This window comes from Kitasatospora sp. NPDC032121 (assembly GCF_055580145.1).
Map to the genome: position 1 here is coordinate 704,474 of NZ_JBVILX010000002.1, position 57,207 is coordinate 761,680.

Below are 57,207 nucleotides of genomic sequence, written 5' to 3' on the forward strand. Positions count from 1 at the left end.
CACATCGATTTACCTTTCCGATGGCCCGACCCCCCCCCCCCCCCCCCCTTTCCCCCCCCCCCCCCCCCCCCCCCCCCCCCCGCGCCCGGGTGCGCACCGGCGCGTACCGGCCAGGCCCGCCCCCGCCCGAGGGCGGCCATGGGCGGTGCGTGACCGCGCCCGGCACCGCAGCGCAACCCCGGCCCGCCGTCGGCGGGCCGTCCCACGACAGGCGCCCGACAGGGGGAAACACCCATGACGAGTCCCACGCTGGAGCGGGACCACAAAGAGGGGCACGAGGCGGCGGACATCCTCGCCCGGACCCGCGCCCTGGTCGATCCGGTCCTGCGGGCCGCCGTCGACTCGCTGCCCGGCACCATGCGCAAGGTGGCCGGCTACCACTTCGGTTGGTGGGAGGCGGACGGCACCCCCGCCGAGGCCTCCGCCGGCAAGGCGATCCGGCCGGCCATGGTCCTCGCCGCCACCCAGGCCCTGGGCGGCAAGCCCAACGAGGCCGTGGCCGCGGCCGCCGCGGTGGAGCTGGTGCACAACTTCACCCTGCTCCACGACGACGTCATCGACCGCGACGACACCCGGCGCCACCGGCCCACCGCCTGGCGGGTGTTCGGCACCACCGAGGCCATCCTGGCCGGGGACGCCATGCACTCCCTCGCGCTGCGCCTGCTCGCCGAGGACGGCCACCCGGCCGCCCACGGCTCGATCCGCCGGCTCGCGGACTGCGTGGTCGAGCTCTGCGAGGGCCAGCAGATCGACTGCGCCTTCGAGCGGCGCAACGACGTCTCGCTGCCCGAGTGCCTGGCGATGGCGGAGGCCAAGACCGGCGCGCTGCTCGGCGCGGCCTGCGCGATGGGCGCCCTGTACGGCGGCGCCTCCGAGGAGGCGGCCCAGGCGCTGGACGGCTTCGGCCGGGAGATCGGCCTGGCCTTCCAGCTGATCGACGACCTGATCGGCATCTGGGGGGATCCCGCGGTCACCGGCAAGCCGGTCGGCGCGGACCTGGTCGCCCGGAAGAAGTCGCTGCCGGTGGTCGCGGCGCTGGGTTCCGGCACCGCCGAGGGCAAGCGGCTGGCCGAACTGTACGCGATCGAACGCCCGCTGGACGCCGATGAGTTGGCGCAGTGCGCGGCGGCGGTCGAGGCGGCCGGCGGGCGCGGCTGGGCGCAGGGCGAGTCCTGTGAGCGGATGGCCGCGGCGATGGCGCAGCTGGCCGCCGCGGTGCCGGAGCCGGCCGCGGCGGACGAGCTGCTGACGCTCGCCGAACTGGTCACCCGCCGCACGCACTGAGCGGGCGCCCGCTACCCGTGCTGCTCGGAAGCATCATCGGGAGTGGGAAGTCGGCAGGGCCGACCTCCCACTCCTGCCGCGCCCCGGGGCGTCTGCGCTCCGAGGCGGCCCGCCGTCAGCCGAAGGCCGCCAACAGCCGCTGCTCCTTGGCGGGTTCGATGCCATGCCGCACCGCCGCCCCCGGTTGCCCCTTGCGCCCCTCGGCGTCGGTGTCCTCGGCCGGCCCGCGCGCCCGCAGCCACTCCCAGGTGTCCCGCGCCGTCTCGGCGAACGGCCGGCAGCGCAGCCCGGCCGCCTCCGCCCGGCTCGTGTCGGCCAGCCAGACGCCCGCCAGCTCGGGCAGATCCGGTGCCCACAGGGGGAGTTCGGTCCACGCGCTGACCTGGTCCGGCCCCTCGGCGAGCAGCGGCCCGTCCGGTACCCAGACCAGCTCGGTGTCCGCGGCACCCGCCAGCTCCCGGCAGGTCTCCAGCCACTCGCCGAAGCGGAGCCGGCCGGGCGGTGCCGTGGTGATGAACCGCCCCGCCGTACCGGCCGTCAGCAGGTCCAGCCCGAAGGCGGCGAAGTCCCGGACGTCGATCACCTGCATGGTCCGCCGCGGATCCCCCGGCGCGAGCACCCGCCCGCCGCGGGCCATCCGCTCCAGCCACCAGGGCAGCCGGCCTCCGCACTCGTACGGACCGACGAGCAGCCCGCTGTTCAGCACCAGCACGCGCTCGGTGCCGAATCCGGCCAGCACGGCGCGCTCGCAGCCGGCCTTCAGGGCGTTGCCGGGCGGTTGGCCGGGCGGGGTGTCGGCGGGGCAGGGGTGCGGCGCGGAGTCCTCGTCGACCACCCGGGCGGGCCAGTCGGCGAAGGCGTGCACGGAGGAGACGAAGGTGTAGTGGCCCGCCCGCTCGCGCAGCAGCCGGGCGCTGAGCGCGGCCTGGGCGGGCTGTTGGGCGGAGGTGTCGACGACGGCGTCCCAGCTGCGGCCGTCGACCAGCCGGGCGAGGTCCTCGGCACTGTCGCGGTCGCCCCGGACGGCCTCGACTCCGGGCAGGTCGGCGGCGCTGCGGCCGCGGTTGAAGGTGGTGACCCGGTGGCCCCGGGCGAGGGCCTCGGCAGCGTAGGCCCGTCCGAGGAAGGACGAGCCCCCAAGCAGGAGGATCTTCATGGCGAAGACCCTGCCTCGTCCGCCCGGCCCGTACACCCGGATTAGCGGTCGGCAGATGTCGGGTCGGCGGCGCCGAACGGCGTCCGGTCCGACGTGCCGCGCCTCCGGGGCCGCCTTAGCATCCGATCTGTACGGCTTGTGCCAGTTGTGCGCCCGTGCCGCCCGCGCCGCGGTCGGCGACCGCACCCCGGCCCGGTGCCCGCCCCGGACGAAGGACCCGTGATGAACCAGCCAGAGCTGGAGGCCCTGGCCGCAGACGCGTACGTCTACGGCTACCCGCTGGTCGCCGGCCTCACCATGGTCGAGCGCTTCGCCCGGGGCGGCCTGGGCACCCTGCCGGCGGCGCCGTTCAACCACATCAGCCACGCCACCCGGCTGGCCGGTCCGGCCGACCGCTTCGTCTCGGTCAACAACGACACGATCTACTCGATCGCCCAGCTCGACCTCTCCGAAGGCCCCCAGGTGCTGCGCGTCCCGGACACCGAGGGCGCCTACTACGTGCTGCAGATCATCGACGCCTGGACGGACAACGTCGCCTACCTCGGCCGCCGGGCCACCGGCACCGACGCGCAGACCTGGCTGATCGTCCCGCCCGACTGGCACGGCACCCCACCGGACCCGAGCCGGGTGATCGAGCTGCCGACCACCGTCGGCACCCTCGTCGGCCGCTTCGCCTGCGCCGGCCCGGACGACCTGCCCCGGGTCCGGGCCCTCCAGGCCGCCCTGGAACTGGAGCCGCTGGAACCCGGCGGCCTGGCCGCCGGACTGCCCGAGCCGGACGAGGCAGTCCCCGAGCGGCTGGCCTTCTTCGAACGGCTGCGGGTCTGGATGCAGGCCTTCCCACCCGCCACCGCCGACATCGAGTACCAGCGCCGCTTCGCCCCGCTCGGCCTGCTGGACGACGGCGCCTCGCCGTACCGGGCCGCCGCCCCCGAGTGGACGCTGGCACTGGCCAAGGGCCTGGCCGCCGGCCGCGAACGGGTCGAGGACGCCAGCCGCCCGCCCGAGGACCACCCGCCCGGCGAGTGGCGCAGCGCGCTCCACCTCTTCGACTACAACACCGACCACCTGGGCCCCGGCACCCTGGACGACCCCGAGTGGCGCATCCCCGACCGCCGCGCCGCCTACCTCAGCCGGGCCGCCGCCGCCCGGGCCGGCCTCTGGGGCAACCACGCGTACGAGGCCTCGTACGCGATGACCTACGACGACTCCGACGGCCGGCCCCTCACCGGCCTCCACAACTACACCCTGCACTTCGACCAGCCGCCCCCGACCGGGGCGTTCTGGTCCATCACGATGTACTCCGTCCCGGACTACCACCTGGTCGAGAACCCGATCGACCGCTACTCGATCGGCGACCGCACCCCCGGCCTGGTCTACGGCGAGGACGGCTCCCTCACCCTGACCCTCCAACACGACCAGCCCGAGGACCCGACCGCCGCCGCCAACTGGCTCCCCACCCCACCCGCCGAGTTCCGCCCCATCCTCCGCATCTACCAGCCCGAGCCCCCGGTCCTGGACGGCACCTACCAGATCCCCCCGATCCACCGCGTCTGACGCCCGGCCCCGTCCTTGGTCCGGGGCTTTGGGGGAGTCGGCCGGGTCGACGTCTCGCGCAGTCGATCCGGCGACGGCTCCGCCTAGTTCGGGGCCGACGGGGAGGCGGTTGCGGTGGCCGTCGGATGCGGTGAGGCGTCCGAGGCGGGTGGTGTCGTGGGGGTCTGTGCGGGGGTGGGCGATGCCGTCGCGGAGGCGGTGGCGGTGGCGGGACCGGTCGGCGCCGGTGTGGAGGACGGCGAGGGATCGGCCGGGGCGGAGGTGGCGCCGCCGCGGTTGTGCGGCCCGCCCTCCAGGGTGACCACGGCCTGCGAGGGCGGCAGCGCGATCCGGGCGGTCCAGTGGGTGGCCGGCGCCTGGTCCTCGTCCACGGTGACGATCACGGTGATCCGCTGGCCGGGCGCCAGGGTGCCGGAGTCGCGGCTGAGCCGGAGCCAGCCGGCGTCCGTCACCGCGTGCCAACGGATCTCCGTGGTGCCGGAGTTGGTGAGGGTGAGGACAGTCCGGCTGCCGTACTCGCCGGCCTCGACGGTGAGCAGCCCGGCCGTGGCCGGTCCGCCGGCGTCCGTCGTGGAGGCCCGGTCGACCGAGGGGACCGGTGCGGCGGCCAGGGTCGGGCTGCCGAGCGGGGCCGCGCCGTGGGCCGGGACCGGGATCACCGCGCCCTGGAAACTGAGTCGCTGAAATCCGGGAAGCAACGTTTCTGCACCGCCCGTGCCGGTACCGCCCGTGCCGGTACCGCCCGTGCCGGAACCGCCCGCGCCGACACCGCCCCAGACCAGCCCGCCCCCGGTCCCCGCCAGCTCCGTCCCGGGCATGCCGGACGCACCCGGCCCCGCCGGGCCGTCCACCGCGGGCTGCGGCCGCCGGCCGCCCGCCCGGCCGGCCTCGTCCACCCGCACCGCCGACACCGAGGCTCCCGGCCCCGACCCGCCACCGCCCCGGTGCCCGGCCCAGAGCGCGATCACCGGGGCCGCCAGTACGGCCGCGAGCACCCCGGTGGTCACCACCCGCCGCCGCACCGCCAGTCCGCGCCCCGCGTCCGGCGCCCGGTGCCGGGGGAAGCCGCCCTGGTCGAACCGCGGACCCGGCTCCGCAGCCCGGCCGGCCACCTCCCGAAGCGCCACCTCCCGGCCCGCCACCGCGGGCGCCCGCAGCAGCGTCAGCCCCGCCGAGCCGACCGCACGCGCCGAACCAGCCGAGCCCTCCGCCGCCCGGCTCGCCGCCACCCGCTCCGCCGTCCCCCGGCAGGTCGGGCAGTCCACCACGTGCTGCACCAGTTCCCGCCGCAGCGCGGGGCCGAGCACCCAGTCCCGCCAGGACTCCGCTCCGGCCCCGCCGAGCCGGTCCAGCTCCGGGCAGCTGCCCACGCCGAGCACCAGCAGCGCCGCCCTGGTCCTGGCCACCTCGGCCTCGGCCCCGGCGAGCAGCGCGCGGGTCCGCTCGAACGGAAGGCCCAGCACCGCCGCCACCTCCAGCGGGGTCAACCGGTGTCGGACGGACAGCTCCAGCGCCTCGCGCTGCTCGGGGTCGGTGCCGGCGGCTTCGGGCCAGGCGAGTGAGGCCAGCTCGCGCCGCCGCCGGGCCGCCTCGGCCTCACCCGCCCCGGCCCGGCCCCCCTCGGCCTCGGCCGCCCGCCCGGTGCCCGCCCCGGTCGCCCCGGCCCCTCCGCCCGCCAGCCGGCGCAGGCAGCAGTACCGGGCCAGCGAGAACAGCCAGGCGCGCAGCAGCCCGGGCTCGGCCAGCCGGGCGCCGTGCAGCCGCGCCAGCTCGCGGACCTCGCCGAGGGCGTCGGCGGCCGCCTCGTGCTCGCAGAGCACCGAGAGGCAGTAGGTGAACAGGCCGTCCACCTGCCGGTCGTACGCCGCGAGCGCGGATGCGGCCCGCGCCGCCCCGGCCTGCCCAACAGTTCTCGTCGTCACCCGTCCGACCGTAGAGAACGCGGCCGGCTGACCCCGACCATTCGAGGCGTATGTACTTCTTTCGGGTAACAACATCGCCCATCTGTGTGGATGCCACGGTCGGACACACGGCCGGACGCGCGGCCGGACGCACCTTCCCCGCACCGCGAGCCCACCGACAGCCCGCCGACAGCCCGCCGAACAGCCGGGCCGACGGCCCCGCCGCCGTCCGCCCGGGCACTGTCGGACCCAGGCGCTACGGTGGGCCGCATGCCTCCGCGTTCCAAGACCACCGCCAAGCCCCGCCCGGCGTACCGCTGCACCGAGTGCGGCAACCAGCTGCCCAAGTGGGTCGGCCGCTGCCCGGAGTGCAACGCCTGGGGCACGGTCGAGGAGTACGGCGCGGTGCCGATCCGCACCACGGCCGCCGGCCCGGTCAGCGCGCCCGCCCGCCCGATCGCCCAGGTGGACGGCCAGGTCGCGACGGCCCGCTCGACGGGCGTGCCGGAGCTGGACCGGGTGCTCGGCGGCGGCCTGGTGCCCGGCGCGGTGGTGCTGCTGGCCGGCGAGCCCGGCGTCGGCAAGTCCACCCTGCTGCTGGACGTCGCCGCCAAGGCGGCCACCGCGCAGCACCGCACGCTCTACGTCACCGGCGAGGAGTCGGCCGGCCAGGTGCGGCTGCGCGCGGACCGGATCAACGCCCTCTCCGAGCACCTCTACCTCGCCGCCGAGCAGGATCTCGGCGCGGTGCTCGGGCACATCGAGGCGGTCAACCCCGGCCTGCTGATCCTGGACTCGGTGCAGACCATCGCCTCCGCCGAGCTGGACGGCGCCCCCGGCGGCCCGGCCCAGGTCCGCGAGGTGGCGGGCGCGCTGATCCGGGCGTCCAAGGAGCGCGGCATGGCCACCCTGCTGGTCGGCCACGTCACCAAGGACGGCCAGATCGCCGGCCCGCGCCTGCTGGAGCACCTGGTGGACGTGGTGCTGAGCTTCGAGGGGGACCGGCACGCCCGGCTGCGCCTCATCCGCGGGGTCAAGAACCGTTACGGCGCCACCGACGAGGTGGGCTGCTTCGAGCTGCACGACGAGGGCATCGTCGGCCTGGCCGACCCGTCCGGCCTCTTCCTGACCAGGCGTGACAAGCCCGTCCCGGGCACCTGCCTCACCGTCACCCTGGAGGGCAAGCGCCCGCTGGTGGCCGAGGTGCAGGCGCTGATGGTGGATTCGCAGATCCCCTCCCCGCGCCGCACCACCTCGGGCCTGGAGTCCCCCCGGATCGCGATGATCCTGGCCGTGGTCGAGCGGCACGGCGGGGTGAAGCTCGGCAAGCAGGACATCTACACCGCGACGGTCGGCGGGGTGAAGCTGACGGAGCCCTCCGCCGACCTCGCGGTGGCGCTCGCGGTGGCCAGTTCCTCCACCGACACCCCGCTGCCCAGCAACCTGGTGGCGATCGGCGAGGTCGGCCTGGCGGGCGAGGTGCGGCGGGTGACGGGGGTGCAGCGGCGGCTCGCCGAGGCGCACCGGCTGGGCTTCACCCACGCGCTGGTCCCGCCGGACCCGGGCAAGGTCCCGCCGGGCATGAAGGTGGTCGAGGTGGCCGACATCGGCGAGGCGCTGCGGGCCATCCCGGGCCGCCGCCGCTCCGCCGCCAAGCCGCGCACCGAACAGCGCGGTGAGGCACCGTCGGCGCCGCCGGCCCCACGCTCCGCCCGGGGCGCGGAGCGTCCGGCGGCGTACCCCGAGGAGCTGATGGACGGCTGGGAGCCGCTCGACTCCGACGAACTGCGCTGACCCAAGCCCTGCCGAGGCCACACACAGTTAGACTTTCCCCAGTCTCATTGGCCAGAAGGCAGTACCGAGCGGTACTGAGCGACAGAGCAACAGACCGCGGACCGGCGCACGGCGTGAGGCGCGCGGCACGGGTCGACCGGAGGAGTCACGTGGCAGCCAGCGACCGGGGGGCGGACAAGGCCTCCCGCGAGGAGGCCCTGCTGCGGGCCTCCCTCACCGCCATCGCGCCCGGTACCGCGCTTCGTGACGGCCTGGAGCGGGTCCTGCGGGCCAACACCGGCGGTCTGATCGTGCTGGGCTTCGACAAGACCGTCGAGTCCCTGTGCACCGGCGGCTTCGTCCTGGACGTCGAGTTCAGCGCCACCCGGCTGCGTGAGCTGTGCAAGCTCGACGGCGCGGTGGTGCTCGACAAGGACATCACCAAGATCGTCCGGGCCGGCGTGCACCTGATGCCGGACTCGACCATCCCCACCGACGAGACCGGCACCCGCCACCGCACCGCCGAGCGGGTCAACCGGCAGACCGGCTACCCGGTGGTCGCGGTCTCGCACTCGATGCGGCTGATCGCGATGTACGTCAACGGCACCCGCCGGGTGCTGGAGGACTCCACCACCGTCCTGTCCCGCGCCAACCAGGCGCTGGCCACCCTGGAGCGCTACAAGCTCCGCCTGGACGAGGTGGCCGGCACGCTCTCCGCCCTGGAGATCGAGGACCTGGTGACGGTCCGCGACGTCACCGCCGTGGCCCAGCGCCTGGAGATGGTCCGGCTGATCGCCACCGAGATCGCCGGCTACGTGCTGGAGCTCGGCATCGACGGCCGGCTGCTCTCGCTCCAGCTGGACGAGCTGATCGCGGGCGTGGAGCCGGAGCGCGAGCTGGTCGCCCGGGACTACTTCCCGGAGCGGGCCGCCAAGAAGGGCCGGACGGTCACCGAGGTGCTGGCCGATCTGGAGGCGCTCACCCACGCCGAGCTGCTGGACCTCCAGACCGTCGCCAAGGCGCTCGGCTACTCGGGCTCGCCGGAGTCGCTGGACGCCGCGGTCTCGCCGCGCGGCTACCGCCTGCTGGCGAAGATCCCGCGCCTGCCCAACACGGTCATAGAGCGCCTGGTCGAACACTTCGGTGGCCTCCAGAAGCTGCTCGCCGCGAGCATCGACGACCTGCAGACCGTCGAGGGCGTCGGCGAGACCCGCGCCCGTTCGGTCCGTGAGGGCCTGTCCCGCCTTGCCGAATCGTCCATCCTGGAACGCTACGTCTGACCGCACGCGCGGCCGTACGGACGCCGGACGAACACGGCGACGGCCCCCGGGGAGCACCTCCCCGGGGGCCGTCGCACATCCCCACCCCACCTTGCCGGCAACCCCGGGGCACGACGGGGTGCGAACGGAGCACGACAGAGCGCGACGGAGCACGACGGAGCCCCCGGCCGCGCGGCGGACGAGGGCTCCGAGGGGAGTTGACCGGTGCTCAGCCGTCCAGTCGGATCGAGGCCCGGGCCGAGACCTTGTCCCCGGCGACCCCGGTGAGCTCCGCGAGCACCACGTAGGTGCCGGCCGGCGGCGGCGTCTGGTCGGCGGTCGCGCACTGCGGCTTGCTGCGGCTGCGGTCCCAGGTGAAGGTCTCGGTCTGGCTGCCGTTCGCGCCGAGCTGCACCCAGATGTTGCCCTTGTCGGCCGGGCAGTCGCCGGAGGACCAGACCCGGTCGTTGCTGCTGCCGCTCACCGTGATCACGGAGGCGGTGCGGCCGAGGTCCACCCGGCAGTTGCTGCCGGAGGAGTTCTTGACCGTCAGGGCCAGCCGGGGCTTGTCCTTCGGCTGGTACGAGTTCTGGGTGCCGGCCAGCTCCAGCGCCACCTGGGAGGAGGCGCAGACCGGCAGCGCCATGATCTCGGGGGTGTTGACCGCCGGAGCGGCCCCGCCCGTACCGCCGCCGCCACCGGTGCCTCCGCCCGTGGCCGGCGCCGCGCCGCCACCGGGGGCCGGGTTGGCCGCGCCGGCGCCGGTGCCACCGCTGAGGTTGACCTCGGTTCCGCCGCCGCCCGCCACCGGCCCGCCCCCGTTGCCGCCGCCCGGGCGCGCCGCGGGGCCGCTCGGGGAGGTGCCGGGCGTGATGGCCGGGACCGGTGTCTGGTTCTGGGACTCGGACGGAACGGCCTGTGCGGCCTTGCCCTGTGAGCTGCCGTCACCCCCTCCGCCCTGATCGATCATCAGCCACGCGATCAGCGCGACGACCGCCGCGACGGCGACGAGCACGACGACGCGCCGACGCCAGTAGATCGAGGCCGGCAGTGGTCCGACTGGTTGACGCAGAGAAGGCACGATCAAACTCTACGAGACTGTGTGTGGCGATTGACTCACCAACACCGCACAGTCGCCCCTTCTTTCACATGATCCGCCATTTGATCCGTTCGAGCGAGCCCCGACCGGACGATTTCCGGCGGGTCCCGGGGGTGATCCGGACCACCCCGGTCCACTTCGGCCCGGTCGGCGGGCGTGGGAGGATCGAAGGGCCATGACTGCCATCACCGCCCCCGCCGCCGGCGCCGTCCGGCCGCCGATGCCCCTGCCGCTGTTCCACTCGACCGTCCTGGACTGGTACGAGGCGAGCAAGCGGGACCTGCCCTGGCGTGCCCCCGACGCGACGCCCTGGGCGGTCATGGTGAGCGAGTTCATGCTCCAGCAGACCCCGGTCAAGCGCGTGCTGCCCGCCTGGGAGGCCTGGCTCACCCGCTGGCCGGCCCCGGCCGACCTCGCCGCCGAGGCGCCCGGCGAGGCCGTCCGGATGTGGGGCCGACTGGGCTACCCGCGCCGGGCGCTGCGCTTGCACGCGGCCGCGGTGGCGATCACCGAGGAGCACGGCGGCGAGGTCCCGGACGACCATGCCACCCTGCTCTCGCTGCCCGGGGTGGGGGAGTACACCGCCGCGGCCGTCGCCTCCTTCGCCTTCCGCCAGCGGCACGTGGTGCTGGACACCAACGTCCGCCGGGTGTTCGCCCGCGCGGTGACCGGCGTCGAGTACCCGGCCCAGGCCACCACCGCCGCCGAGCGCCGCACCGCCACCGCGCTGTTGCCGGACGACGCCGAGACGGCCGCCACCTGGGCGGTCGGCGTGATGGAGCTGGGCGCGCTGGTCTGCACCGCGCGCGGCCCGGAGTGCGGGGACTGCCCGCTGTTCACCACCTGCGCCTGGCAGCGGGCCGGCCGCCCGCCGTACGAGGGCCCGGCCCGGCGCGGCCAGTCCTACGAGGGCACGGACCGCCAGGTGCGCGGCAAGCTGCTCGCGGTGCTGCGCGAGGCGCACGGGACGGTGCCGCAGGCCCGGCTGGATGCGGTCTGGCCGGACGCCGTGCAGCGGGCCCGGGCGCTGGACGGCCTGGTGGCGGACGGCCTGGTCGAGCCGGTCGAGCAGGGCGTCTACCGGCTGCCCCAGTAGCGGGCGCCTCCCGCGCCGAACCCGCCCGGCCCCCGCCAGGCCCCCCGCCCGGCCCCGTGGCCCCCCACGCCCCCCGTGCAGCCGCCCGCCCCCGGAACGACGGCGCCCCCGGGAGGGGGAACCTCCCGGGGGCGCCGTACGGGGCGGAGCCGTCAGACGGCCGCCGCCTCCAGCGAGGCCTCGGCCTGCTTCTCGTCCTTGCCGGTCCCGCGCAGCGGCACCTCGCGCAGGAACACCGCCGCGGCGATCGCGATCACGGCCACGCCGGCGCCCCACAGGAAGACGGTGTGCATGCCGTTGGACACCGCGTGGTGGTAGGCGTCCTGAACGGCCTCGGGCAGCTTGCGCAGGTCGTCCATGGTCATCTGGCTCGGGTCCTGCGCGCCGCCACCGGTGACGGCCTGCTCGCCGAGCCGCTCCTTCATGGTGTCGGTCACCCGGTTGTTGAACAGCGCGCCGAACAGCGCGACACCGAAGGAACCGCCGATGGTGCGGAACAGGGTGGCGGTGGAGCTGGCCACGCCCATGTCCTTGAGCTCGACGCTGTTCTGCGCGACCAGCATGGTGACCTGCATCAGGAAGCCCATGCCGGCGCCCAGCACGACCATCCAGCAGGCCGAGGTGAACCTGCTGGTCTCGGTGCCCATGGTGGAGAGCAGGATCAGGCCGCCGGTCATCACGAGGGTGCCGATGATCGGGAAGATCCGGTACTTGCCGGTCTTGGTGACGGCCTGGCCGACCACCAGCGAGATGATCAGCATGCCGAACATCATCGGCATCAGCAGCAGCCCGGAGTTGGTCGCCGAGGCGCCCTGGACCGTCTGCTGGTAGAGCGGCAGGAAGACGGTCGAACCGAACATCACGAAGCCGACGATGAAGCCGATGATCGAGACCAGGGTGAAGTTCAGGTTCCGGAACAGGTCCAGCGGCAGCATCGGCTCCTGGGCCCGCCGCTCCACGTAACAGAAGCCGATCAGCGAGGCGATGGCGAGCGCGGCCAGACCGAGGATCTCCTTGGAGCCCCAGGCGTACTGCTGGCCGCCCCAGGTGGTGATCAGCACCAGCGAGGTGATGCCGGTGGTGAGCAGGATCGCACCCAGGTAGTCGATCTTGGCGTTGCTGCGGACCTTCGGCAGCTTCAGGGTGACGACGACCACGGCCAGCGCGATCACGCCGAGCGGCAGGTTGATGTAGAAGGTCCAGTGCCAGCTCAGGTGGTCGGTGATGAAGCCGCCGGCCAGCGGGCCGCCGATGGTGGCGAGGGCCATCACCGCGGCGAACATGCCCTGGTACTTGCCGCGGTCGCGCGGCGGGACGAGCGCGCCCATGATCGACATGACGCCGACCATCAGACCGCCGGCACCCAGGCCCTGCACGGCGCGGAAGCCGATCAGCTCGTTCATGGTCTGCGACAGGCCGGACAGCGCCGAGCCCACCAGGAAGATCACGATCGAGGTGAGGAAGGTGCCCTTGCGGCCGTACATGTCGCCGAGCTTGCCCCAGATCGGGGTGGAGGCGGCGGTGGCCAGGGTGTACGCGGTGACCACCCAGGACAGGTGCTCGGCGCCGCCGAGGTCGTGGACGATGGTCGGCATCGCGGTGCCGACGATCAGGTTGTCGAGCATGGCCAGCAGCATGGTGACGACCAGGCCGACCATCACGAGGCGGATCTCGCGCGGTGACCGCGGCTGCTCCTCCTCGGCCGTCTTGCCCTCCGGCACCGGGCCGGCGGTCTTGGACTGTGACATGAGGTGGGGTCTCCCGGAGGGTGGTGCGGGCGGAGCGTGGTGCCGTGGGGCGGCTCACTTACTTGTCGCCCGGCTAGTTTATCGACCGTCGGCACGGTAGGTTGTTCACTAGCCGGTCGTCAAGCCAGTTTCCCGACCGGCCTTCTGGGCAGGGAGAATGAGCCCGGGGCGGACACCGCCCCGGGGTCCGCAGTAGTCACCGACGCAGTCATGAGGCAGGCCATGGGCACTCCGCACAGCCCCCGTAGCGACACCCGGGCTCGCATCATCGAGGTGTCCCTGGAGCTCTTCTCCGAGCAGGGCTACGAGCAGACCTCACTGCGCGAGATCGCCGACCGCCTGGGCGTCACCAAGGCCGCGCTCTACTACCACTTCAAGACCAAGGACGACATCGTCCTGGGCATCGTCGAGCGGATGGCCGCGCCGATCGACGACACCATCGCGTGGGGCCGCAAGCAGAGCTGGAGCCCGGAGATGCGCGACGAGCTGATCCGTCGCTTCGCCGACGGGATGGCCGAGCGGGCCCCGCTGCTGCGCTTCTTCCACGAGAACCAGCCCGCGCTGCGCGAGTCCCCGGCCGGGCTGGCCTTCAAGGACCGCATGATCACCATGATGCAGCTGGTGCACGGGCCGGGCGCGGACTTCCACGACCGGCTGCGGGCCGCGATGGCGCTGTTCACCGTCCACTCGTCCCTGTTCCTGGTCAAGCAGGACAACGCGGACTGCGAGCACGCCCCGAACGTGTGGGGCGAGCAGCCGCCCCCGGCCGAGCTGGACGAGGCGATCGGGGCGGCCCGGGACATCGCGCTGGAGATCGGCGCCCGGATCAGCCACCCCGCCCCCAGCGCCGGCTGACGACCGTCGGGCGGCTCAGAAGTCCGTGACGCCGTGCCCCGCGAGGTAGGCGATCGGGTTGACCACCGCGCCGTAGCGGTTGCTGGTGCGGATCTCGAAGTGCAGGTGCGGGCCGGTCGAGTTGCCGGTGTTCCCGGACGACCCGATCCGCTCGCCCGCCGACACCCGCTGGCCCGCCGAGACGGAGACCGAGGACATGTGGGCGTACTGCGCGAAGTGCCCGTCCGTCAGCCGCAGCACGACCTCCTTGCCGTACGCGCCGTCCCAGCCGGCCGACACCACGGTCGCGTCGCCGACCGCCAGCAGCGGCGTGCCCGGGGCCACCGCGAAGTCCACCCCGGTGTGGTACCCGGCCGCGTAGTGGCGGTCGGGCTTCCCGTACGGGTTGCTGGTCGGCGCGTTCGGCACCGGCGCCGACCACCCGGGAGCCGGCTCGGGCGCGGGCTCGGGCGCCGCTTCGGGCTCCGGCGCCGGCTCTCCGGCGGGCGCCTCCTCGGGCTCCGGCGGCGGCGGTACGAGCGGCAGCAGGTTGGCCGCCACCCCCACGGACTGCTGCGCCGAGGCCCCGTCGTCGGGCAGCTTGTACGGGCTGGGGCCGGCCACCTGGACCAGCCCGGCGTTGGGCACCTCCGCCCGCGGCACGGTGAAGGCCGAGCTGCCCGGCGTGGTGGGTCGTACGGTCTGCGCCGAGGCCGTGCCCGGGGTGGCCACCAGCAGCACGCCGGCGAGCAGCACGGCGGCGGCCCCGGCCGAGACCAGCGCGTGGTCGTGCTCGGCGCGCTGGCTGCTGCCGGGCAGCGTGGTGTGCCGGGGCGAACCGAGCGTGCGCAGCGGCGCGGCCTGGGTGCGGACGGCGTGACCGATCCGGGGCCGCCAGACGGCGGCCTGGGCCACCGCTCGGGCGGCGAGCCGGCGGAGGGCCGGCCCGACGGGCGGGATGGTGGACATCGCTTGCCGTACCTCACGGATCGTACGAGGGCAGCACGAAGGGCCCGTTCGGGAGCGTGCTGAGCGGGGGACCACTCAGGTTTAACGGTCACTGAGCGGAGTCCCAAACGCGGTGACGTACTACGGCATGTAGTCAGCGTGGCGGCGGAGATTCCAACCGATGGAGTAGTGATCATGCGATCCGGTCGTCCATGGCGGCTTCGCAGTGGTCCGCCGATCCCACCGGCTCCACTACTACCACCGGTCGTACCGCGCCGGAGGCCTGTGACCAGCACCACGCGCGGCCGGGGTTTGACGGACTCGGACCGCTTTACGCCCGCACCGCTGACCGGTGCGGCCCGCTGCGGGACCATCGAGCCATGTATGGCAACAGGAGCGAAGATCCCGACGCCAGTGACCGCCCGAGCCTGCCGGACCGCCGCTTCGCCGCCCTGCGCGGCTGCGAGCGGCTGCTGTCCGGGGCCCGGCCGCAGAGCATCCGCGAACGCCTCGCCGACCTGGCGGGCCGGCCCCCGGGCGAGCCCGGGGGCACCTCCGAGCCGCACACCGCCTCCGAGCCGCACACCGCCTCCGAGCCCCACACCGCTCCTGAGCCGCACACCGCCCCCGACCTGGACGGCCGCCCCGACCAGTACGGCGACGGCGTGGTCCGCACCCTGGAGCAGCGGGTCGCCGAGCTGCTCGGCACCGAGGACGCGGCCTTCTTCCCGACCGGCACGATGGCCCAGCAGACCGCGCTGCGGATCCACGCCGAGGCCGCCGGGCTGCGAGCCGTGGTCACCCACCCGCTGGCCCACACCGACCGGCACGAGCGGCAGGCGCTCGGCATCCTGTCCGGCCTGCGCAGCCTCTGGCCGACCACCGCGCCGCGCCAGCCCACCGCCGAGGAACTGCGCGCCCTGGACGAGCCGTACGCCGCGCTGAGCCTGGAGCTGCCGCTGCGCGACGCCGGGTTCGTGCTGCCCGGCTGGGCGGAGCTGGTGGAGCTGGCCGCGGTGGTGCGGGAGGAGCACGGTGCGGCGCTGCACCTGGACGGCGCCCGGATCTGGGAGTCCGCGGTCGCCCTCGGCCGGCCGCTGCCGGAGGTCGCCGCCCTGGCCGACTCGGTCTACGTCTCCTTCTACAAGGCGCTCGGCGGCATCAGCGGCGCCGCGCTGGCCGGCCCGCGCGGCTTCGTCCGCACCGCCCGGGCCTGGCGGCACCGCTACGGCGGGCAGCTCTACCAGCAGTGGCCGTTCGCGCTGGCCGCCCTGGCCGGGCTGGAGCGCGAACTGCCGCGGCTGGCCGGGTACGTGGCGCACGCCCGGACGGTCGCCGGGGCGCTGGCCCGGGCGGTCGCCGCCGTCCCCGGTGCCCGGGTGCAGCCGGCCCCGCCGCACACCCACCAGTTCCAGCTCTGGCTGCCGTACCCGGCCGCGGAGTTGGAGGAGGCCGGGCTGGGGCTGGCCGAGGACACCGGGATCGGGCTGTTCGGCGCCTGGCGCGAGTGCGGGCCGCCCGGGCTCTCGATGACCGAGGTCACGGTCGCCGCGCCCGCCCTCGACTGGACCGGCGCGGACGTCGCGGTGGCGGTCGCCGCCTTCCTGGACCGGCTGCCGGCCGGCCCCGGAGCCGGGTGGTCCTGAACCCCGGCCCGACCCCGACCGGACCCGACAAAGCGTCCGGCCCGCCCCCCGACCGGACCCGACCCCGACCGGCCCCGACAAAGCGTCCGGCCCGCCCCCCGACCGGACCCGACCCCGACCGGCCCCGACAAAAGCGTCCGGCCCGCCCCCGCGCGCTGCGGGGACGGGCCGGACGTGGAGTTGTCAGAGCTGCCTGGTCACAGGCTGGTCGCTACCGGGGTGGCGATCAGTTGTCGACCGGGCGGACCCGGATCCAGGTCTCCAGGTAGTTCGAGGACTCGTTCTCGACCTCGATGCTGGTCCCGGTCTTCGGGACGTCGACACCGCTGTACGGGTTGTCCTTGCTCCACCAGGACTTCAGGTCGTTGAACTCGTCGACGCCCTTGGCCTTCGGGATGACGGTCTCGACGCCGGCCTTGTGCAGGGTCAGCCCCGAGGTGCGGCGGGAGCCGAAGGTGGAGTCGTAGCCCTGCATGCGCGGACGCATCAGGCTGCCGTCGGTCCACTTCAGCGGAGCCGGGTGCGAGTCGACCGGCAGGACCAGGCCGTGGCCCGGGTGGGCGCTGACGTTGTTGTCGGTCTGCGACTGGTCCCAGTACCAGATCAGCAGGCCGGGCTGGTACGAGTAGTGCTCGACCCAGTTCGGCTTGTCGGCGAAGCCGAAGTTGTACGGGCCGGTCTTCAGCGTCTGGTCGAAGGACACGTACTGCCGGTTCTCCGCGATGTAGTACTGCGCGTAGTCCTTGGTGTACGAGCCGCCGAAGCGGGTGAAGCCCTCGGCCGCCCAGCTGTTGTCGGCCTTCTCGACGTCGTCGCTGAACACGGTGGCGCCGTCGGCGACGACCGCGATGTTGTCCAGCGTCAGGCCGCGGTAGTGCAGGCCGCCGTCGGTGGTGTTGTGGTAGCGGAACTTGATCTTCTGGCCGGCGTAGGCGTCCAGGTTGAACGACAGGTCGCCCCAGGCGGCCACCTGGCCGCTGATGGCCGGACGGCCGTTCTCGCGCGGCAGCGCGGTGCCGTTCCAGGTGCCGTCGATGACGGTCCAGGTCTTGCCGCCGTCGGTGGAGACCTCGCCGAACGCGTAGTCGAAGTCCTGCTCCAGCTCGTACCAGGCCTTGGCGTTGATGCTGGCCTTGGCCTTGCCGGTCAGGTCGATGTCGCGGGTCAGCGTGACGTTCAGGTTGTCGGCGCTGCCGCTCCACCACTCACCGGTGCCGCCGAACGGCTTGTTGATGTCGGTGGTGATGCTCTTCTTCGGCAGGTCGACGATCAGGCCCTGCGGCAGCTTGCTGTTGTACTCCGCCGGGCCGATGTGGTGGGTCGACTCGGTGCCGGCCTTGGCGCGGTCGACGTTCAGCCAGCCGAGCTGGTACTTGCTCCAGCCGTCGAGGTCGTTCGGCATGTCGCCGATGCTGTTCTTGCCCTCGCCGAGCCAGGAACCGGAGGACATCAGCGACCAGAAGCCGACCGAGTTGTCGATGCCCTTGCCGGCGGTGTCGTAGAGGTCCGGCAGACCGAGGTCGTGGCCGTACTCGTGGGCGAAGACGCCGAGGCCGCCGTTCTCCGGCTGCATCGTGTAGTCGCCGATCCACAGGCCGCTGTTGCCGACCTGGACGCCGCCGAGCTTGTTGCCCTCGGGGCCGGCCGTGCCCTGCAGGTTGCCGTAGACGTACGAGCGGTGCGCCCACAGGGCCTTGGTGCCCTGCTTGCCGCCACCGGCCGACTTGTCCTCGCCGGCGTGCACGATCTGGAAGTGGTCGATGTACCCGTCGGGCTGGTTGAAGTTCCCGTCGTGGTGCGAACCGTAGCGGTCCCACTGGTCGTACTGGGCCAGGGTCGCCTTGATCTGCGCCTCGGTCTGACCCTTGGCCAGCTGGTCCTTGTACCAGATGTCCACGGCGTCGCGGATCAGGTCCTGCGCGCTGGCGCAGACGTTGGAGCCGCAGTAGTCGGACCCGTAGCGGGCCTCGTTCCACGGCACCCGGACCCAGTCCGAGACCACGCCGTCGACCGAGTAGCGGCCCGAGGACTGCTTCTCGTAGTAGGTCTTCAGCGAGGGCTTGTCCTTGGCGAAGTACAGGTCCTGGAAGTGCTGCTGGTTGTAGTCGGCCTGCCAGGCGGTCGAGTTGTTGGTCGCCGGGTCCGGCGCCTCGATCTCGTTGTGCTTCGGGCCGGGCTCGCCGCCGTACTTGACCTTGCCGTCGGCGGTCTTGGTGGTGTTGTCCACCTGGTCACCGAAGTCGACGAGGATGGTGAAGATCTTGTCCGTGCGCTCGCGGGCGAGCTCGACGTACTTGTCCTTGCCGAGCTTCACACTGGTGCTGCCGTTGTGCTGCTCGATCTGCGCGGTGCCGTTGAGCAGCTTCTCGGTGGCGGCCTTCTGCTCCGCCTCCACCTTCGCGGTCAGCGGGCCCGGAATGTTGTGCTCGGTGTTCTGAACGGCGTCGGCCGGGTCCTTCGGGACCGGGGCCGAGCCGGCGGCGACGGCGGTGCCCGGGAACAGGCCCGCACCGAGCGCGACTATGACCGCCGCGGCCGTCGAGGCCGCAGCGGTTTTCCTGGTGTTCTTCAACGTTGTGACGTCCTCCCCGACCGGGGCCAAGCGCATGGCCAAAGCCCGGCAAACCAAAATGAAAGACAGGTGGACGTCATTTGATACAAGCGTGCACAGAAAAGATAGACCTTGACCATGACATGGCCACGGCGCTATGCTCCGCGACTTCCCATCACCTGACCGTCTGTCAACCGTATGTTGGTTAAAGCTTGCTGAGAAACCGGGCGCACCCGCACCAGCCAGCGTGGGAGCCAGCCATCCCCGCCCGCACCGGCTCCGGCCCTGGTGGGAGGCGCACGCACCGAGCCCCCGGCGTGAACGCCGGGGGCTCGGTGGCTGTGAAGTTGTCTGTTAAAAGTTGGGTTACTTCGTCAGGTCCGGACCGGACGAGGCGACCGCGGCCGGGGTGTCCGCGACGGCCGACTTCTCCTCGCCGCGGAAGGTGAACTTGGCGTCCTTGCCCTCGCCCTCGACGTCGACGACGACGATGTGGCCGGCCCGCAGCTCGCCGAAGAGGATCTTCTCGGAGAGGTGGTCCTCGATCTCGCGCTGGATGGTGCGGCGCAGCGGACGGGCACCCAGGATCGGGTCGTAGCCGCGCTTGGCCAGCAGCTTCTTGGCCTCGACGCTGAGCTCCAGGCCCATGTCCTTGTCCTTGAGCCGCTCGTCCACCTTGGCGATCATGAGGTCGACGATCTGGATGATGTCGTCCTCGGACAGCTGGTGGAACACCACGATGTCGTCGACACGGTTCAGGAACTCGGGGCGGAAGTGCTGCTTGAGCTCCTCGCCGACCTTCGCCTTCATCCGCTCGTACCCGGTCTGGGTGTCACCCGTGGCCGCGAAGCCGAGGTTGAAGCCCTTCGAGATGTCCCGGGTGCCGAGGTTGGTTGTCATGATGATGACGGTGTTCTTGAAGTCGACCACGCGGCCCTGGGAGTCGGTCAGGCGACCGTCCTCCAGGATCTGCAGCAGCGAGTTGAAGATGTCCGGGTGGGCCTTCTCGACCTCGTCGAAGAGGACGACCGAGAACGGCTTGCGGCGGACCTTCTCGGTCAGCTGGCCGCCCTCCTCGTAGCCCACGTAGCCGGGCGGGGAGCCGAACAGCCGGGAGACGGTGTGCTTCTCGGAGAACTCGGACATGTCGAGCGCGATCAGCGCGTCCTCGTCGCCGAACAGGAACTCCGCCAGCGTCTTGGACAGCTCGGTCTTACCGACACCGGACGGGCCGGCGAAGATGAACGAACCGCCGGGGCGCTTCGGGTCCTTGAGGCCCGCACGGGTGCGCCGGATGGCCTGGGAGAGCGCCTTGATGGCGTCCTTCTGGCCGATGACGCGCTTGTGCAGCTCGTCCTCCATGCGCAGCAGGCGGGACGTCTCCTCCTCGGTCAGCTTGAAGACCGGGATGCCGGTGGCAGTGGCCAGGACCTCGGCGATGAGCTCCTCGTTGACCTCCGCGACGACGTCCATGTCGCCGGCCTTCCACTCCTTCTCGCGCTTGGCCTTGGCCTGCAGGAGCTGCTTCTCGTCGTCGCGCAGGGACGCGGCCTTCTCGAAGTCCTGCGCGTCGATCGCGCTCTCCTTCTCGCGGCGAACGTCGGCGATCTTCTCGTCGAACTCGCGCAGGTCCGGCGGCGCGGTCATCCGGCGGATGCGCATCCGGGAGCCGGCCTCGTCGATCAGGTCGATCGCCTTGTCCGGCAGGAAGCGGTCCGAGATGTACCGGTCGGCCAGGGTGGCGGCGGCGACCAGGGCGGAGTCCGTGATGGAGACCCGGTGGTGGGCCTCGTAGCGGTCGCGCAGACCCTTGAGGATCTCGATGGTGTGCGGCAGCGAGGGCTCGGCGACCTGGATCGGCTGGAAGCGGCGCTCCAGCGCGGCGTCCTTCTCCAGGTGCTTGCGGTACTCGTCCAGGGTGGTGGCACCGATGGTCTGCAGCTCGCCGCGGGCCAGCATCGGCTTGAGGATGCTGGCGGCGTCGATGGCGCCCTCGGCGGCGCCCGCGCCGACCAGGGTGTGCAGCTCGTCGATGAACAGGATGATGTCGCCGCGGGTGCGGATCTCCTTGAGCACCTTCTTCAGGCGCTCCTCGAAGTCACCGCGGTAGCGCGAGCCGGCCACCAGGGCGCCCAGGTCCAGCGTGTAGAGCTGCTTGTCCTTGAGCGTCTCCGGGACCTCGCCCTTGACGATCGCCTGGGCCAGGCCCTCGACCACGGCCGTCTTGCCGACGCCGGGCTCACCGATCAGCACCGGGTTGTTCTTGGTGCGGCGGGACAGCACCTGCATGACCCGCTCGATCTCCTTCTCGCGCCCGATGACCGGGTCGAGCTTGGCCTCGCGGGCGGCCTGGGTGAGGTTGCGGCCGAACTGGTCCAGGACCAGCGACGTCGACGGGGTGCCCTCGGCGGGCCCGCCGGCCGTGGCCGACTCCTTGCCGCCGCCACCGGTCTGGTAGCCGGAGAGCAGCTGGATGACCTGCTGGCGCACCCGGTTGAGGTCGGCGCCCAGCTTCACCAGGACCTGGGCGGCGACGCCCTCGCCCTCGCGGATCAGGCCGAGCAGGATGTGCTCGGTGCCGATGTAGTTGTGGCCGAGCTGAAGCGCCTCGCGGAGCGACAGCTCCAGGACCTTCTTCGCCCGGGGGGTGAAGGGGATGTGACCGGACGGGGCCTGCTGGCCCTGGCCGATGATCTCCTCGACCTGCTGGCGAACGGCCTCAAGAGAAATCCCGAGGCTCTCCAGGGCCTTGGCGGCGACGCCCTCGCCCTCGTGGATCAGACCCAGGAGGATGTGCTCGGTGCCGATGTAGTTGTGGTTGAGCATCCGGGCTTCTTCCTGAGCCAGGACGACAACCCGCCGCGCGCGGTCGGTGAACCTCTCGAACATCGTTTATCGCTCCTCAGAGCGGTCGGGCAGTTCGGGGTCCGTCCCCGCCCTGTCCTTCCGCATGCTAGTCCCGCTCAGCGGCGCGGCCCACGGATTCACTCCCCGGTAGAGGAGCGAGATGCTGCGCGACCAGCCGACACCAATCTCAACCTGATGCTGGGAAACGGTGTTCCCGCAGACGGGCCGGATGCACCGGATTCCGCTACGCCATCGGCGAACACGTGCCGCCGGGGCGCGGCCGGAACGGCTCCGGCCGGTCGCACTTACTGCCCCTGGACGGGCCGAAGAACCCGTCCACCTGCATTCATACCCGGTATCGGGGCGCTTCTCGCGCAGTTTCCGCGGTGGCGGTGTTCGCCTGGCGAGAAGTCGGGCCGTGGAGACGGCGGTTCGACGGCGGCCGGGGCCCGGGTGGACCGCCCGGAGGTGTCCGCGTTGCCGCTTCGCCCCTACAGCGTCGCACAGGCCGTCGTTGTTCCGCCGCCCGAGCCGGCGCCCCGCGCGGCCCTCGGTACCGGTGGTGGCGCGGCCCCGGTGGGCACGCGCCGCGGGGCGCGGAGGAGACCCTCCGCGCCCCGTGCGTGTGATGGCGGTGCCGTCTCCGGCCGCCGGGGCCCCGCACCCGCTCCGGCGGGCCTGCGGCGCCGGGATCAGGACGCGTTGGCCTTCTCGTAGGCCTCGCGGACGTTGCTCGGAACGCGGCCGCGGTCGTTGACCTCCAGGCCCTGCTCCTTGGCCCACGCGCGGATCTTGGCGGTGTCGGGCGCACCGCCGCCGGACGGACGCGCGGCACCGCCGCGGCCCGGGCGGCGGGCACCGGCGAGCCGGCCGCTCTGCTTGCGGCCCTTCTCGACGTACGGCGCCAGCAGACCGCGGAGCTTGTCCGCGTTCGCGCTCTTCAGGTCGATCTCGTAGGCAACGCCGTCGAGCGCGAACGTCACCGTCTCGTCCGCCGAACCGCCGTCGAGATCGTCTTCAAGAATGACCTGCACCCTCTGTGCCACGGGCTTCCCTTTCCGCTAAACGACCCATTGCCTAAGGAAAGGAAAGCGCCTTTCTCCGGAAAACACAAACCCTTGACCCGGGTGGAGCGGCTCAGAGGTGCAGCAGCATGCGCGAGTTGCCCAGTGTGTTGGGCTTCACCCGCTCCAGGTCGAGGAACTCGGCGACGCCTTCATCGTACGAGCGGAGGAGTTCTTCATAGACATCCGTAGCGATCGCCGCCGGGTCTGTCGTACCATCATCGGTTTCCTGGACCTCGCCGATCTCGACGAAACCGTGTTTCGCGAAGAACGCGACCTCGAACGTCAAGCAGAAAATCCGACGGACGCCCAGCCAGCGTGCCGTCTGCACCAGCTTCTCCAGCAGCAGGTGCCCGATCCCGTGGCCCCGGACGACCGGATCCACGGCGAGCGTGCGGACCTCGGCGAGGTCCTCCCACATCACGTGCAGTGCACCGCAGGCCACCACCGCGCCGTTGTCGTCGCGTTCCGCGACCCAGAACTCCTGGACGGATTCGAACAGTGTGACTGTGGGCTTGTCCAGCAGAATGCCGTCGCGAGAGTAGGCGTCGATGAGCCCGCGCACTGCCCGCACGTCCGTGGTCCGCGCCCGGCGGATGGTGACCTCCATGGTCGGGACGTTATCGCGCCGCTCCCGGTTCCGTCCCACCGGTATCCGGTCCGTCGTCCGCGGAATCCGCGCCGGGCGGATCGGACGGGAACAGTGCGGCCACCCGCAAGGCGTCCCGGAGCGCTTCGCGTTGCTCGGGGGACATCAGGCCGAAGAAGTGCACCAGGGCCGCCGCCGGATTGTCACTGGTGGCCCAGGCGTCGTTCATCAGGGCCGCCGTGTACGCCTCACGCGAGGAGACCGGTTCATATCGATAGGCCCGGCCGACCCGCTCGCGGCGCAGCCAGCCCTTTCTGTGGAGCTTGTCCAGGACGGTCATCACCGTGGTGTACGCGATTTCGCGTTCCGACCGCAGATCCAGGAGAACCTCGCGAACCGTGACCGGTCGGTTCCACTGCCACACCCGGGTCATGATGGCGTTCTCAAGTTCGCCGAGTTGCCGGACCATAGTGCGGCCAGGATAGGGAGTGAATGGGGCAAATCTTGTGAAGTACGCCAAACCGGCGCGCCGCCACCCCCGGGAATCGGGAATGGCGGCGCGCCGGTCGTTCGGGCGGCTGACGGTGTCAGTCGAGGTCTTCCTTGGCCCGCTGGGCCCCGCCCTGGCTGCGGATGATGGCCCGCACCAGGAATCCGAAGCCGATCGCCATGACCAGCGGCGGCACGATCGCGCTGACGTAGTCCATCAGGTCACTCCTCCTCGGTCTTCTCCGCCGTCGGGGCGGAAGCCTTCGGCTCCGGCTTCACCAGCGGGAAGAGCACCGTCTCCCGGATGTTCTTGCCGGTCAGCAGCATGATCAGGCGGTCCACGCCGAGGCCGAGGCCACCGGTCGGGGGCATCGCGTACTCCAGGGCGCGCAGGAAGTCCTCGTCCACCTGCATGGCCTCGACGTCGCCGCCGGCCGCCAGCAGCGACTGGGCGGTGAGGCGGGCGCGCTGCTCGACCGGGTCGACCAGCTCGGAGTAGGCGGTGCCGATCTCGGTCCCGAAGATCACCAGGTCCCACTTCTCGGCCACGCCGGGCTGCGAGCGGTGCTGGCGGGTCAGCGGGGAGACCTCGGTCGGGTAGTCCTTGATGAAGGTCGGCCGGACGGCGTTCTCCTCCAGCAGGCGCTCGACCATCTCCAGGACGATCTGACCGTGGCCCCAGTCCTTCTCGAACGGGATGCCGTGCTCGGTGGCCAGCTTGCGCAGTTCCTCGACACTGGTCTCCGGGGTGACCTCGGCGCCCAGGCGGGCGGAGATGCCCGGGTAGACGCGGACCTCCTCCCACGGCTCGGCCAGGTCGATCTCGTGCTCGACGCCGTGCGCGTCCACGCCCCTGATCACCGTGGTGCCCAGCGCGTCCCGGGCCGCGTTGACGATCGTCTCGCGGATCAGCTCGGCCTGGGTGTCGTAGTCGCCGTACGCCTCGTACGACTCCAGCGAGGTGAACTCCGGGTTGTGGGTGGAGTCCGCGCCCTCGTTGCGGAAGTTGCGGTTGATCTCGAAGACCTTCTCGGCGCCGCCGACCACCAGCCGCTTGAGGTACAGCTCGGGGGCGATGCGCATGTAGAGGTCGATGTCGTACGCGTTGATGTGCGTCTTGAACGGACGCGCGTTGGCGCCGCCGTGCACCGGCTGGAGCATCGGGGTCTCGACCTCGATGTAGCCGCGGTCCTCGTAGGTGCGGCGGATCGAGCGGACGACCTTGCTGCGCAGGTGCAGGATCTCCCGGGCCTCGGGGTTGACGATCAGGTCCACGTAGCGCTGGCGGACCCGGGCCTCCGGGTCGGTCAGGCCCTTGTGCTTGTCCGGCAGCGGGCGCAGGCACTTGGCGGTGAGCTCCCAGCGGTCCACCATCACGGACAGCTCGCCGCGCTTGGAGGTGATCACCTCGCCCTCGACGCCGACCTGGTCGCCGAGGTCGATGTCGGCCTTCCAGGCCGCCAGCCGCTCCGCGCCCAGCTTGTCCAGGGAGAACATCACCTGGAGGTCGCCGGTGCCGTCGCGCAGGGTGGCGAAGCAGAGCTTGCCGCCGGTGCGCGAGAGGATCACGCGGCCGGTGACGCCGGCCCGCTCGCCGGTGGCGGTGTCCGGCTCCAGGTCGGGGTGCTTGGTACGCAGGTCCGCGATGGTGGTGGTGCGGGGGAATCCGACCGGGTACGGGTCGACACCGGCCGCCCGGAGCCGGTCGAGCTTCTCGCGCCGGACGCGCATCTGCTCGGGAAGGTCGTCGGTCGCGGGAACAAGGCTCTGATCGCTCACCCCACAAGGGTAGCCAGCCACACGTGGTGCTCCGCGCCGGGATTGCCGTGAGGGGAGACCACGACGGCGGTCTCCCCTCGGTGCGGCGGGGTCAGCCGTCGCGGCGGGCCCGGAGCCGGCGGGCGGTGACCAGACCGGCGGTGCCGAGCAGCACGGCGGCGGCACTCGTCGCGGCCAGGGGGAGGGCGGCGGAGCTTCCGGTGCTGGCCAGGCTGCCGCCGGTGGCCCGGTCGGTGCCGGAGCCGGTGCGCGCGGTGGAGCCGGTGCGGGTGCCGCCGGTGCCCGGGTCGGCCTGCGCGTCGGGACCGGCGGAGTCCTTGCCGGTGAGGCCGGCCGGGACGACCGCGCCGGTCGGCGCGGGGGAGGGCTCGGTGACGGGCGCCTCGGTGGGCGTCCCGGTGGGGGTCGGGGCGGGCGTGCCGCCGGTGCCGGGCGTGCTGCCGGGGGCGGCCCGCAGGTCCACCTTCAGCAGGTCGTTGGCGGGGTTGTGGTCCCAGCCCATGACGGCGCTGGGGTGGCCCGGCTCGTACTCGCTGGTCATGTTCTGCAGGGAGACCGTCGCGGTCAGCTCGCCGGTGCCCTCGGGGACGGAGAGGGTCAGCTTGTGGGAGTTGGTGGCGCCCGCCGGGATGAAGAAGTCGCCCAGTCCGTCGCAGGAGAACTTGTTGAGCGGCTTGTCGGACTTCTGGCCGAGCACGTAGTCGTTCGGCCGGCAGGTCGCGGGCAGGCCGGTGACGGTGACCCCCTCCGGGAACTGCACGGTGAGGTTGGGCGCGGCCTCGCCGCCGCTGCGGTCCATGACCGAGGCCGGACCGTTGTTGACGGCCCCGAGGGTGAAGGTGCCGGTGGTGCCGGAGGCGTCCGGCGCCCAGGAGCCGTTCACCGCGAAGTCGGCGCTGTTGTCGGCGAGGACCTCCTGCTCGGTGGAGTAGGCGTTGATGTCGAGACCGTCCGGGATCCCCTCACCGGAGGTCTTCACCAGGGTGGCGGGAGCGCCCGTGCCGCGCTGGAACGACAGCTGCCGGCGCAGGTCCTCGGCGCCGCTGCCGTACATGCCCTCGGCGGGGAAGACGGAGTAGCCGGCGAAGGCGTAGCGGGCGTCCGCGCCCACGGTGAGGTCGAGGCCGTTCAGCTTGACGGCCTGGCCGGGGGCGATCTCGCCGTCGACGGTGCAGATGCCGTGCACGGTGGGCATCGGGCGGCCGAAGCCGCGGCCCGCCCAGTCGCCCTTGTCCTTCGCGTACTCGCAGTTGGAGGGCCAGGTGGCCACGTCGAGGCCAGGGGTCAGGTAGACCTCGACGACCGCCCGCCGGGCCGCGGACTCGCCGTGGTTGGCGAACTCGAGGGTCGACGGGAGCGTGCTGCCGACCTTGACGCCGAGCTGCTCCGAGGGCGCCTTGGTGCGGAAGCCGGCGCCGCCGATCTCCACCCGGATGTCGGCCTCGCCGGTCTCGGCGCCGGGTGCGCTGAGGGTGGCGTGGACGGTCCCGGTGGAGCCGGGGCGGACTCCCGCGACGGCGCTCAGCCACGGGTGGTTGGTGATGTTGATGTTCTCCAGGTCGAGGCGCCAGAGGTCGCAGGTGATCACCTTGCCCGCGGTGGCGCAGCCCGGGACGCTGAGCGTGGCCAGCCCGTCGATGCCGGTGGTGTCGAACGCGAGCTTGACGCCGTTCACGACGCCGGTGCCGGTCCGGCCGATCCGCAGGTGGATGTTCTCGCCGAACTGGGGCTGGGCGGCCGGCTGGGTCGAGATCTGGATCGTGCCGGTCGGGAAGATCCTGAGCTGGGTGCCGGCGGCGTGCGCCGGGAGGGCCGCGGTGCCGGCGGCCAGGGCGGCCACGACCGTGGCCGTGCCCGCGCCGAGGAACCGGCGCGTGCGAGTCGAGTGCATGTGAATCCCCCGCGAATGGAGTGATGAGGATCCGCACCCTAGGGATCGTCGAACGTCCGTCAACCCGGTTGATCCGTCATCAATTCGCCCAGGTCGGGACCGAACGGCCTGGTCAGCGGGGGGAAGTTATGAAGACGTGACCGGCGGCGGCCGGCGGGACGACGGCATTGTCGACACATGGACCGGCATGCGGACGGAGGGGAGACCGCGACGGGCGGTCTCCCCTCCGGGGGGGGTGCGGCCGGCTCAGCCGGTGCCGGTGGCGAGTTCGACGTCCTCCGCGTCCTCGGGGGTCCGGTCGGCCGACGGGGCCGGTCGGGTGGGGGGCTTGGGGCGGCGGCCGAACAGTTCGGCGGGGGTGGGCATCCGGTGCGGACGGGGCGGCGGGTTCGTCTCGGCGGCGGGCTGCTCCGGGCGGGAGTCGGTGCTGCTCATGGGGATCCGTCCTCCTACAGGGGTGGGGTGACTGTTCGGCGGTGCGGCGGGGCTCGGTACGGCCACCAGGTGGCGGGGCGCCCCGGTGTGGAGCGCGAGCCGCTCGCGGACGGCGGCCTCGGCCAGCGCGTGGCAGCGCCCGGCGAGCCGGGAGCGACGGGCCCGCTCGCCCTGGCCGCAGGGCTGGCGGGTCAGCCCGCGCAGCGCGGTGAGGTCCTCGGGGCCGGGCAGGTATCCGTCGGTCACCGCCTCCTCCAGTCGCTGCAGGTAGCCGGGGGCGCTGCCGGGCAGGGCGGAGCGGTAGCGTCCGAGGTCGGCGAGCAGGAAGGCGCGCAGCCGCCCGCCCTCCTGGACGGCCTCGTCGATCGCCTCGGTCAGGCGCAGGGCGTCCTGGACGTCCTCCGCCCACAGTTCGGCGCCCGGCCCGGCGAACGCCGGCCGGTCGGGCCCCTGGAGGTGGACGGGGACGGCGGGGTGCAGGGCTTGGGCGAGGGCGCGGCGCAGCACGCGGACTTCGTCGGCGCTGAAGGCCATGCCGCCGCGCGATCCGTGTGGCGTAGGCATGGGCTGACACTACGTGAGGAATATCCGATTTGTCGGTAACGTCGCGCCGAACCACCCACGTTCGGCCCGGCGAAGAAGCCTTTCGCCGCCACCTGTAACGCCGCCGGGGGCCACCTGGTCATCAAGGTGTCAGGGGAGAACGAGCGAGGGGGCCGGGCAGGATGCAACCGGACGGTCAGGGGAAGGCGGCCCGGGGCGGGCGGCGGGACGAGGAATTCCAGGCCTTCGCAGCCGCCCGCGCCAGACCGCTCTACCGGTCGGCCTGCCTGCTCACCGGCGGGGACACCCACCTCGCCGAGGACCTGGTGCAGGAGGCGCTCGGGCGGGTCTACGCCCAGTGGCACCGCACCTCGTGGTTCGGGGCCAAGCGCCGGATCGACAACCCGACCGGGTACGCGCACACTGTGCTGGTGCGGGCCTTCCTCTCGCACCGCGGCCGCCGCTCCAGCGGCGAGCGGCCGGTCGACGAGGTGCCGGACGGCGCGGCCCCGCAGGGGGACCCGGACCTGCGGCTGGCCCTGGTGGACGCGCTCGGACGGCTCGCGCCCCGCGACCGGGCCGTACTGGTCCTGCGCTACTGGGAGGACCGCAGCGTCGAGGAGACCGCGGCCGTCCTGCGGCTCACCCCGGGCGCCGTCCGGACCCAGTCCCACCGCGCGCTCGGCCGGATCCGGACGGTTCTCGGCGACGGCATCGGCGAACTGGCCGGGCGCTGAAGCCGCAGGGCCGCCCGTTCGTCACGTCAACTCAGATGGTAGAGAGGTTGGTTCAGCATGTCCGCAGAGCACGACGGGCCCGACGAGCGGTTCGAGCGGGCCTTCACCGAGGCCCTAGGCCGGGCCGGCGGGGCCTACGACACCGACGGTACCCGGCTGGTCGACACCGGCTGGTCGTACGGCCGCCGGCTGCGCCGCCGGCGGCGGGTGGGCACCGCGGCGGGCGCCGCCGCCCTGGCCCTGGCCGGGGTGGGCGGCGCCGCGCTCGGCGGCCTGCTGCCCGGGCAGGGCGCGGCGGTGGTCGGCGCGGCGTCGGGCGGTACGGCGTCGAGCCACCCGTCCGCCGCCCCGGTCTCCGGCCCCGAGTTCCTGCGGATGCTCACCGAGCTGCTGCCGCAGGGGGCGGTGACGGTGGGCGAGGCCCGGGGCGCCGAGGGCGGCAACCCGCAGCTGCGGCTGGTGCTGGACGACGGCCACGGCCCGGTGCAGTACCTGTTCTGGATCATCGAATTCGGGGGCAAGGGGCCCGACATGGACTGCCCGGCCGGCGTGCCGACCGAGCTGCCGGCCGGGCAGCCGACCGCGGACGCCTGCTCCTCGTCGGTCCTTCCGGACGGCACCCGGCTGACCGTCTACCAGGCCGGCACGCGCAGCGGCGAGCCGGAGGGGTCGAAGGCCTGGTCCGCCAGGCTGGCCGGGGACGGCTACCAGATGATGCTCCAGGAGTGGAACCGCAAGCCGTTGGAAAAGGGCACCCCGATCACCCGGGCCGACCCGCCGCTGACGCCGGAGCAGCTCGCCGCGGTGGTGAAGGACCCGCGCTGGAAGGAGGTCGCGGCGGCGATCAAGGACTCGCGGGCGGGGAAGCCGACCCCGGGAGCGACCCTCCCGCTGCCGTCGCCGCCCGGGATGACCCTCCGGCCGGCTCCTCCCCGGCCCCTCCCCGGGGAATCCGCGTGGAGCGGCACCGTGTCCCCCTCCGCGGAGCCGACGTCAGGGCCGACCACCCTGCCCGCCTTCCCGACGCCCGGAAGCTGAGCGCCGCTCAGCCGGCGGCGGGCCGGTTGCGCTCGTACACCAGGCGCAGGCCGATCAGGGTCAGCCAGGGCTCGTGCACGTCGATGGTGGTGGCCTCGCCGAGGACGAGCGGGGCGAGCCCGCCGGTGGCGATCACCTGGACGTCGTCCGGGTCCTTGGCGAGCTCCCGGGCCATCCGCTCGACCAGGCCGTCGACCTGGCCGGCGAAGCCGTAGAGGATGCCGGACTGCATCCCCTCGACGGTGTTCTTGCCGATCACGTTGCGCGGGCGGGCCAGCTCGATCTTGCGCAGCTGGGCGCCGCGGACGCCGAGCGCCTCGACCGAGATCTCGATGCCGGGGGCGATCGCCCCGCCGACGTAGTCGCCGCGCGCGTTGACGGCGTCGAAGGTGGTCGCGGTGCCGAAGTCGACCACGATGCACGGGCCGCCGTACAGGTGGTTGGCGGCCAGTGCGTTGACGATCCGGTCGGCGCCGACCTCCTTGGGGTTGTCCATCAGGACGTGCACCCCGGTCTTCACGCCGGGCTCCACGATCACCGCGGGGACGTCGCCGTAGTAGCGGCGGGTCACCTCGCGGAGCTCGTGGAGCACGGCGGGGACGGACGAGCAGATCGCCAGGCCCTCCACCGCAGCCTCCCGGACCGCGGTGTGGTTGCCCATCAACCCCTGCAGCAGCACCGCCAGTTCATCGGCCGTGCGGCGCGGATCGGTGGAGATCCGCCAGTGTTCCACCACGTCCTCGCCGTCGAACAGGCCGAGCGTGGTCTGGGTGTTGCCGACGTCGATGGTGAGGAGCATGGGGCGCTTTCTGCGAGTCGGGACGGGTCTGTGCTCGACCGCTGACGGTCAGGCGCGCAGGTCCAGGCCGATGTCCAGGATCGGCGAGGAGTGGGTGAGCGCGCCCACGGCCAAGTAGTCGACACCAGTCTGGGCGACCTCGCGCGCGCTGGCCAGGGTCAGTCCGCCGGAGGCCTCCAGCTTCGCCCGGCCGGCCACCAGCGCCACGGCCTCCTTCAGCTGGCCGACGGTGAAGTTGTCCAGCAGGATCAGGTCCGCCCCGGCCTCCAGCACCGGCGGGATCTGCTCCAGGGTGTCCACCTCGACCTCGACCGGCAGCTCCGGATACGCGGCCCGGACGGCCCGGAAGGCCTCGGCCACGCCGCCGGCCGCGACCACGTGGTTGTCCTTCACCAGTGCGGCGTCCGAGAGCGCCATCCGGTGGTTGGCCCCGCCGCCGCAGCGCACCGCGAACTTCTCCAGCGCGCGCAGGCCAGGGGTGGTCTTGCGGGTGTCCCGGACCACCGCGCCGGTGCCCTCCAGGGCGTCCGCCCAGGCGCGGGTCGCGGTGGCGATGCCGGACAGGTGGCAGAGCAGGTTGAGCGCGCTGCGCTCGGCGGTCAGCAGGTCGCGGGTGCGCGAGCGGACGGAGAGCAGCACCTGGCCGGCCTCCACCCGGTCGCCGTCCTCGACGTGCCGCTCGACCTCGAACTCCTCCTCGCAGATCAGCGAGACGACCGCCTCGGCGACCCGCAGGCCGGCCACCACGCCGGCCTGGCGGGCGGTGAAGTCGGCGGTCGCGACGGCCTCGGCGGGCACGGTCGCCACCGAGGTGACGTCCTCGCCGCCGGCCAGGTCCTCGGCCAGCGCCAGGGTGGCGATGTCCTCGACCTCGACCGGGTCCAGCCCGGCCTGCTCCAGCAACTCGGCCAGCTGCGGGTCCAGGCCGGTCTCGTAGCCCTCGCCGTCCCCGCAGGCGCAGCCGTCGCCGCAGCCGCCGGCCATCGGGAGTTCCTCGTGGGAGTGGGTCATGGTTCTACTGCTCCTCAGGGGTGCTGACCGGGCCGCCGGCGGCGGCGAGGGTGGTGATCAGGTGGCGCCGCCAGTGGGCGTCGTCGCGCTCGGGGAAGTCCTCGCGCCAGTGGCAGCCGCGGGTCTCCGCGCGCTGCGCGGCGGCCGCGACCAGGGAGGTGGCGACCAGCAGCAGGTTGGCGGCCTCCCAGGTCTCCACCCGGGGGTCGGCCGGCTTCTCCTCCGAGACGTGCGCGTACGCCTGCTCGGCGATCAGGGCGAGGCCGGCCGCGGCGTCGGCCATCGAGGCGGCCGAGCGCAGCACGCCCGCGCCGCGCGACATCAGCCGCTGGATCTCGGCGCGCGCCTCGGAGGCGGGCAGCGGGACGGCGTGCGCCGACCGGGCGGCCTCGACGTCCACGGTGCGCTCGGGCAGTTCGCCGGCCCCGTGCCGCGCGGCCAGGTCGGCGGCGATCCGCTCGGCGAAGACCAGGCCCTCCAGCAGCGAGTTGGAGGCCAGCCGGTTGGCGCCGTGCACCCCGGTGCAGGCGACCTCGCCGCAGGCGTACAGGCCGGGGACGCTGGTGCGGCCGTGCGGGTCGGTGCGCACGCCGCCGGAGGCGTAGTGCGCGGCCGGCGCGACCGGGATCGGCTCGGTGACCGGGTCGATGCCGTGGGCGCGGCAGGAGGCGAGGATGGTCGGGAAGCGGCGCTCCCACATCTCGGCGCCGAAGTGCCGTCCGTCCAGGAACATGTGCTCGGCGCCCTGCTCCTGCATGCGCCGGGTGATCGCCTTGGCGACGATGTCGCGCGGGGCCAGTTCGGCCAGCTCGTGCTGCCCGAGCATGAACCGGACGCCGTCCGCGTCCACCAGGTGGGCGCCCTCGCCGCGCACGGCCTCGGAGACCAGCGGCTGCTGGCCCTCGGCCTCGGGGCCGAGCCAGAGCACGGTCGGGTGGAACTGGACGAACTCCAGGTCGGTGACGGCGGCGCCGGCCCGCAGCGCGAGCGCCACGCCGTCGCCGGTGGAGACCGCCGGGTTGGTGGTGGCCGAGAAGACCTGGCCCATGCCGCCGGTGGCGAGCACCACCGCGCGGGCCCGGACGGCGCCGACGCCGTCGCGCGCGCCCTCGCCCATCACGTGCAGGGTGAGCCCGGCGGCGTGGCCCTCGGCGTCGGTCAGCAGGTCGAGCACCAGCGCGTGCTCGATCAGCTCGATGGCCGGGTCGGTGCGGACGGCGGCGACCAGGGCGCGCGATATCTCGGCGCCGGTCGCGTCCCCGCCCGCGTGCGCGATCCGGTTGCGGTGGTGGCCGCCCTCGCGGGTCAGCAGGATCTCGCCGGCCGCGCCGCGGTCGAAGGCGGCGCCGACCGCGATCAGCCGGCGGACGGCGTCCGGGCCCTCGGTGACCAGGGTGCGCACGGCCTCCTCGTCGCAGAGCCCGGCGCCGGCCACCAGGGTGTCGTCCAGGTGCTGTTCGGGGGTGTCCCCCTCGCCCAGGGCGGCCGCGATGCCGCCCTGGGCCCAGCGGGTGGAGCCGTCGTCCAGCATCGCCTTGGTGACCACCATGGCCCGCAGGCCGGCCTTGCGGACGTTGAGCGCGACGGTGAGACCGGCGACCCCGGAGCCGACCACGACCACGTCGGTGGTGGCGGTCCAGCCGGGGGCCGGGGCGGTGAGGCGGTGCGTGGACATGGGTGGGTGGCTCCTTCAGCGCGAGGCGGCGTCGGCCGCGCCGTTGCCGTCACCGTACGCCCTGTCCCCCCGGAGCAGCCCGGTGCCCTCCTGGGCCTCGGCGGCGTCCCCGCCCAGGCCGGTGATCCGGTTCCGCTCGTCCACGAAGACGATCCTCGGTTCGTAGCCCTTGGCCTCGGCCGTGTCCATCTGCCCGTAGGCGATGAGTATGACGAGGTCGCCGGGGTGGACGAGGCGGGCGGCGGCGCCGTTGATGCCGATCACGCCGGAGCCGCGCGGGCCGGCGATGGTGTACGTCTCCAGCCGGGCGCCGTTGTTGATGTCGACGATGTGGACCAGCTCGCCGGGGAGCAGGTCGGCGGCGTCGAGCAGGTCCTCGTCCACCGTGACGGATCCCACGTAGTGCAGGTCGGCCTGGGTCACGGTGGCCCGGTGGATCTTGGACTTGAGCATGGTGCGGAGCATTGCGGGTCACGCCTCCTGTGAGTGCATGCCTGAAGGGGGGTGTTGCTGCGGGTGTCGCCGCCGGTGTCGCCGACGGTGTCTCAGCGAACGATGATGCGGACGTTGTCGATCAGGCGGGTCGGGCCCACCTTCGCGGCGACGGCCAGCACGGCCTCGCCCTGGAAGTCGTCCGCCGCCTCCGAGAAGTCGTGCGGGTCGATCAGGGCGAGGTAGTCCAGGGTGACGCCCTCGGCGCCGTCCAGGGCGGCCGAGGCGGCCTCGCGGACGGCCTTCGGGCCCTGCGCGGCGGCGTCCCGGCCGGCGAACAGGGCCTTGGACAGGGCGAGCGCGTGGGCGCGCTCCTCCGCCGAGAGGTAGCGGTTGCGCGAGGACAGCGCCAGGCCGTCCTCCTCGCGGACGGTCGGCACGCCGACGATCTCGACGTCGAAGTCCAGGTCGGCGACCATCCGCTGGATGATCGCCAGCTGCTGGGCGTCCTTCTCGCCGAAGAAGGCGAAGTCCGGGTCGGTGATGTGCAGCAGCTTGGCGACCACGGTCAGCACGCCGTCGAAGTGGCCGGGCCGGGTGGCGCCCTCGTAGCGCTCGCCCATCGGGCCGGCCACCAGGCGCACCTGCGGCTCGCCGTTCGGGTAGACCTCCTCGACGGACGGCGCGAAGACCACGTCGGCGCCGTTCTCCTCGGCCAGCCGCACGTCCTCGTCGAGGCTGCGCGGGTAGCGCTCCAGGTCCTCGCCCGCGCCGAACTGGAGCGGGTTGACGAAGACCGTCACCGCGACCCGGCCGTCCCGGCCGACCTGCTTGCGGGCGGCCCGGATCAGCGCGGCGTGGCCCTCGTGCAGCGCGCCCATGGTCATCACGACGGCGTTGTCCACCGGCTGCTCGTCCGGCCAGAACGCGGCCTCGAATTCGTCCACGGTGCGGGTGACGACGGCCCGGTGGACCTTCGGCGTCCGCTGGGGCTTGTTCGACTGCTTACCGCGTGCCATCTAGGGCTTCTCCTCGTTCAGTACGTCCAGCAGCGCCGCCGCCGACGTTTCGTCGATCGTCCCGTTGGCGAGCGCCCGCTGTGCGGTGGCGCGGGCCATCGCACGGTAGGCCGCCGGGATGTCCGGGGACACCGTACTGAGCTGCGCCAGGTGGCGCCGTACGGTGCCCGAGTCGCCCCGGGCGACCGGACCGGTGAGGGCCGCGTCGCCGGAGCGCAGGCTGTTGTCCAGGGCGGCGCCCAGCAGCGGGCCGAGCATCCGGCCCGGCTCGGCGACGCCGGCCGTGCGCAGCAGGTCCATCGCCTGGGCGACCAGGGTGACCAGGTGGTTCGAGCCGTGGGCGAGGGCGGTGTGGTAGAGCGGGCGGACCTCCTCGGGCACCCACTCGGGCTCGCCGCCCATCTCCACCACCAGGGCCTCGGCGACCGGCCGAAGCTCCTCGGGCGCGGTCACGCCGAACGGGCAGCCGGCCAGCCGGGCCAGGTCCACCGAGGTGCCGGTGAAGGTCATCGCCGGGTGCAGGGCCAGCGGCAGCGCCCCGTCCCGGGTGGCGGGCTCCAGGATGCCGACGCCGTGCGCGCCGGAGGTGTGCACCAGCAGCTGCCCGGGGCGGACGGCGCCGGTGGCGGCGAGGCCGCCCACCAGGTCGGCCAGCGCGTCGTCCGGGACGGTCAGCAGCACCAGGTCGGCGGCGGCCAGGACCTGCGGCGGGGTGACGATCCGCACGCCCGGCAGCAGCGCCTCGGCGCGGCGGCGGGACACGGCGGACACCCCGGAGGCGGCGACCACGGTGTGCCCGGCGAGCTGGAGCGCCGCGCCCAGCGCGGGGCCCACCCGGCCGGTGCCGACCACGCCGACGGCCAGCCGGGCGGGCCGGTTGCCGGGGTCACCGGGGTCGCCGAACGGGGCGAACTCGCTGAAGTCGGACGAACCCATGTCCACCCTTGTCCTGAATGACCGTTCCGGTCCGCGACGGGTACCGGACGTACCGCCCCAGTGTACGGGCGCCGCCGCGGCCCGTTCGGGCCCGAGGTGGCTAGTCCGCGGCCCCGGCCCGGATCAGCCCGGCCTCGTACGCCAGGACCACGGCCTGGACCCGGTCGCGCAGGCCCAGCTTGGCCAGGATCCGGCCGACGTGGGTCTTCACGGTGGCCTCCGAGAGCACCAGCCGGGCCGCGATCTCGCCGTTCGACAGGCCCTGGGCGACCAGCAGGAACACTTCCCGCTCGCGCTCCGTCAGCGGGCCGAGGGCGTCGGAGCCGGGCGCGCTCTGCGGGGTGGGCAGCACCTCGGCGAAGCGGTCGATCATCCGGCGGGTGGTGGTCGGGGCGACCACCGCGTCCCCGCCGTGCACCGCGCGGATCGCGGCCACCAGCTCGGTCGGCGGGACGTCCTTGAGGAGGAAGCCGCTGGCGCCGGCCTTGAGCGCGGCGAAGGCGTACTCGTCCAGGTCGAAGGTGGTGAGGATGAGCACGTGCGGGGCGTTCGGCAGCGGGCTGCCGTCCTCGGCCAGGCAGATCCGGCGGGTCGCCTGCACGCCGTCCAGCCGCGGCATCCGGACGTCCATCAGGATCACGTCCACCTCGGTGTGACGCAGCTTCTCCAGGGCCTGCGCGCCGTCGCCAGCCTCGGCGGAGATCTCGATGTCGCCCTGCGACTGGAGGATCATCCGGAAACCGGTGCGCAGCAGTTCCTGGTCGTCGACGAGCATCACGCGGATGGTCAAGGTGGGACTCCTTGGAGGGGTGGACGGCGGACTGGGCTAGTGGGCCGCCTTGAGCGGCAGGACGGCGCGGATCCGGAAGCCGCCGCCGGGGCGGGGGCCCACGTCGAGGCTGCCGCTGACCATGCCGACGCGTTCGCGCATGCCGATCAGGCCGTGGCCGAGGCCGTCCGCGCCGCCGGCGGTCAGGTGCTCGTCGGTGCTGCCGCGCCCGTCGTCCTCCACCAGGACGGCCAGCTCGCGCTCGCCGAAGTCGACCGCGACCCGGGCGTGCACGTCGGGGCCGCCGTGCTTGCGGACGTTGGTGAGCGCCTCCTGGACGATCCGGTAGACGGTCAGCTCGACGCCGCGCGGCAGCTCGCGCGGCTGCCCGGAGGTGGCGTAGTCCACGTCGAGCCCGGCCGTGCGGACCTGCTCCAGCAGCTCCGGCAGCTCCTCGACGCCCGGTTGCGGCACGTACTCCTCGGCCTTGGTGTCGGCGGTGCGCAGCACGCCCAGCAGCCGGCGCATCTCGACCAGCGCCTGGCGGCCGGTGGAGGCGATCGTGCCGAGCGCCTCCTTCGCCTGCTGCGGGGAGTTGTCCAGGACGTACGCGGCGCCGTCGGCCTGGACGATCATCACCGAGACGTTGTGGGCGACCACGTCGTGCAGCTCGCGGGCGATCCGGGCCCGCTCGGCGGCGACCGCCACCTTGGACTGGGCGTCCCGCTCGCGCTCCAGCCGGGCGGCGCGGTCCTCCAGCTCGGTCAGGTAGGCGCGGCGGACCCTGGTCAGCCGGCCCCAGGCCCAGCAGAGGATGAACGGCGTGCTCATCAGCAGCGTGATCATCGCCGCCTCGCCGAAGCCGTACGGGCGGGTGTGGGCGTCGCCGGCCCCGTCGAAGACCGTCTTCACCGGCTTCATCTGCCAGAACACCAGCGGCCCGGCGGACAGGCCGGCCGCCAGGGCCAGTCGGGAGGTCCACTTGTGGCCGAAGGCGGCGCCCGTGTAGCCGAAGACCAGGTAGGCGATCGAGGAGAAGCCCGGTGCGACGCCCGCGATCACCTGGCCGACGCCGATGCAGGTGGCGGCGACCACCGTGAGGTCGGGGAAGCGCCGCCGGAAGACCATCAGCAGCGGCAGCAGCACCGCGAGCGCGATCGAGGCGTCGAAGCGCCAGCCCTCGTCGACGTTGGCCCCGTTCGGGAGCAGGCCGAAGAACAGCACGATCGCCGCCCAGGCGGCGTCGACCACCATGGGGTGACGGCGGAGCCAGGCGTTGAGTCGATGCACGTGTCCAGCGTAGGCAGTCGCCCGGTGTGCCCAGGTCCGCCAGTAGGGCGATCCGCCCTACTCCGTAGGTCGGAGAAGCACCTGATCCGATTGGGAGGGTCCTTCCCCCGCCGGGTAGCGTCCGGCCCCATGACTTGGATGCGGTGGGCGCCCGCCATGGAACAGGCCCTGTACGACCCCGGGCAGGGGTTCTACCGCAGGCCGGAGGGCCCGGCCGGGCACTTCCGCACCTCCGTGCACGCCTCACCGAGGTTCGCCCGTGCGGTGGCCCGGCTGCTGCTGGAGGTTGACGAGGCCCTCGGCCGTCCGGAGGAGCTGGCCCTGGTCGACATGGGGGCCGGGCGGGGCGAACTGCTCACCGGGGTCCTGGCCGAACTGCCCGCGCCGGTGCTGGCGCGGCTGCGCCCGTACGGCGTGGAGATCGCCGGGCGTCCGGCCGGCCTGCCGCCCACAGCCCTGTGGACGGACGAACCGCCGCGCGGCGTGACCGGGCTGCTGTTCGCCAACGAGTGGCTGGACAACGTCCCGCTGGACTGCGGCGAGGTGGACGAGGACGGGGTGCTGCGCTACCTCGAGGTGGACACCGGGACCGGCGAGCAGCGCCTCGGCGAGCCGGTCTCGGCGGCCGACGCGGCCTGGGCCGACCGCTGGTGGCCGGCCGTGGAGCCCGGCGAGGTGGTGGAGTTCGGCGCTCCCCGCGACGCCGCCTGGGCGCGGGCCGTGGCCGGGCTGGAGCGCGGGCTGGCCGTCGCCGTCGACTACGGGCACACCGCCGGGCGGCGCCCGCCGTTCGGCACGTACGCGGGCTTCCGGGACGGCCGGGAGGTGGCCCCGGTGCCGGACGGCTCCTGCGACGTCACCGCGCACGTCGCGCTGGACTCCGCCGCCGTGCCCGGTCTCCACAGCCTGTGGACAACCCAACGGGAGGCGTTGCGCGCGCTCGGCGTGAGTGGCGAGCGCCCGGCGCTCGCGCTGGCCTCCAGCGACCCGGCCGGCTACCTGCGGGCGCTCGGCGGGGCGGGGGAGGGGGCCGAGCTGACCGACCCGGGCGGCCTCGGCGCCTTCGGGTGGCTGGTGCAGGCCGTCCGCATGCCGGAACCGGTGAGCTTGGCGGGCCTGCCGGGATGGCAGACTCTGGGGGCATGAGGGAGACCACGGTCGGCATCGGGGCGGGAGCCGAGAACTTCACCGGCGCGGCGGGCACCACCGACATGGTGCTCAACATCGGCCCGCAGCACCCGGCCACCCACGGCGTGCTGCGGCTGCGGATGCTGCTCGACGGCGAGCGCATCGTGAGCGCCGAGCCGGTGATCGGCTACATGCACCGGGGCGCCGAGAAGCTGTTCGAGGCCCGCGACTACCGGCAGATCATCATGCTGGCCAACCGGCACGACTGGCTCTCCGCCTTCTCCAACGAACTCGGCGTCGTCATGGCCGTCGAGCGGATGCTCGGCATGGAGGTCCCCGAGCGGGCGGTGTGGATCCGCACCCTGCTCGCCGAACTCAACCGGGTGCTCAACCACCTGATGTTCCTCGGCTCGTACCCGCTGGAGCTGGGCGGGATCACCCCCGTCTTCCACGCCTTCAACGGCCGCGAGGACCTCCAGCACGTGCTGGAGGAGGCCTCCGGCGGCCGGATGCACTACATGTTCAACCGGGTCGGCGGCCTCAAGGAGGACCTGCCGGCCGGCTGGCTCGGCCGGGTCCGCACCGCCGTCGCCACCGTGCGCTCGCAGCTGCCGGTCTTCGAGGACCTCGTCCTCGGCAACGAGATCTTCCGCGCCCGCACCGCCGGCGTCGGCGTCCTCACCCGGGCGCAGGCCGAGGCGTACGGCGTCAGCGGCCCGATCGCCCGGGCCAGCGGCCTGGACCTCGACCTGCGCCGCGACGAGCCGTACCTCGCGTACGGCTCCGAGGAACTGCGGCAGGTGCTCACCGTGGTCACCCGCGAGGAGGGCGACTGCCTGGCCCGCTTCGAGTGCCTGCTGGAGCAGACCCTCAACTCGCTGGACCTCGCCGACGCCTGCCTCGACAAGCTCGCCGCGCTGCCGCCCGGCCCGGTCAACCAGCGGCTGCCCAAGGTGCTCAAGGCACCCGAGGGCAGCACCTACGCGTGGACCGAGAACCCGCTCGGGATCAACGGCTACTACCTGGTCTCGCGCGGCGACAAGACGCCGTGGCGGCTCAAGCTGCGCTCGGCGTCCTTCAACAACATCCAGGCGCTGACCGAACTGCTGCCGGGGACGCTGGTCGCGGACATGGTGGCGATCCTGGGGTCGATGTTCTTCGTGGTCGGGGACATCGACAAGTAGGGCCCCGGGCCCGGCCCCGGGCTTCCGGGCGCCGCCCCACCAGGACGTCCGGTGGGCCGGACGCCCTGGTACCCCGGTCAGGCCTTCTTGGGCTTCTTGACCGGGTCGGCCGGGTGCGGGGCCACCTTGCGGTCGCCCTTGGTGGCGATCCGCTCCTCGCACAGCCGGGCCAGCACCTCGTAGCCGGCCCTGCCCATCAGCTCGGTGAGCTCGGGACGGTAGCTGACGTACACCGGCTCCGCGCCCTGGTGGGCCGCCGGGGCGCCGGTGCACCACCAGTGCAGGTCGTGGCCGCCCGGGCCCCAGCCGCGGCGGTCGTACTCGCCGATCGACACCTGGAGGTAGCGGGTGTCGTCGGGGCGGTCGATCCAGTCGTAGGTGCGGCGGATCGGCAGCTGCCAGCAGACGTCCGGCTTGGTCTCCAGCGGCTCGCGGCCCTCCTTGAGCGCGAGCGCGTGCAGGGCGCAGCCGGCGCCGCCCGCGAAGTCCGGGCTGTTCACGAAGATGCAGGCGCCGCCGACCCGGCGGGTCTGGCGGTCGCCGTCCTCGTCCAGCATGGTGATGCCGCCGTCGGACCTGATCCGGCCCTTGGCGTCGGTGCCCTCGGCGAAGTTCTCCCACAGCTCGGGGGTCAGCCGGGCCGCGTGCCCCAGGACGCGCTGCTCGTCGTCCTCGTCCGAGTAGTGCGCGCCCAGCGTGCAGCAGCCGTCCGACTCGCCCCGGCCCTCGCGGATGCCGTGGCAGCCCTGGCCGAAGACGCAGGACCAGCGGGAGGTCAGCCAGGTGAGGTCGCAGCGGAAGACCTGCTCCTCGTCGGCGGGGTCGGCGAACTCGACCCAGGCGCGGGGGAAGTCGAGCGGGACCTCGTCGCGCGGGATCTCGCGGCGCAGGGTCGGCATCGCGAGGTCGACGGGGGCGGGGGAGGCCTTGGGCTTCGCCTTGGCCTTCTTCTTGGACGTTTCTGCTGGTGCCACTCGGCAAGGGTAGAGCTTTCGGGGGTGGTGGCGCGGTGGCGGGACCGGTCGCGGTTCCGGGGGTGCTTCCGGTGGCGGTGCCGGTGGTGCTTCCGGGGGCGGTTCCGCGGGCGGGACGGATGGCGGCCCCCGCCGCGGGGACGCCGGGGTGAAGGCGGGGTGAAGAGGTCCGGCGGGGCGTGCGGGCGGGCCCGGCGGCGTGCCTAGGATGGCGGCCGGTCCGCTACGGGCCCGCTACGGGGAGGTACGGGGATGACAGGCGGCAGCACCGGGGCGTCCGGCCGCGCGGGTGGGGAGTTCGTCCTCAGGCCGTGGGAACTGCACGGCGAGGGGCGGGAGTTCGAGAAGCTCGGCGGCGAACTGGCGAAGGCCGTCACCGCCCTGGAGGAGGGGCTCGCCGCGATCGGCGCGCCCTGGGGCGCGGACCAGCCGGGCAGCGGCTTCGCCACCGTGTACGGGCAGGCGCGCGGCGAACTCGTCGGCGGGTTGCGGGGGTTGGCCGGACGGGTGACCGGGGTCGGGGCCGGGCTGCACACGATGGCCGCGCGGACGGCGGACACGGACAGCTCGGCGGCGAGCGGGTTCGGGGCCACGGCGGTGCCGGTGGGCCCGGGGGCGGCGGCTGCTTCGGGGGTGCCGGCTGGTTCGGGGGTGTCGGCGGTGACGTCCGCGGTGTACTCGACGGTGCCCGAGGCAACCCCGGGGGCCGTTCCCGTCGTCCCCGGGGACAAGTCGGTCTGACCGATCCGGCTCCAGGACGGACCGGCTCCGGGACGGAGCGGTCCGAGGCGGACCGGCTCGAAGGGGGAAAGCGCGTGTCCAGGAAACTGCCCGAGGAACTGGCCCCGGTGCTGGCCAGGACCGGCCAGCAGTGGCCGCAGGCCGACGAGGAGGGCCTGCGCAAGGCCGCCGGGGTCTGGCGTGAGTTCGGCAAGGAGGCCGACCGGCTCACCCGGCGCTGCGGCGAGTCCGTCCGGCGGGTCACCGCCGACAACTCCGGCCACGCGGTCGAGGCCTTCGGCGCGTACTGGCAGGGCTTCAGCGGCGGCGGCAGGGGCCACCTGGACGACGCGCACAGCGCGGTCGGGCTGGTCGCCGGGGCCTTCGACACCGCCGCGCGGGCCGTGGACACCTGCAAGGCCGAGATCATCGCGACCCTGCGGCAGCTCGCCGCCGAGCTCAAGCAGGCCGAGGAGCAGGCGGCCAAGGCCAAGGAGGCGGCCGGCCGGGCAGCCGCGGCGGTCGACGGCGACCCGACGAAGAGCGGGGTGGTCGGCGGACTGGAGACCGCCGTCGGCGGCCTCGCCACCAAGCTGAAGAACGCCGCCGCCGAGCAGGTCGCGGCGGGGGTGGCGGCCGTCGCCGTCGAGGCCGCCGCGCTGAAGATCGGCGGACTGCTCGCCGAGCTCGGCCGCGCCATGAAGGACGGCCTGTCCGGCGCACTCAAGGAGCCCGCCGCCGTCGCCCTGCTGAAGCTCGGCACCGCGCAGGGCACGGGGATCACCGCCGCCTCGTACCGCGCCGGCGCGTTCGACCCGCTCGCCGCCGGACTGCCCGCCGCCCTCGGCGAACCCGGCGTGCTCGGCGCGGACGGCTCCGGGCTGGTCCTGCTCGCCGGGAAGGACGGCAAGCCGCTGGTCGGCGTGCCCGGGCTGACGGTCAAGGTGGACGAGCACGGCAAGCCGGTCCTCGGCCCGGACGGGCAGCCCGTCATCCTGCGCGCCGACGGCACGCCGGTCGCCGACGCCGCCGGGCTGCTGGTCGTCCCCGGGCCGGACGGGAAGCCGGTGGTCGGGGTCGCGGACCTGGCCGTCCGACTGGACGAACACGGGCGGCCGGTGCTCACCGACGAGGACGGCAAGGCGGTCCGCGGGGTGCCGATCGCCGGGCTCACGCCGGGGGCGGACGGGCCGGGTGGCGACAAGCCCGGCGCCGACAGGCCGTCGGCGGGTGGGACGCCCGACGGGCCGGCGGATCCGAAGGTGCCGGGGGTCGTGACGGTGGCCTCGGTCGCGGTGGCGGACCCGGGGGCGGTGGTCGGCGGGCCGGATGTGGCGGTGGCGGCGGGCGCTTCGGCGGGTGCGGGCTCGGGTGCGGGTGTGGGCTCGGGTGCGGTGGCGGCCGGGGGCGGGGGTGGCCTCTGGGGCTCGGCGGGGCAGCACCGGGCGGCGGGTGGCGGCGGTGGCGGCGGGGGTGGCGGTGGCGGTGGTGACTCGGTGCCGTCCGGTGCCGCTCCGGTCCGGCAGGGCGGCGGGTCGGCGGGCTGGTCGGACGGGGACTACCCGCTCCAGGCGCCCGCGGCCTCCTCGCACGGCAGTGCGGTCGGGGGCGGTGGCGGCGGGCCGGTGACCGTACGGACGGACTCGGTGAGTGCGCCGGTCGCGCCCGTCACGGCGCCGTCCGTCGGCGGTCCCTCGCACGGTCCGGCACCGGAGGCCCCGCCGACGGTCCGGCCGGTCGCGGCGCCCGGGCAGTTCGCGGCCCCGGCGTACGGCGGCGGGTACGGCGGGCACGGCGGGTATCCGGCGCCCGGGCCGGTCGGCACCGTCGGGCCCGGGCCGCTGGCGGGCAGCGGCGGCGGGCCCGTGAACGTGGCGGCTCCGTTCGGCAGCGGCGTCGGGGCGGGCGCGTCCGGCAGCCCTGGTGGTGTGGTGGGTGGTGTGGTGGGCGGCGGTACGGCCGTCGGCGGGCCGCAGCCCGGCGCTCCGGGGGCCAGGACCCCGGCCGGCGCCGCGCCGAACCCGGTCGTCGGACCGCCGGTCCACGCCGCCCCGCCGCCTCCGGCCGCACCCCCGATCGTCGGGACCACCCCGGTGATCGGCCGGCCCGAGCCGCACCCGGGGGAGGCCCGGCGGCGGGAGAACGCGGCGGGCCTCGCCGACCCCACCCTCGCCTGGGGCGCGGTGCCGGTCGCGACCGCCCACGCGATGGCCCTCCAACTCGCCCTGCGGGCACGGCGCGGAGCCCAGCCGGAGGACCCGGCGGTCCGGCCGCGCAGCATCACCGACAGCCGACCGTACGGCCTGCCGGGCGGGCTCGGGCCGGTCGACCCGGAGCACCAGGCCGAGGTCGAACGCCGCATGCCCCGGGACGAGGACGGCCTGCCCGTCCGCCACCCCGACCCGGCGGTCGGCGGCTGGGCGGAGGTCGTCAACGACGGTGGCCACCGCGAACCGGGCCGGGCCAACAACAGCCTGGAGATCGCCCTCTCGGCGGTCGAGTGCTACACCGGCCGCCCGACCTGCGCGGCCCCGCGCATCCCCACCGAGGGCGACGCAGGCGAACGCGGCGGCCGCGACCGCGCGGAACGCGAACTCGGCGCCCCCTTCCGGGACCTGGGCGACGGCGGCCCGGCCTTCGACCGCCTCACCGACGACCTCCGCCGCGCCGGCCACGGCTCCCAGGCCGTACTGCTCACCCTCGACGCCTACGGCCGCCCGCACGCCTGGAACGCCGTCAACCACCAGGACACCGTCACCTACCTCGACCACCAACTCGCCCGCCAGGCCCCCACCCCCCTCCACCCCGCCACCCACGGCCTCTGGGCCATCGCCCTCACCCCCGAAGGCCGCCCCCTCACCCCCACCCCCTGACCCGCCCCCACCGGAAGCCGCCCCCGACTCCCCGTGCCACCCACCCCGGCGGGAACCACGAGATCGGCGTCTCCCTTGATCAGGGTGTCCACCTGATTCATGACACTCCCGAATCACCAGGCCCCGCACAGGAAGTCGGCCCGCCCGATTTCCCGCGCGTGCCTGGCCTGGCGCCCGTCAGTGGGGGCGGGGAACGGGGTGTGAGAAGTCGATGGGGTCGACTTCCTGCGCTGCTGGGCCCGTGCCTTGCGGCGGAGAGGCAGGGGAGGGGGAGGGGGTGCGTGAGAAGTCGGCCCGCCCGACTTCCTGCGCCAGCCTCCGGCCGCGGAGTTACGGGGCTCCCGCGTGAGAAGTCGGCTCGCCCGACTTCTCACGCAGGGGATGGTGATGGGGGCGTAGGGTCGCGGGTCAGGTCGGGATGGGGCTGGGAGTGGACGGACGGGGTGGTCGGGTGATTGCGCGGGCGCAGGCGGTGGAGGCCGGGCACCGGTGGATCAACGGGGATCTGCCGCAGGGGGCCGGGGCGGTGCGGCGGGTGTGCACGCATGAGTTCGAGCTCGGCTGGGTGGTGTGGGCCGAGCCCGCCCGGGTGGTGGTGGATCCGCGGACGGGGGAGCGGCGGGCGCCCGAGGAGGTGGGGGCGGCCTGCGCCGTGGTGGACCGGGAGAGCGGACGGTTCACGGTGTGGCCCTCGGTGCCGGTGGACGAAGTGGTCGGGCTGTACCGGGACTTCGTCGGCGCGGGCGGCTACGACCCGACCCTCCCGCCCGCGACCGGCCGGGGTGCCCGGGCCGAGCTGACCTACCGGGACGGCACCGGCGAGGAGCGGTCGCTGGCCCTGCGTTCCGCGGCGGGCATGCCGCACCCGGCACTGCGCGGCTGGTGGTGGCTGCGCGAGCAGGGCGTCGCCGCCGGGGACGTGCTGGCCGTCCGGACCGACCTGCGGCCGAGCGCACTGCCCGGTGGCTACTGGTCGTACGCGCTGGCCGCCGAACTGCCCCACGCCCGGATCAACTTCGAGCTCCCGTACGGCCCGCGCTTCGACCACCGGGCCGCCGCCGTACGGGCGCTGCCCGCGTCGCCGGACGGTCCGGCCCGCAACCGGGTGCCCTTTCCCCGCGCGGTGCGCCCCGCGCCCGACGAGCCCGACGCGGCGCTCGCCGCCCGGCTCGCGGAGCGGTTCGGCCCGGCGGGTGTCCAGCGCTTCGAGCCGGCCGACGTCGCGCGCGCCGAGCTGCCCGGGGACGCGGCCGCGCTGCTGCTGACGGTTGGCGTCCCGGTGGCCGTGCCGGGGTTCTTCGCCCTGCACCACCCCGGGCCGGACGCGATCGCCGACGGCGCCCGCCAGGGCGGCGTCCTGCCCCCGCTCGCCGGGTACCTGGCCGAGCTGGGCCGCGGTACCAGGGTGGCCGAGCGGGAGCGCCTGGCGCTCGCCGGGCAGCTGCTGCTGGGGACGGACGGCTGGGCGCTGCTGGCCCTCGACCCGGTGGCCGGAGCCGTCCGGGCGGTGGACCCGGACTACGCGACCGCCCGCCACTGCAACGCCGACCTGTGCGCCTTCGTCCGCTGCCTGGAGGTGTTCGCCGGCTGGTGGCCCGCTCTGCGCGGGCTCGACCCGGTGGCCGCCGGCGGGGCGGTGGACGCCCTGCAGCTGGCGCTGGCGGCGGTGGACGGCACGGTCTTCGCGGACCCGGAGAACTGGTGGGCCGTCATCGTGGAGCAGCTGTGGGACGGACTGCTGTGAGGAACGGCCCGCTGTGAGGGACGACCGGGGCCGGCGACCCCCGCTCCGCCGCCCGCCGACCGGTCCCGGACCAGCGCGACTACCGTCACACCCCCCGCTCGGCGGCTCCCGGATCGCGTAGCGTGGAGAGTTATGCGACTCGGTGTGCTCGACGTAGGTTCCAACACGGTCCACTTCCTCGTGGTGGACGCCCATCCGGGCGCTGCTCCGCTGCCCGCGTACTCGCACAAGGCCGAGCTGCGCCTGGCCGAGCTGCTGGACGCGGACGGTGCGATAACGGAGGCCGGCATCGAGCGGCTGGTGGGCCACGTCGCCTCCTCGCTGCGGGTCGCCGAGGACAAGGGCGTCGTCGACATCCTCCCGTTCGCCACCTCCGCCGTGCGCGAGGCCGCCAACGGTGAGGAGGTGTTGCGCCGGGTGACCGCCGAGACCGGCGTCGAGCTGCGCGTGCTCTCCGGGCAGGACGAGGCCCGGCTCACCTTCCTGGCCGTCCGCCGCTGGTTCGGCTGGTCCTCGGGCCGGCTGCTCAACCTGGACATCGGCGGCGGCTCGCTGGAGATCGCCTGCGGTCTGGACGAGCAGCCGGACGTCGCCTGCTCGCTGCCGCTGGGCGCCGGCCGGCTGACCGCCCGCTGGCTGCCAGGGGACGTCGCCGACCCGGACGGGCTGCGCGAGCTGAGACGCCACATCCGGGCCGAGCTCGCCACGGTGGTCGGCGAGATCATCCGGCTCGGCCCGCCGCGGCACGCCGTCGCCACCTCCAAGACCTTCAAGCAGCTGGCCCGGATGACCGGCGCCGCCCCTGCCGACGCCGGTCCGTACACCGACCGCCGGCTCACCCGCAGTGGGCTGGCCTCCTGGCTGCCCCGGCTGTCCGCGATGACCGTCGCCGAGCGCGCCCGGATCCCCGGTGTCTCCGAGGGGCGGGCCAAGCAGCTGCTGGCCGGCGCGTTGGTCGCCGACGCCGCGATGGACCTGTTCGGGCTGGAGGAGCTGGACGTCTGCCCGTGGGCGCTGCGCGAGGGCATCATCCTGCGCCGCCTGGACGCGATGGACGGCTCGGCCGACCGCCGCCGCCCGGCGCTCACCTCGTAAGCCGGGGGCGCGGCCCGTAGTCCGCGCCCCCGGCCGCGCCAGGCGGCCGCCCGGCCCCGTTCGCCCCGCCCCGGAGCCGGGGCGCCCCGGAGGACCGCCGACCGACCGGGCCCGGGGCAACGTGCCGATGGTCACTGCGCCGGTCATCCCGTCCCGTTCGCCGCGTGCTCCGCTTACGCTGTCTCCCGTGGTGCAACCAGCGGACGAGGACGGAACGCAGGAGGGCCGCACTCCCGGGAACGGGCAGTCGCGGCCGGACGGTCCGCGCCGCCGGCTCGGCAAGGCGGTCACGGGCGCCACCGCCGCCCAGGCCGCCAAGCAGGCCGCGAAGGCCGTCAAGGCCGCCCAGCGCACCGCGAAGACCGCAGCGGCGAAGACGACCGCCGCCACGACCGCCGCAGCCAAGACGGCGAAGACGGCCAAGACGGCCAGGACGGCCAAGACGGCGAAGGCCGCGAAGGGGCCGAAGCCGGCCCCCGGACACCAGCCCACCGCCGGGACCCCCGCCGCGCAGCAGTCCGCCCCGAAGGAGACCCGCACCGCCCGGGCCGCCGGCGCCGCCAAGGCCGCCGTCCAGTCCGTCCGCTCGGTCAAGGCCGCCAAGCGCGACGCCGCCCGCCCGCCGCTGCTGCGCACCACCGACCGGCTGGTGCTGCCCCGGCATCCGGCCCTGCACATCCCCGACACCAAGGTGGTGCTGTCCACCGCCTCCGTGTACCCGGCGAGTACCGCCGTCGCCTTCGAGCTGGCCGCCAAGCTCGGCTACGACGGGGTCGAGGTGATGGTCTGGAACGACCCGGTCAGCCAGGACATCGACGCCCTGCGCCGGCTCTCCGACGCCCACCGGCTGCCCATCCTGGCCGTGCACGCGCCCTGCCTGCTGATCACCCAGCGGGTGTGGAGCACCGACCCGTGGACCAAGCTGGTCCGGGCCCGGGCGGCCGCCGAGAAGCTCGGCGCGAGCGCCGTGGTCGTCCACCCGCCGTTCCGCTGGCAGCGCCAGTACGCCCGGGAGTTCGTCGAGGGCATCAACCGGATGGCGGGCGAGACCGACGTCCGCTTCGCCGTCGAGAACATGTACCCGTGGCGCTACCGCGACCGCGAGATGCTCGCGTACGCCCCCGGCTGGGACGTCACCGACGAGGAGTACCGGCACTTCACGATCGACCTCTCGCACGCCGCCACCTCCCGGATCGACACCTTCGCCATGGTCGAGCGGATGGGCGACCGGCTCGCCCATGTCCACCTGGCCGACGGCAGTGGCTCTGGCAAGGACGAGCACCTGATCCCCGGCCGCGGCAAGCAGCCCTGCGCCGAGCTTCTGGAGCACCTCGCCCGCACCGGCTTCGACGGCCACGTGGTGCTGGAGGTCAACACCCGCCGCTCGGCCTCCCCCGCCGAACGCGAGGCCGACCTGGCCGAGGCCCTCGCCTTCACCCGCCTGCACCTGGCCACCCCGTCGCACGTGCGCTGAGCCGTCCGGCCGGAGCGGGTGCGAACCGCCGGCCGCCCTGCCGAGGGAGAGAAGTGACGAACAGTCAAGAGAGCAAGGGGAGTCGGGAGTTCAGCGGACTCCGCAACTTCCGCGAGCTGGCCGGGAGCTTCGGCGCGGTGGCCGCCGAGTACGACCGCGGCCGCCCCGGCTACCCGGAGGAACTGTTCGACGAGCTGGAGCGGTTCTGGGGCCGGGGGCTCAAGGGGGCCAGGGTCCTGGACGTCGGCGCCGGCACCGGCATCGCCACCCGCCTGCTGGCCGCCCGTGGCGCGGACGTCGTCGCCGTCGAGCCGTCCGCCGGGATGGCCGCGCAGTTCCAGGCCGTCTGCCCGCAGCTCCCGCTGGTCCGCGGCGGCGGTGACGACCTGCCCTTCCACGACCACTGCGCCGACCTGATCACCTACGCCCAGGCCTTCCACTGGACGCACCCCGGGCGGTCCGTCCCCGAGGCGGTCCGGGTGCTGCGGCCCGGCGGGGCCCTCGCCGCCTGGTGGAACCTCTTCGACGAGACCGTCCCGTGGGTGCGCGCCCGGGACGAGCGGCTGGCCGCCGAGCTGTCCGGCCGCTACCACGGCTACGGCCGGGTGGCCGACCTGACCGCCCCCTTCGCCGCCGCCGGGCTGGAGGTCCGCCGCACCCAGCTGCGCTGGCGACGGCGGGTGTCCGTCGAGCAGGTGGTCGACAACCTCACCTCGCGCTCCTACTTCGCCTCGCTGACCCCGGAGCGGCGCGAGCCGCTGCTCGCCGGCGAGCGCGCGGCGCTGCTGGCCGAGTTCCCGGACGGACAGGTGGTCGAGCCGTACGTCCTCGACCTCACCGTGGCCGTCGTGCGGCGCTGAGCCGCCGCCCCGCCGCCTGCCCGCCCACGGCCTGCCCGCCCCACGGCTTGCCCGCCCCGCCGCCTGCCCGCATCGCGGACGGACCGTCCACCCGGCCGGACGGCGGGCGTAGGCTCGGTACCCACAGCGGGCCCCGAACCCTCCCAGCAGCGGGGTGCCCGCGAGAGCCCCGAAGGAGTGGAGCACAGTGCCCGAGCTGAGGTCCCGTACGGTCACCCACGGTCGCAACATGGCAGGCGCCCGGGCGCTTCTCCGGGCGGCCGGCGTAGCCCGCGAGGACTTCGGCAAGCCGATCATCGCGGTCGCCAACTCCTTCACCGAGTTCGTCCCCGGCCACACCCACCTCCAGCCGGTCGGCCGGATCGTCTCCGAGGCGATCAAGCGGGCGGGCGGCATCCCGCGCGAGTTCAACACCATCGCCGTGGACGACGGCATCGCGATGGGCCACGGCGGCATGCTCTACTCGCTGCCCTCGCGCGACCTGATCGCCGACTCGGTCGAGTACATGGTCAACGCCCACTGCGCGGACGCCCTGATCTGCATCTCCAACTGCGACAAGATCACCCCGGGCATGCTGATGGCCGCGCTGCGCCTGAACATCCCGACCGTGTTCGTCTCCGGCGGCCCGATGGAGGCCGGCAAGGCCACCCTGGTCGACGGCACCGTGCGCAAGCTCGATCTGGTCGACGCGATCTCCCAGGCGGTCAACGAGAACGTCTCCGACGAGGACATCGCGATCATCGAGGAGAACGCCTGCCCGACCTGCGGTTCGTGCTCCGGCATGTTCACCGCCAACTCGATGAACTGCCTGACCGAGGCGATCGGCCTCTCGCTGCCCGGCAACGGCTCGGTGCTCGCCACCCACACCGCCCGCAAGGACCTGTACGAGCGGGCCGGGCGGACGGTGGTCGAGATCGCGAACCGCCACTACGGCCAGGACGACGCCTCCGTCCTGCCCCGGGCGATCGCCACCCGCGCCGCCTTCGAGAACGCCATGGCCCTGGACATCGCCATGGGCGGCTCGACCAACACCATCCTGCACCTGCTGGCCGCCGCCCAGGAGGCCGAGCTGGACTTCGACATGCGGGCGATCGACGCCATCTCCCGCAAGGTGCCCTGCCTGTCCAAGGTCGCGCCGAACGGCTCGTACTACATGGAGGACGTGCACCGGGCCGGCGGCATCCCGGCCATCCTCGGCGAGCTGTACCGCGGCGGGCTGCTCAACGAGGACGTCCACACCGTGCACGCCGACTCGCTCGCCGAGTGGCTCAAGACCTGGGACGTGCGCGGCGGTTCGCCCTCCGCCGAGGCCGTCGAGCTGTGGCACGCCGCCCCCGGCTGCGTCCGCTCCGCCGAGGCCTTCTCGCAGTCCGAGCGCTGGGAGTCGCTGGACACCGACGCCGCCGGGGGCTGCATCCGCAGCGTCGAGCACGCCTACTCGGTCGAGGGCGGCCTGGCCGTGCTGTACGGCAACCTCGCCGAGGACGGCTGCATCGTGAAGACCGCCGGCGTGGACGAGTCGATCTGGACCTTCAGCGGCCCGGCCGTCGTGGTCGAGTCCCAGGAGGACGCGGTCGAGGCGATCCTGGCCAAGCGGGTCAAGGAGGGCGACGTCGTCGTCATCCGCTACGAGGGCCCCAAGGGCGGCCCGGGCATGCAGGAGATGCTCTACCCGACCTCCTTCCTGAAGGGCCGGGGCCTGGGCAAGGCCTGCGCGCTGGTCACCGACGGACGCTTCTCCGGCGGCACCTCGGGCCTGTCCATCGGCCACGCCTCCCCGGAGGCGGCCTCCGGCGGCACCATCGCGCTGGTCGAGGACGGCGACACCATCGCCATCGACATCCCGGGCCGCCGGATCTCCCTGGAGGTCCCGGACGAGGTCCTGGCCGAGCGCCGCAGCGCCCTGGAAGCCGCGGGCGGCTACCGGCCGAAGAACCGCGACCGCCAGGTCAGCCAGGCCCTGCGCGCCTACGCCGCGATGGCCACCTCCGCCGACAAGGGCGCCGTCCGCGACGTCTCCAAGCTGGGCTGAGCCCGTACGGGCCCGTACGGGGCACCTCGTACGGAGCCTCGTACGGAACGAGGAGCACGGAACGAGGAGCACGGAACGAGGAAGGAGGAGCCGTCCCACCGGCCCGGGACGGCTCCTCCGCCGTGTGCGGCGGTCGGGTGATAATCGACGGTGTGAGCGAGCAGCCCCCCACCCCCGCCCCCACTCCCGCCGGCGCCCCCGAGCCGGAGCCCATCCGCTGGTTCGGCATCACCTGGCTGAACCGGGACAACGGCTACTGGCTGCGCCGGGTCGCCGTGTCGGTCGGCTCCCTGGCCGCGGCCGCCGCCGCGGTGCTGCTGCTGCGCTTCGGCGTCGAGGGCGTCGCGCTCTCCGACAACGGCGGCTTCCTCAACGGGCTGCTGACCGCCGCCATCGTGGTCTGTTCGATGATGGCCGTGCGGCGCACCTGGAAGGTGCTCACCGAGGGCAAGGACAAGCTGACCGGCTGGATGGCCGAGGACAGGTCGCTCGGCGCGGTGTGGATGATCGGCGGGGCCGGCTCGCTCCTCGCCTACTTCGCCCGCAGCCTGGTCGAGGCCCCGGGCGAGGCGGTCCGGCGGGCCGCCCACCAGCGGGCCGTCGAGCAGTACGAGAAGCGCCGGGCCGGCCGCAGCGGCCGACCCGGCGGGAAGCGCAAGGGCTGATCGTCAGGTCCGGCTGACGGATCCGCACTCGTCGGCCGGCTGGATGTCCTTGCTGCGGTCGTACGGGTCGATCTCGGGACCGGTCGGCCGGGAGCCCGGAGCGTCCGACTGCAGCTCGGCGAACTGGTCGAACTGCGGGTGGAAGTAGCCGTCGTAGACGCCGCAGGCCGAGTTGGCGGGGTCCGTCTGGCTCTCGCCGAACGCGATCTTCCTGGGATCGACGGGGTAGCGGCCCGGGTCGTAGAAACGGAACGTCTCCACCCGGCGCACGATGGTGCGGGTGGTCCAGGTGTCCCCGGACACGTCGCCGCTCGGCGTGAGCAGGCCCGCCGGCTTGGCCGCGCCGTTCTGGGGCGCGGTCGGCTTCGTCGGCTGCGGGGCGCCGGTCGGCGGCTTGGGCGACATGGCCCGCTTGGCGGCGTCCGGACCGGGGCGCAGCGCGTACACGAAGCTGAAGTCGGTGTGGACGAGGACGCCCTTGTCGCCGTCGCCCTCGTACGTCATCCGGCCCTGCACCTTGACCACGTCGCCCACCGGAATGGCGTCGCGCGGGTCGAAGCGGCTGAACCAGCTGGTCGGGTCGTTCTTCTCGGACGGGTTGTCCAGAGCGGCCACCGCTCCGTCGCGCTCCTCCCGCAGCAGCAGCGCGAGCGCGGCGTCCGGCCGGCCGCCCCCGACCGTCTTCGGGTCCAGGTCGGCGGCGGTCAGGTAGTCCTTGACCAGCTGCAGCTGGGCGGCGACCTGGTCGGCGGAGAAGACGCCGGTGGCCTTGGCCTCGGGGAGCACGAAGGCCTCCGCGCCGTTCGGCCAGCCCTCGGCCGGGGAGCCGGCCCACGGGTGGTCCACGGTCGGCTGCTCCGCGGGGGCCTTCGGCGGCGCGGTCGTCGGCTTGGCGGTCTCCGGGGCGACGGTGGGCACCGGCGAGTGCTGGGCCGAGGCGCCCGCACCCCAGCGGAACGAGTACCAGTCGCGCAGCGCGTCGACGTTCAGCGCCGCGAGCACCACGGCGACGGCCAGCGCGACGAACAGCGGCGCGCGCCACTCCAGCCGGCGGCGCGGGCGCGGGTTGCCCCACGGGTCGGGCGCGGCGGGCTTCGGCTTGCGGCCGAACCGGCGCTTGGACGCCTGCGGGCCGTCGTTGACCGAGCGGCGGCCGCCCGGGTCGACGGGCGGGGTGTGCTTCCACCGGGCGGACAGCATGCGGGTGCGCCCGCTCTGCTCCTTGACGGCGGCGCCCCTGATGAACTCCTCGTCCAGGACGAGGTCGGCGAACGGGTCCTTCTCGCCCGTCCCGGACGGGTCGGACCCGCCCGGCTCGTCGCCCCCGGAGGGGCGCGGTTCCGGATCTTCGGCTATCGGCATCGCGCCAGTATGACGACGGGGGGTGACGGTGCGCCGATCGGGGGCACACCACGTGGTGAACTCGTGCGGATCGGGTGACAGTTCACCCCGGTTCGTCCGGAACCGCGCCGCCGCCCGGGCCGTTCGTCGCCCGGGTCCGCGCCGTCGCCCGGGCCGTTCGTCGCCCGGGTCCGTCCCGCTCAGCCCTTGCCGCGGGCCTGCTTGACCGAGCCGACCACCCCGGCGATCGCCAGCAGCAGACCGGCCGGCAGCAGCGAGACGAAGAAGGCGCCGAACAGACCCTCGTCGCCGAGGAACAGCTGGGCGAGCGTGTTGAGCGCCAGCAGTCCGCCGGCCGCCGGGAGCGCCGACTGCCACGGGTGTTCGTCCGCCCAGCGGCGCAGCCGCCGGTCGGTGGTGTCGTGCCGCAGCCGGCCGCCGACGGTGCCGACCAGGAAGAAGAAGAACAGACCCCAGCCGGCCGGTGAGGCCAGCATGCTCAGCGACCAGTTCCCGGAGATCGCCTCGATCCCCAGGGCCGTCGCCCCCACCACCGCACCGACCCCCGCGGCGGTCCGCCACGGGCCCACGGTCGCCGAGGCGACGGCGAGTTGCCGGTTCTCACGTCGGGACATTTCGTCGTGTGCCATGGCTCCACGGTGCGCCTGCCGGAGCGCGGAGGCCATAGGGGAAACCCCCGACTTTCCTCCCTAGGGGCAAGGCCGTTCCGGTCCGTGGCGACCACGGAGCGGACGGTCCCCGCGTACGCCGCCGGGCGGTGCGAGGATGGCCGCAGCACCGGGGCAAGGCCGTAGTACCGAGGCAAGGAGCGGACCATGGGCAGCAGCGCAGCACACGGACAGAAGATCGCCTTCCTGGGCACCGGCAAGATCGGCGAGGCCCTGCTCTCCGGTCTGCTGCGGGCCGGCAAGGACCCGGCCGACGTCCTGGTGACCGCCCGCCGCCCCGAGCGCGCGGTCGAACTCGCCGCCCGCTACGGCGTGGTGGCCGTCTCCAACGCCGAGGCCGCCAAGCTCGCCGACACCCTGATCCTCGCGGTCAAGCCGCAGGACATGGGCACCCTGCTGGACGAGCTGGCCCCTCACGTCGGCGCGGACCGGCTGGTGATCTCGGCCGCGGCCGGCGTCCCCACCGCCTGGTTCGAGGAGCGGCTGGCGGCCGGCACCCCGGTGGTCCGGGTGATGCCCAACACCCCGGTCCTGGTGGACGAGGGGATGAGCGTCATCTCGGCCGGCTCGCACGCGGGCGAGGAGCACCTGGCGCGCGCCGAGGAGATCTTCAGCTCGGTCGGCAAGGCGCTGCGGCTGCCCGAGTCGCAGCAGGACGCGGCCACCGCGCTGTCCGGCTCCGGTCCGGCCTACTTCTACTTCCTGGTCGAGGCGATGACCGACGCCGGCATCCTGCTCGGCCTGCCCCGGCAGGTGGCGCACGACCTGATCGTGCAGTCCGCGATCGGCGCCTCGGTGATGCTGCGCGACTCCGGCGAGCACCCGGTGAAGCTGCGCGAGGCGGTCACCTCGCCGGCCGGCACCACCATCGCGGCGATCCGCGAGCTGGAGAACCACGGGGTGCGGGCCGCACTGCTCGGTGCCCTGGAGGCGGCCAGGGACCGCTCCCGGGAGCTGGCCTCGGGCGGAAAATGACCGCTGCGCGACCCCTCCCGTAATCGCGGCGCACCCCCTACGCTCTCGCCAACATCGTCCTACCGGTCGGTAGTGGGGCCGGCGACGTCAGCGAGGTCCGTGTGGAGTCCGCCTGGAGGTCCGCGTGAGTGCCGCACCGTCCGCACGGCCCGTCCCGTCCCCCGTGGCGCCCGGCCTGCGGGCCGGGCGGGCCGCACTCGCCGTCAGCTTCCTGCTCCAGGGCACCGTCTTCGCCCTGCTGGTCACCTGCATCCCGGAGATCCAGCACCGGTACGGGTTGAGCGACGGGCTGCTGCCGGTCTTCCTGGCCGCGGTGCCGGTGCTCGCCGGAGTCGGGTCGATCGCCTCCGAGCAGCTGGTGAGGCGCACCGGCGCGCGGGCCGTGCTGCGGGTGGTCCAGCCCGCCGTCTGCCTCAGCCTGGCGGCCGCCGGGCTGGGCGGCACGCTGTGGCAACTCGCGCTGGCGCTGGGCGCGTTCGGGCTGCTGGTGGGTGCGCTGGACGCCAGCATGAACATGCTCGGGGTGGGGCTCCAGCACCGCTACGGCCGCTCGATCATGATCGGCTTCCACGCCGCGTTCAGCCTCGGCGGCATCCTCGGCGCGGCCCTGGCGGGCCTCGGCTCGCACTACGACCTGGGGCTGCCGGTGCTGTTCGGCACGGCCGCCGCGGTGATCGCCCCGCTCGCCCTGCTGACCGGCACGCGGTTCGCGGGACCGGCCGAACTCGGCGACGCCGTCCGGGAGGCCGCCGAGGCCGCCGCCCGGTCCGTCCCCTGGCGTCCGCTGCTGCCGCTCTGCCTGGCGATGGCCTTCGCGTACATCGCGGACGCCTCGGTCTCCAACTACAGCGTCAAGTACCTGACCGACGGGCTGGGCAGCCGGGAGGACCTCGCGAAGCTCTCCTACCTGGGCTACATGGTCGCGATGCTGCTCGGCCGGGCCCTGGGCGACCGCGCGGTGCAGCGTTTCGGCGCCGTCCCGGTGGTCCGCGCCGGCGCCGCGCTGGCGGCCCTCGGCTTCGGGCTGGCCGCGGTCGCGCCCGCCGCCTGGGCGGGCATCGCCGCCTTCACCGTGCTGGGCTTCGGCATCTGCGCGATCATCCCGCAGGTGTTCGCGGCCGGCGGCCGGCTCTTCCCGGCCGACTCGGACGCCGCGGTGGCCCGGCTCAACCTCTTCAACTACGTGGGCTTCCTGCTCGGTTCGCCGCTGGTCGGGGCGATCGCGGACGCGAGCTCGTACCGCTGGGCGCTGCTCGCC

At 73.8% G+C, this 57,207-nt stretch carries 44 protein-coding genes and 1 pseudogene (1 of these 45 running past the window's edge); 21 read left to right on the plus strand and 24 right to left on the minus strand.

The window, feature by feature from the left end; genetic code table 11:
• The first annotated feature begins 234 nt into the window (after nt 1-234).
• Nucleotides 235-1,284 (plus strand): family 2 encapsulin nanocompartment cargo protein polyprenyl transferase, encoded by a 1,050-nt coding sequence (locus ACZ5OX_RS09040; protein WP_465629351.1) that lies wholly within the window; start codon nt 235-237, stop codon nt 1,282-1,284.
• 115 nt (nt 1,285-1,399) lie between these two features.
• Here ACZ5OX_RS09040 and ACZ5OX_RS09045 read toward each other — a convergent pair whose 3' ends face one another.
• Nucleotides 1,400-2,440, minus strand: a complete 1,041-nt coding sequence (locus ACZ5OX_RS09045) for an NAD-dependent epimerase/dehydratase family protein (RefSeq protein ID WP_465629352.1) — start codon at nt 2,438-2,440, stop codon at nt 1,400-1,402.
• Between the two features lie 222 nt (nt 2,441-2,662).
• Between ACZ5OX_RS09045 and ACZ5OX_RS09050 the strand changes: the two genes are divergently transcribed.
• On the plus strand, nt 2,663-3,997 hold the full coding sequence (locus ACZ5OX_RS09050) for a DUF1254 domain-containing protein (protein ID WP_465629353.1): 1,335 nt from the start codon (nt 2,663-2,665) through the stop codon (nt 3,995-3,997).
• A gap of 83 nt (nt 3,998-4,080) precedes the next feature.
• Here ACZ5OX_RS09050 and ACZ5OX_RS09055 read toward each other — a convergent pair whose 3' ends face one another.
• On the minus strand, nt 4,081-5,919 hold the full coding sequence (locus ACZ5OX_RS09055) for an RNA polymerase sigma factor (protein WP_465629354.1): 1,839 nt from the start codon (nt 5,917-5,919) through the stop codon (nt 4,081-4,083).
• Between the two features lie 249 nt (nt 5,920-6,168).
• On the opposite strand from ACZ5OX_RS09055, the gene radA reads away from it, so the two are divergent.
• On the plus strand, nt 6,169-7,692 hold the full coding sequence (gene radA, locus ACZ5OX_RS09060; RefSeq protein WP_392867822.1) for a DNA repair protein RadA: 1,524 nt from the start codon (nt 6,169-6,171) through the stop codon (nt 7,690-7,692).
• A 200-nt stretch (nt 7,693-7,892) separates the two neighbouring features.
• Entirely contained in the window at nt 7,893-8,951 is a 1,059-nt protein-coding gene (disA, locus tag ACZ5OX_RS09065; protein ID WP_270151163.1) for a DNA integrity scanning diadenylate cyclase DisA, read from the plus strand.
• Between the two features lie 208 nt (nt 8,952-9,159).
• Here the strand turns inward: disA and ACZ5OX_RS09070 are convergent, their stop codons facing one another.
• Nucleotides 9,160-10,011 carry a hypothetical protein gene (locus tag ACZ5OX_RS09070; RefSeq protein ID WP_465629355.1) on the minus strand — a complete coding sequence of 284 codons (852 nt, stop codon included), beginning with the start codon at nt 10,009-10,011 and terminating at the stop codon, nt 9,160-9,162.
• A gap of 193 nt (nt 10,012-10,204) precedes the next feature.
• Between ACZ5OX_RS09070 and ACZ5OX_RS09075 the strand changes: the two genes are divergently transcribed.
• Nucleotides 10,205-11,125 (plus strand): HhH-GPD family protein, encoded by a 921-nt coding sequence (locus tag ACZ5OX_RS09075; protein WP_465629356.1) that lies wholly within the window; start codon nt 10,205-10,207, stop codon nt 11,123-11,125.
• Nucleotides 11,126-11,277: 152 nt separating this feature from the next.
• Here ACZ5OX_RS09075 and ACZ5OX_RS09080 read toward each other — a convergent pair whose 3' ends face one another.
• Nucleotides 11,278-12,873: an MDR family MFS transporter gene (locus ACZ5OX_RS09080; protein ID WP_465629357.1), complete on the minus strand. Its 1,596-nt coding sequence runs from the start codon at nt 12,871-12,873 to the stop codon at nt 11,278-11,280.
• A gap of 222 nt (nt 12,874-13,095) precedes the next feature.
• Between ACZ5OX_RS09080 and ACZ5OX_RS09085 the strand changes: the two genes are divergently transcribed.
• Nucleotides 13,096-13,728: a TetR/AcrR family transcriptional regulator gene (locus ACZ5OX_RS09085; protein WP_465629358.1), complete on the plus strand. Its 633-nt coding sequence runs from the start codon at nt 13,096-13,098 to the stop codon at nt 13,726-13,728.
• 15 nt (nt 13,729-13,743) lie between these two features.
• Here the strand turns inward: ACZ5OX_RS09085 and ACZ5OX_RS09090 are convergent, their stop codons facing one another.
• Nucleotides 13,744-14,676, minus strand: a complete 933-nt coding sequence (locus ACZ5OX_RS09090; protein ID WP_465629359.1) for a M23 family metallopeptidase — start codon at nt 14,674-14,676, stop codon at nt 13,744-13,746.
• Nucleotides 14,677-15,035: 359 nt separating this feature from the next.
• Between ACZ5OX_RS09090 and ACZ5OX_RS09095 the strand changes: the two genes are divergently transcribed.
• Entirely contained in the window at nt 15,036-16,301 is a 1,266-nt protein-coding gene (locus ACZ5OX_RS09095; protein WP_465629360.1) for a threonine aldolase family protein, read from the plus strand.
• A 226-nt stretch (nt 16,302-16,527) separates the two neighbouring features.
• Here ACZ5OX_RS09095 and ACZ5OX_RS09100 read toward each other — a convergent pair whose 3' ends face one another.
• From ACZ5OX_RS09100 to ACZ5OX_RS09135, 8 genes and pseudogenes are all read right to left on the minus strand, one after another.
• A complete protein-coding gene (locus tag ACZ5OX_RS09100) occupies nt 16,528-18,909 on the minus strand; it encodes an immune inhibitor A domain-containing protein (protein ID WP_465629361.1) in 2,382 nt (793 codons plus the stop codon).
• A 309-nt stretch (nt 18,910-19,218) separates the two neighbouring features.
• Entirely contained in the window at nt 19,219-21,741 is a 2,523-nt protein-coding gene (locus ACZ5OX_RS09105) for an ATP-dependent Clp protease ATP-binding subunit (protein ID WP_402415585.1), read from the minus strand.
• Nucleotides 21,742-22,391: 650 nt separating this feature from the next.
• The gene (locus ACZ5OX_RS09110) at nt 22,392-22,745 is read right to left on the minus strand and encodes a histone-like nucleoid-structuring protein Lsr2 (RefSeq protein WP_363380541.1); all 354 of its coding nucleotides are present in this window, start codon (nt 22,743-22,745) and stop codon (nt 22,392-22,394) included.
• Nucleotides 22,746-22,836: 91 nt separating this feature from the next.
• The gene (locus ACZ5OX_RS09115; RefSeq protein ID WP_402415582.1) at nt 22,837-23,373 is read right to left on the minus strand and encodes an amino-acid N-acetyltransferase; all 537 of its coding nucleotides are present in this window, start codon (nt 23,371-23,373) and stop codon (nt 22,837-22,839) included.
• A gap of 10 nt (nt 23,374-23,383) precedes the next feature.
• Nucleotides 23,384-23,821 (minus strand): BlaI/MecI/CopY family transcriptional regulator, encoded by a 438-nt coding sequence (locus tag ACZ5OX_RS09120; RefSeq protein WP_449790995.1) that lies wholly within the window; start codon nt 23,819-23,821, stop codon nt 23,384-23,386.
• Nucleotides 23,822-24,063: 242 nt separating this feature from the next.
• Nucleotides 24,064-25,584: pseudogene (gene lysX, locus ACZ5OX_RS09125) on the minus strand (bifunctional lysylphosphatidylglycerol synthetase/lysine--tRNA ligase LysX); the annotation flags it as partial.
• Nucleotides 25,585-25,711: 127 nt separating this feature from the next.
• Nucleotides 25,712-27,511 (minus strand): hypothetical protein, encoded by a 1,800-nt coding sequence (locus ACZ5OX_RS09130; RefSeq protein WP_465629362.1) that lies wholly within the window; start codon nt 27,509-27,511, stop codon nt 25,712-25,714.
• 246 nt (nt 27,512-27,757) lie between these two features.
• Nucleotides 27,758-28,510 carry a hypothetical protein gene (locus ACZ5OX_RS09135; RefSeq protein ID WP_465629363.1) on the minus strand — a complete coding sequence of 251 codons (753 nt, stop codon included), beginning with the start codon at nt 28,508-28,510 and terminating at the stop codon, nt 27,758-27,760.
• A gap of 161 nt (nt 28,511-28,671) precedes the next feature.
• Here ACZ5OX_RS09135 and ACZ5OX_RS09140 point away from each other — a divergent pair, with 161 nt between their 5' ends.
• Nucleotides 28,672-29,226: a SigE family RNA polymerase sigma factor gene (locus ACZ5OX_RS09140; protein WP_449790998.1), complete on the plus strand. Its 555-nt coding sequence runs from the start codon at nt 28,672-28,674 to the stop codon at nt 29,224-29,226.
• A 57-nt stretch (nt 29,227-29,283) separates the two neighbouring features.
• A complete protein-coding gene (locus ACZ5OX_RS09145; RefSeq protein WP_465629364.1) occupies nt 29,284-30,264 on the plus strand; it encodes a hypothetical protein in 981 nt (326 codons plus the stop codon).
• A 7-nt stretch (nt 30,265-30,271) separates the two neighbouring features.
• Here the strand turns inward: ACZ5OX_RS09145 and ACZ5OX_RS09150 are convergent, their stop codons facing one another.
• From ACZ5OX_RS09150 to ACZ5OX_RS09185, 8 genes are all read right to left on the minus strand, one after another.
• Nucleotides 30,272-31,063 (minus strand): type III pantothenate kinase, encoded by a 792-nt coding sequence (locus ACZ5OX_RS09150; protein ID WP_224283786.1) that lies wholly within the window; start codon nt 31,061-31,063, stop codon nt 30,272-30,274.
• A 48-nt stretch (nt 31,064-31,111) separates the two neighbouring features.
• Nucleotides 31,112-32,074, minus strand: a complete 963-nt coding sequence (gene nadC, locus ACZ5OX_RS09155) for a carboxylating nicotinate-nucleotide diphosphorylase (RefSeq protein ID WP_449791000.1) — start codon at nt 32,072-32,074, stop codon at nt 31,112-31,114.
• 4 nt (nt 32,075-32,078) lie between these two features.
• Nucleotides 32,079-33,749 carry an L-aspartate oxidase gene (locus ACZ5OX_RS09160; RefSeq protein ID WP_449791001.1) on the minus strand — a complete coding sequence of 557 codons (1,671 nt, stop codon included), beginning with the start codon at nt 33,747-33,749 and terminating at the stop codon, nt 32,079-32,081.
• A gap of 15 nt (nt 33,750-33,764) precedes the next feature.
• Nucleotides 33,765-34,214 carry an aspartate 1-decarboxylase gene (panD, locus tag ACZ5OX_RS09165; protein WP_392867777.1) on the minus strand — a complete coding sequence of 150 codons (450 nt, stop codon included), beginning with the start codon at nt 34,212-34,214 and terminating at the stop codon, nt 33,765-33,767.
• An 80-nt stretch (nt 34,215-34,294) separates the two neighbouring features.
• Nucleotides 34,295-35,200 (minus strand): pantoate--beta-alanine ligase, encoded by a 906-nt coding sequence (gene panC / locus ACZ5OX_RS09170; RefSeq protein WP_465629365.1) that lies wholly within the window; start codon nt 35,198-35,200, stop codon nt 34,295-34,297.
• A complete protein-coding gene (locus ACZ5OX_RS09175; protein ID WP_465629366.1) occupies nt 35,201-36,136 on the minus strand; it encodes a Rossmann-like and DUF2520 domain-containing protein in 936 nt (311 codons plus the stop codon).
• A 100-nt stretch (nt 36,137-36,236) separates the two neighbouring features.
• Nucleotides 36,237-36,926, minus strand: a complete 690-nt coding sequence (locus tag ACZ5OX_RS09180) for a response regulator (RefSeq protein ID WP_392867770.1) — start codon at nt 36,924-36,926, stop codon at nt 36,237-36,239.
• A gap of 36 nt (nt 36,927-36,962) precedes the next feature.
• Nucleotides 36,963-38,195 carry a sensor histidine kinase gene (locus tag ACZ5OX_RS09185; RefSeq protein ID WP_465629367.1) on the minus strand — a complete coding sequence of 411 codons (1,233 nt, stop codon included), beginning with the start codon at nt 38,193-38,195 and terminating at the stop codon, nt 36,963-36,965.
• A 129-nt stretch (nt 38,196-38,324) separates the two neighbouring features.
• Between ACZ5OX_RS09185 and ACZ5OX_RS09190 the strand changes: the two genes are divergently transcribed.
• Both ACZ5OX_RS09190 and ACZ5OX_RS09195 read left to right on the plus strand, forming a co-directional pair.
• Entirely contained in the window at nt 38,325-39,341 is a 1,017-nt protein-coding gene (locus ACZ5OX_RS09190) for an SAM-dependent methyltransferase (protein ID WP_465629368.1), read from the plus strand.
• On the plus strand, nt 39,338-40,507 hold the full coding sequence (locus ACZ5OX_RS09195; protein ID WP_449791006.1) for an NADH-quinone oxidoreductase subunit D: 1,170 nt from the start codon (nt 39,338-39,340) through the stop codon (nt 40,505-40,507). Before ACZ5OX_RS09190 ends, ACZ5OX_RS09195 begins: the two co-directional genes overlap by 4 nt.
• A 77-nt stretch (nt 40,508-40,584) precedes the next feature.
• Here the strand turns inward: ACZ5OX_RS09195 and ACZ5OX_RS09200 are convergent, their stop codons facing one another.
• The gene (locus ACZ5OX_RS09200) at nt 40,585-41,481 is read right to left on the minus strand and encodes a DUF3109 family protein (protein ID WP_392867763.1); all 897 of its coding nucleotides are present in this window, start codon (nt 41,479-41,481) and stop codon (nt 40,585-40,587) included.
• 252 nt (nt 41,482-41,733) lie between these two features.
• Between ACZ5OX_RS09200 and ACZ5OX_RS09205 the strand changes: the two genes are divergently transcribed.
• From ACZ5OX_RS09205 to ACZ5OX_RS09240, 8 genes are all read left to right on the plus strand, one after another.
• Complete coding sequence (locus ACZ5OX_RS09205; protein WP_465629369.1) at nt 41,734-42,222, plus strand: hypothetical protein; 489 nt, start codon at nt 41,734-41,736, stop codon at nt 42,220-42,222.
• A 74-nt stretch (nt 42,223-42,296) separates the two neighbouring features.
• The gene (locus tag ACZ5OX_RS09210) at nt 42,297-45,074 is read left to right on the plus strand and encodes a toxin glutamine deamidase domain-containing protein (RefSeq protein ID WP_465629370.1); all 2,778 of its coding nucleotides are present in this window, start codon (nt 42,297-42,299) and stop codon (nt 45,072-45,074) included.
• Nucleotides 45,075-45,609: 535 nt separating this feature from the next.
• Nucleotides 45,610-46,818, plus strand: a complete 1,209-nt coding sequence (locus ACZ5OX_RS09215; RefSeq protein WP_465629371.1) for an SUKH-4 family immunity protein — start codon at nt 45,610-45,612, stop codon at nt 46,816-46,818.
• Between the two features lie 132 nt (nt 46,819-46,950).
• Nucleotides 46,951-47,913, plus strand: coding sequence for a Ppx/GppA family phosphatase (locus ACZ5OX_RS09220; RefSeq protein ID WP_465629372.1), 963 nt, complete (start codon nt 46,951-46,953; stop codon nt 47,911-47,913).
• A 670-nt stretch (nt 47,914-48,583) separates the two neighbouring features.
• A complete protein-coding gene (locus ACZ5OX_RS09225; RefSeq protein WP_449791048.1) occupies nt 48,584-49,387 on the plus strand; it encodes a sugar phosphate isomerase/epimerase family protein in 804 nt (267 codons plus the stop codon).
• A gap of 53 nt (nt 49,388-49,440) precedes the next feature.
• Nucleotides 49,441-50,247 (plus strand): class I SAM-dependent methyltransferase, encoded by an 807-nt coding sequence (locus ACZ5OX_RS09230; protein WP_465629373.1) that lies wholly within the window; start codon nt 49,441-49,443, stop codon nt 50,245-50,247.
• 187 nt (nt 50,248-50,434) lie between these two features.
• Nucleotides 50,435-52,279, plus strand: a complete 1,845-nt coding sequence (gene ilvD, locus ACZ5OX_RS09235; RefSeq protein WP_465629374.1) for a dihydroxy-acid dehydratase — start codon at nt 50,435-50,437, stop codon at nt 52,277-52,279.
• Between the two features lie 152 nt (nt 52,280-52,431).
• Nucleotides 52,432-52,944, plus strand: coding sequence for a hypothetical protein (locus tag ACZ5OX_RS09240; protein ID WP_465629375.1), 513 nt, complete (start codon nt 52,432-52,434; stop codon nt 52,942-52,944).
• A 3-nt stretch (nt 52,945-52,947) separates the two neighbouring features.
• Here ACZ5OX_RS09240 and ACZ5OX_RS09245 read toward each other — a convergent pair whose 3' ends face one another.
• Nucleotides 52,948-54,306, minus strand: a complete 1,359-nt coding sequence (locus ACZ5OX_RS09245) for an SCO2583/SCO2584 N-terminal domain-containing protein (RefSeq protein WP_465629376.1) — start codon at nt 54,304-54,306, stop codon at nt 52,948-52,950.
• Between the two features lie 179 nt (nt 54,307-54,485).
• Nucleotides 54,486-54,935: a hypothetical protein gene (locus tag ACZ5OX_RS09250; protein WP_402405827.1), complete on the minus strand. Its 450-nt coding sequence runs from the start codon at nt 54,933-54,935 to the stop codon at nt 54,486-54,488.
• Nucleotides 54,936-55,121: 186 nt separating this feature from the next.
• Here ACZ5OX_RS09250 and proC point away from each other — a divergent pair, with 186 nt between their 5' ends.
• The gene (gene proC, locus ACZ5OX_RS09255; RefSeq protein WP_402405829.1) at nt 55,122-55,949 is read left to right on the plus strand and encodes a pyrroline-5-carboxylate reductase; all 828 of its coding nucleotides are present in this window, start codon (nt 55,122-55,124) and stop codon (nt 55,947-55,949) included.
• 124 nt (nt 55,950-56,073) lie between these two features.
• A protein-coding gene (locus ACZ5OX_RS09260) for an MFS transporter (RefSeq protein WP_465629377.1) crosses the window boundary here: on the plus strand, nt 56,074-57,207 show its 5' portion. The gene runs 87 nt beyond the window's last position; only the first 1,134 of its 1,221 coding nucleotides appear in the window; its start codon is at nt 56,074-56,076; its stop codon lies beyond the right edge, outside the window.

What these genes read in the sequence shown, in the direction of transcription:
- ACZ5OX_RS09160 (WP_449791001.1), bottom strand. Translation starts at nt 33,749, where the DNA reads ATGTCCACGCACCGCCTCACCGCCCCGGCCCCCGGCTGGACCGCCACC.
- ACZ5OX_RS09145 (WP_465629364.1), top strand. Translation starts at nt 29,284, where the DNA reads ATGTCCGCAGAGCACGACGGGCCCGACGAGCGGTTCGAGCGGGCCTTC.
- ACZ5OX_RS09095 (WP_465629360.1), top strand. Translation starts at nt 15,036, where the DNA reads ATGTATGGCAACAGGAGCGAAGATCCCGACGCCAGTGACCGCCCGAGC.
- nadC (WP_449791000.1), bottom strand. Translation starts at nt 32,074, where the DNA reads ATGACCCACTCCCACGAGGAACTCCCGATGGCCGGCGGCTGCGGCGAC.
- panD (WP_392867777.1), bottom strand. Translation starts at nt 34,214, where the DNA reads ATGCTCCGCACCATGCTCAAGTCCAAGATCCACCGGGCCACCGTGACC.
- ACZ5OX_RS09135 (WP_465629363.1), bottom strand. Translation starts at nt 28,510, where the DNA reads ATGCCTACGCCACACGGATCGCGCGGCGGCATGGCCTTCAGCGCCGAC.
- ACZ5OX_RS09195 (WP_449791006.1), top strand. Translation starts at nt 39,338, where the DNA reads ATGAGGGAGACCACGGTCGGCATCGGGGCGGGAGCCGAGAACTTCACC.
- proC (WP_402405829.1), top strand. Translation starts at nt 55,122, where the DNA reads ATGGGCAGCAGCGCAGCACACGGACAGAAGATCGCCTTCCTGGGCACC.
- ACZ5OX_RS09040 (WP_465629351.1), top strand. Translation starts at nt 235, where the DNA reads ATGACGAGTCCCACGCTGGAGCGGGACCACAAAGAGGGGCACGAGGCG.
- ACZ5OX_RS09205 (WP_465629369.1), top strand. Translation starts at nt 41,734, where the DNA reads ATGACAGGCGGCAGCACCGGGGCGTCCGGCCGCGCGGGTGGGGAGTTC.
- ACZ5OX_RS09045 (WP_465629352.1), bottom strand. Translation starts at nt 2,440, where the DNA reads ATGAAGATCCTCCTGCTTGGGGGCTCGTCCTTCCTCGGACGGGCCTAC.
- ACZ5OX_RS09050 (WP_465629353.1), top strand. Translation starts at nt 2,663, where the DNA reads ATGAACCAGCCAGAGCTGGAGGCCCTGGCCGCAGACGCGTACGTCTAC.
- ACZ5OX_RS09090 (WP_465629359.1), bottom strand. Translation starts at nt 14,676, where the DNA reads ATGTCCACCATCCCGCCCGTCGGGCCGGCCCTCCGCCGGCTCGCCGCC.
- ACZ5OX_RS09175 (WP_465629366.1), bottom strand. Translation starts at nt 36,136, where the DNA reads ATGGGTTCGTCCGACTTCAGCGAGTTCGCCCCGTTCGGCGACCCCGGT.
- ACZ5OX_RS09130 (WP_465629362.1), bottom strand. Translation starts at nt 27,511, where the DNA reads ATGCACTCGACTCGCACGCGCCGGTTCCTCGGCGCGGGCACGGCCACG.
- ACZ5OX_RS09080 (WP_465629357.1), bottom strand. Translation starts at nt 12,873, where the DNA reads ATGTCACAGTCCAAGACCGCCGGCCCGGTGCCGGAGGGCAAGACGGCC.
- ACZ5OX_RS09115 (WP_402415582.1), bottom strand. Translation starts at nt 23,373, where the DNA reads ATGGAGGTCACCATCCGCCGGGCGCGGACCACGGACGTGCGGGCAGTG.
- ACZ5OX_RS09100 (WP_465629361.1), bottom strand. Translation starts at nt 18,909, where the DNA reads ATGCGCTTGGCCCCGGTCGGGGAGGACGTCACAACGTTGAAGAACACC.
- ACZ5OX_RS09075 (WP_465629356.1), top strand. Translation starts at nt 10,205, where the DNA reads ATGACTGCCATCACCGCCCCCGCCGCCGGCGCCGTCCGGCCGCCGATG.
- ACZ5OX_RS09085 (WP_465629358.1), top strand. Translation starts at nt 13,096, where the DNA reads ATGGGCACTCCGCACAGCCCCCGTAGCGACACCCGGGCTCGCATCATC.
- panC (WP_465629365.1), bottom strand. Translation starts at nt 35,200, where the DNA reads ATGGCACGCGGTAAGCAGTCGAACAAGCCCCAGCGGACGCCGAAGGTC.
- ACZ5OX_RS09190 (WP_465629368.1), top strand. Translation starts at nt 38,325, where the DNA reads ATGACTTGGATGCGGTGGGCGCCCGCCATGGAACAGGCCCTGTACGAC.
- ACZ5OX_RS09140 (WP_449790998.1), top strand. Translation starts at nt 28,672, where the DNA reads ATGCAACCGGACGGTCAGGGGAAGGCGGCCCGGGGCGGGCGGCGGGAC.
- ACZ5OX_RS09250 (WP_402405827.1), bottom strand. Translation starts at nt 54,935, where the DNA reads ATGGCACACGACGAAATGTCCCGACGTGAGAACCGGCAACTCGCCGTC.
- ACZ5OX_RS09150 (WP_224283786.1), bottom strand. Translation starts at nt 31,063, where the DNA reads ATGCTCCTCACCATCGACGTCGGCAACACCCAGACCACGCTCGGCCTG.
- ACZ5OX_RS09105 (WP_402415585.1), bottom strand. Translation starts at nt 21,741, where the DNA reads ATGTTCGAGAGGTTCACCGACCGCGCGCGGCGGGTTGTCGTCCTGGCT.
- ACZ5OX_RS09220 (WP_465629372.1), top strand. Translation starts at nt 46,951, where the DNA reads ATGCGACTCGGTGTGCTCGACGTAGGTTCCAACACGGTCCACTTCCTC.
- ACZ5OX_RS09245 (WP_465629376.1), bottom strand. Translation starts at nt 54,306, where the DNA reads ATGCCGATAGCCGAAGATCCGGAACCGCGCCCCTCCGGGGGCGACGAG.
- ACZ5OX_RS09120 (WP_449790995.1), bottom strand. Translation starts at nt 23,821, where the DNA reads ATGGTCCGGCAACTCGGCGAACTTGAGAACGCCATCATGACCCGGGTG.
- radA (WP_392867822.1), top strand. Translation starts at nt 6,169, where the DNA reads ATGCCTCCGCGTTCCAAGACCACCGCCAAGCCCCGCCCGGCGTACCGC.